At 65.3% G+C, this 57315-nt stretch carries 50 protein-coding genes; 33 read left to right on the forward strand and 17 right to left on the reverse strand.

The window, feature by feature from the left end:
• Window positions 1-874 precede the first annotated feature (874 nt).
• From BMF89_RS08525 to BMF89_RS08570, 10 genes are all read left to right on the forward strand, one after another.
• Entirely contained in the window at window positions 875-2026 is a 1152-nt protein-coding gene (locus tag BMF89_RS08525) for a sulfite oxidase (protein ID WP_078106664.1), read from the forward strand.
• A 12-nt stretch (window positions 2027-2038) separates the two neighbouring features.
• Window positions 2039-2611, forward strand: coding sequence for an SRPBCC family protein (locus tag BMF89_RS08530; RefSeq protein WP_078106665.1), 573 nt, complete (start codon window positions 2039-2041; stop codon window positions 2609-2611).
• Complete coding sequence (locus BMF89_RS08535) at window positions 2604-2999, forward strand: hypothetical protein (protein ID WP_078106666.1); 396 nt, start codon at window positions 2604-2606, stop codon at window positions 2997-2999. The genes BMF89_RS08530 and BMF89_RS08535 overlap by 8 nt, the downstream gene beginning before the upstream one ends.
• Window positions 3000-3040: 41 nt before the next feature.
• The gene (locus tag BMF89_RS08540) at window positions 3041-4270 is read left to right on the forward strand and encodes a cation:proton antiporter (RefSeq protein ID WP_078106667.1); all 1230 of its coding nucleotides are present in this window, start codon (window positions 3041-3043) and stop codon (window positions 4268-4270) included.
• A gap of 66 nt (window positions 4271-4336) precedes the next feature.
• The gene (locus BMF89_RS08545) at window positions 4337-5554 is read left to right on the forward strand and encodes a hypothetical protein (RefSeq protein ID WP_078106668.1); all 1218 of its coding nucleotides are present in this window, start codon (window positions 4337-4339) and stop codon (window positions 5552-5554) included.
• Window positions 5555-5676: 122 nt separating this feature from the next.
• Window positions 5677-6300, forward strand: a complete 624-nt coding sequence (locus BMF89_RS08550) for a hypothetical protein (protein ID WP_078106669.1) — start codon at window positions 5677-5679, stop codon at window positions 6298-6300.
• Window positions 6301-6384: 84 nt separating this feature from the next.
• The gene (locus BMF89_RS08555) at window positions 6385-7113 is read left to right on the forward strand and encodes a YcnI family protein (RefSeq protein ID WP_078106670.1); all 729 of its coding nucleotides are present in this window, start codon (window positions 6385-6387) and stop codon (window positions 7111-7113) included.
• Between the two features lie 105 nt (window positions 7114-7218).
• On the forward strand, window positions 7219-7854 hold the full coding sequence (locus BMF89_RS08560) for a DUF4232 domain-containing protein (protein ID WP_078106671.1): 636 nt from the start codon (window positions 7219-7221) through the stop codon (window positions 7852-7854).
• Between the two features lie 79 nt (window positions 7855-7933).
• Window positions 7934-12952 (forward strand): crosslink repair DNA glycosylase YcaQ family protein, encoded by a 5019-nt coding sequence (locus BMF89_RS08565; RefSeq protein WP_078106672.1) that lies wholly within the window; start codon window positions 7934-7936, stop codon window positions 12950-12952.
• Window positions 12945-13817 carry a DNA-formamidopyrimidine glycosylase family protein gene (locus BMF89_RS08570; protein WP_078106673.1) on the forward strand — a complete coding sequence of 291 codons (873 nt, stop codon included), beginning with the start codon at window positions 12945-12947 and terminating at the stop codon, window positions 13815-13817. The genes BMF89_RS08565 and BMF89_RS08570 overlap by 8 nt, the downstream gene beginning before the upstream one ends.
• Window positions 13818-13911: 94 nt before the next feature.
• On the opposite strand, the gene BMF89_RS08575 is transcribed toward BMF89_RS08570, so the two are convergent.
• Window positions 13912-14532, reverse strand: a complete 621-nt coding sequence (locus BMF89_RS08575; protein ID WP_078106674.1) for a hypothetical protein — start codon at window positions 14530-14532, stop codon at window positions 13912-13914.
• A gap of 59 nt (window positions 14533-14591) precedes the next feature.
• On the opposite strand from BMF89_RS08575, the gene BMF89_RS08580 reads away from it, so the two are divergent.
• Window positions 14592-16088, forward strand: a complete 1497-nt coding sequence (locus BMF89_RS08580; protein ID WP_078106675.1) for a PLP-dependent aminotransferase family protein — start codon at window positions 14592-14594, stop codon at window positions 16086-16088.
• 70 nt (window positions 16089-16158) lie between these two features.
• On the opposite strand, the gene BMF89_RS08585 is transcribed toward BMF89_RS08580, so the two are convergent.
• On the reverse strand, window positions 16159-16671 hold the full coding sequence (locus BMF89_RS08585; protein ID WP_078106676.1) for a DUF4188 domain-containing protein: 513 nt from the start codon (window positions 16669-16671) through the stop codon (window positions 16159-16161).
• Between the two features lie 92 nt (window positions 16672-16763).
• On the opposite strand from BMF89_RS08585, the gene BMF89_RS08590 reads away from it, so the two are divergent.
• Window positions 16764-17336 (forward strand): TetR-like C-terminal domain-containing protein, encoded by a 573-nt coding sequence (locus BMF89_RS08590; protein ID WP_078106677.1) that lies wholly within the window; start codon window positions 16764-16766, stop codon window positions 17334-17336.
• 99 nt (window positions 17337-17435) lie between these two features.
• Here the strand turns inward: BMF89_RS08590 and BMF89_RS08595 are convergent, their stop codons facing one another.
• Together BMF89_RS08595 and BMF89_RS08600 are read right to left on the reverse strand one after the other, a co-directional pair.
• Window positions 17436-18128: an ATPase gene (locus BMF89_RS08595; protein ID WP_078106678.1), complete on the reverse strand. Its 693-nt coding sequence runs from the start codon at window positions 18126-18128 to the stop codon at window positions 17436-17438.
• On the reverse strand, window positions 18121-18753 hold the full coding sequence (locus BMF89_RS08600) for a helix-turn-helix domain-containing protein (RefSeq protein ID WP_078106679.1): 633 nt from the start codon (window positions 18751-18753) through the stop codon (window positions 18121-18123). Before BMF89_RS08600 ends, BMF89_RS08595 begins: the two co-directional genes overlap by 8 nt.
• A 151-nt stretch (window positions 18754-18904) precedes the next feature.
• Here BMF89_RS08600 and BMF89_RS08605 point away from each other — a divergent pair, with 151 nt between their 5' ends.
• The 3 genes from BMF89_RS08605 (at window position 18905) to BMF89_RS08615 (ending at window position 22442) form a co-directional block, all read left to right on the forward strand.
• Window positions 18905-20647 (forward strand): alkaline phosphatase family protein, encoded by a 1743-nt coding sequence (locus BMF89_RS08605; protein WP_078106680.1) that lies wholly within the window; start codon window positions 18905-18907, stop codon window positions 20645-20647.
• 61 nt (window positions 20648-20708) lie between these two features.
• Window positions 20709-21656 carry an RluA family pseudouridine synthase gene (locus BMF89_RS08610; RefSeq protein ID WP_078106681.1) on the forward strand — a complete coding sequence of 316 codons (948 nt, stop codon included), beginning with the start codon at window positions 20709-20711 and terminating at the stop codon, window positions 21654-21656.
• 345 nt (window positions 21657-22001) lie between these two features.
• Window positions 22002-22442, forward strand: a complete 441-nt coding sequence (locus BMF89_RS08615; RefSeq protein WP_078106682.1) for an SRPBCC family protein — start codon at window positions 22002-22004, stop codon at window positions 22440-22442.
• 43 nt (window positions 22443-22485) lie between these two features.
• Here BMF89_RS08615 and BMF89_RS08620 read toward each other — a convergent pair whose 3' ends face one another.
• On the reverse strand, window positions 22486-23013 hold the full coding sequence (locus tag BMF89_RS08620; protein ID WP_078106683.1) for an O-acetyl-ADP-ribose deacetylase: 528 nt from the start codon (window positions 23011-23013) through the stop codon (window positions 22486-22488).
• A 57-nt stretch (window positions 23014-23070) separates the two neighbouring features.
• Here BMF89_RS08620 and BMF89_RS08625 point away from each other — a divergent pair, with 57 nt between their 5' ends.
• The gene (locus BMF89_RS08625; protein ID WP_078106710.1) at window positions 23071-23694 is read left to right on the forward strand and encodes a VTT domain-containing protein; all 624 of its coding nucleotides are present in this window, start codon (window positions 23071-23073) and stop codon (window positions 23692-23694) included.
• A gap of 19 nt (window positions 23695-23713) precedes the next feature.
• Here the strand turns inward: BMF89_RS08625 and BMF89_RS08630 are convergent, their stop codons facing one another.
• Together BMF89_RS08630 and ppc are read right to left on the reverse strand one after the other, a co-directional pair.
• Window positions 23714-24019, reverse strand: a complete 306-nt coding sequence (locus BMF89_RS08630) for a hypothetical protein (RefSeq protein WP_078106684.1) — start codon at window positions 24017-24019, stop codon at window positions 23714-23716.
• Between the two features lie 121 nt (window positions 24020-24140).
• Window positions 24141-26939 carry a phosphoenolpyruvate carboxylase gene (gene ppc, locus BMF89_RS08635; protein WP_078106685.1) on the reverse strand — a complete coding sequence of 933 codons (2799 nt, stop codon included), beginning with the start codon at window positions 26937-26939 and terminating at the stop codon, window positions 24141-24143.
• Window positions 26940-27261: 322 nt separating this feature from the next.
• Between ppc and BMF89_RS08640 the strand changes: the two genes are divergently transcribed.
• Together BMF89_RS08640 and BMF89_RS08645 are read left to right on the forward strand one after the other, a co-directional pair.
• Window positions 27262-28098, forward strand: a complete 837-nt coding sequence (locus tag BMF89_RS08640) for a DUF1684 domain-containing protein (RefSeq protein WP_078106686.1) — start codon at window positions 27262-27264, stop codon at window positions 28096-28098.
• Window positions 28099-28219: 121 nt separating this feature from the next.
• Window positions 28220-30292, forward strand: a complete 2073-nt coding sequence (locus tag BMF89_RS08645) for a DUF6807 family protein (protein ID WP_078106687.1) — start codon at window positions 28220-28222, stop codon at window positions 30290-30292.
• A gap of 53 nt (window positions 30293-30345) precedes the next feature.
• Here BMF89_RS08645 and BMF89_RS08650 read toward each other — a convergent pair whose 3' ends face one another.
• The 3 genes from BMF89_RS08650 to BMF89_RS08660 are packed head-to-tail and all read right to left on the reverse strand — an operon-like array spanning window position 30346 to window position 33592.
• Complete coding sequence (locus BMF89_RS08650; protein ID WP_078106688.1) at window positions 30346-31200, reverse strand: sugar phosphate isomerase/epimerase; 855 nt, start codon at window positions 31198-31200, stop codon at window positions 30346-30348.
• Window positions 31197-32411 carry a dihydrodipicolinate synthase family protein gene (locus BMF89_RS08655; RefSeq protein ID WP_078106689.1) on the reverse strand — a complete coding sequence of 405 codons (1215 nt, stop codon included), beginning with the start codon at window positions 32409-32411 and terminating at the stop codon, window positions 31197-31199. The genes BMF89_RS08650 and BMF89_RS08655 overlap by 4 nt, the downstream gene beginning before the upstream one ends.
• Complete coding sequence (locus tag BMF89_RS08660; protein WP_078106690.1) at window positions 32411-33592, reverse strand: Gfo/Idh/MocA family oxidoreductase; 1182 nt, start codon at window positions 33590-33592, stop codon at window positions 32411-32413. The genes BMF89_RS08655 and BMF89_RS08660 overlap by 1 nt, the downstream gene beginning before the upstream one ends.
• Window positions 33593-33759: 167 nt before the next feature.
• On the opposite strand from BMF89_RS08660, the gene BMF89_RS08665 reads away from it, so the two are divergent.
• A complete protein-coding gene (locus tag BMF89_RS08665; protein WP_078106691.1) occupies window positions 33760-34815 on the forward strand; it encodes a LacI family DNA-binding transcriptional regulator in 1056 nt (351 codons plus the stop codon).
• 260 nt (window positions 34816-35075) lie between these two features.
• The gene (locus tag BMF89_RS08670; RefSeq protein ID WP_078106692.1) at window positions 35076-36470 is read left to right on the forward strand and encodes an MFS transporter; all 1395 of its coding nucleotides are present in this window, start codon (window positions 35076-35078) and stop codon (window positions 36468-36470) included.
• Between the two features lie 172 nt (window positions 36471-36642).
• Here the strand turns inward: BMF89_RS08670 and BMF89_RS08675 are convergent, their stop codons facing one another.
• Complete coding sequence (locus tag BMF89_RS08675; RefSeq protein WP_078106711.1) at window positions 36643-37905, reverse strand: acyl-CoA dehydrogenase family protein; 1263 nt, start codon at window positions 37903-37905, stop codon at window positions 36643-36645.
• 14 nt (window positions 37906-37919) lie between these two features.
• The gene (locus BMF89_RS08680) at window positions 37920-38711 is read right to left on the reverse strand and encodes a 3-hydroxyacyl-CoA dehydrogenase (RefSeq protein ID WP_078106693.1); all 792 of its coding nucleotides are present in this window, start codon (window positions 38709-38711) and stop codon (window positions 37920-37922) included.
• A gap of 110 nt (window positions 38712-38821) precedes the next feature.
• Between BMF89_RS08680 and BMF89_RS08685 the strand changes: the two genes are divergently transcribed.
• Both BMF89_RS08685 and BMF89_RS08690 read left to right on the forward strand, forming a co-directional pair.
• Window positions 38822-39997, forward strand: a complete 1176-nt coding sequence (locus BMF89_RS08685; protein ID WP_078106694.1) for a glycoside hydrolase family 76 protein — start codon at window positions 38822-38824, stop codon at window positions 39995-39997.
• A gap of 29 nt (window positions 39998-40026) precedes the next feature.
• Window positions 40027-40536, forward strand: coding sequence for a hypothetical protein (locus tag BMF89_RS08690; protein ID WP_078106695.1), 510 nt, complete (start codon window positions 40027-40029; stop codon window positions 40534-40536).
• Between the two features lie 8 nt (window positions 40537-40544).
• Here BMF89_RS08690 and BMF89_RS08695 read toward each other — a convergent pair whose 3' ends face one another.
• The gene (locus BMF89_RS08695; protein ID WP_078106696.1) at window positions 40545-41147 is read right to left on the reverse strand and encodes a YdeI/OmpD-associated family protein; all 603 of its coding nucleotides are present in this window, start codon (window positions 41145-41147) and stop codon (window positions 40545-40547) included.
• Window positions 41148-41206: 59 nt separating this feature from the next.
• Between BMF89_RS08695 and BMF89_RS08700 the strand changes: the two genes are divergently transcribed.
• The 6 genes from BMF89_RS08700 (at window position 41207) to BMF89_RS08725 (ending at window position 47042) form a co-directional block, all read left to right on the forward strand.
• Complete coding sequence (locus BMF89_RS08700; RefSeq protein ID WP_078106697.1) at window positions 41207-41875, forward strand: hypothetical protein; 669 nt, start codon at window positions 41207-41209, stop codon at window positions 41873-41875.
• A 240-nt stretch (window positions 41876-42115) separates the two neighbouring features.
• The gene (locus BMF89_RS08705) at window positions 42116-42655 is read left to right on the forward strand and encodes an NUDIX hydrolase family protein (RefSeq protein WP_059388553.1); all 540 of its coding nucleotides are present in this window, start codon (window positions 42116-42118) and stop codon (window positions 42653-42655) included.
• 102 nt (window positions 42656-42757) lie between these two features.
• The gene (locus BMF89_RS08710) at window positions 42758-43789 is read left to right on the forward strand and encodes a DUF6707 family protein (protein ID WP_078106698.1); all 1032 of its coding nucleotides are present in this window, start codon (window positions 42758-42760) and stop codon (window positions 43787-43789) included.
• Window positions 43790-43850: 61 nt separating this feature from the next.
• Window positions 43851-44576: an SRPBCC domain-containing protein gene (locus tag BMF89_RS08715; RefSeq protein ID WP_078106699.1), complete on the forward strand. Its 726-nt coding sequence runs from the start codon at window positions 43851-43853 to the stop codon at window positions 44574-44576.
• A gap of 51 nt (window positions 44577-44627) precedes the next feature.
• Complete coding sequence (gene tgt / locus BMF89_RS08720; RefSeq protein WP_078106700.1) at window positions 44628-45962, forward strand: tRNA guanosine(34) transglycosylase Tgt; 1335 nt, start codon at window positions 44628-44630, stop codon at window positions 45960-45962.
• Between the two features lie 150 nt (window positions 45963-46112).
• A complete protein-coding gene (locus BMF89_RS08725; RefSeq protein WP_078106701.1) occupies window positions 46113-47042 on the forward strand; it encodes a type IV toxin-antitoxin system AbiEi family antitoxin domain-containing protein in 930 nt (309 codons plus the stop codon).
• 97 nt (window positions 47043-47139) lie between these two features.
• Here BMF89_RS08725 and BMF89_RS08730 read toward each other — a convergent pair whose 3' ends face one another.
• The 3 genes from BMF89_RS08730 to BMF89_RS08740 all read right to left on the reverse strand — a co-directional run bounded on the left by BMF89_RS08730 (window position 47140) and on the right by BMF89_RS08740 (window position 50152).
• A complete protein-coding gene (locus tag BMF89_RS08730; RefSeq protein WP_078106702.1) occupies window positions 47140-48645 on the reverse strand; it encodes a DUF6297 family protein in 1506 nt (501 codons plus the stop codon).
• Window positions 48646-48647: 2 nt separating this feature from the next.
• Window positions 48648-49334, reverse strand: coding sequence for an ABC transporter ATP-binding protein (locus BMF89_RS08735; protein WP_241710697.1), 687 nt, complete (start codon window positions 49332-49334; stop codon window positions 48648-48650).
• Between the two features lie 116 nt (window positions 49335-49450).
• Window positions 49451-50152: a queuosine precursor transporter gene (locus BMF89_RS08740; RefSeq protein WP_078106703.1), complete on the reverse strand. Its 702-nt coding sequence runs from the start codon at window positions 50150-50152 to the stop codon at window positions 49451-49453.
• Between the two features lie 349 nt (window positions 50153-50501).
• On the opposite strand from BMF89_RS08740, the gene BMF89_RS08745 reads away from it, so the two are divergent.
• Genes BMF89_RS08745 through BMF89_RS08755 form a run of 3 tightly spaced genes read left to right on the forward strand, consistent with a single transcriptional unit; the run spans window position 50502 to window position 52082 of the window.
• Complete coding sequence (locus BMF89_RS08745; RefSeq protein WP_078106704.1) at window positions 50502-50867, forward strand: DUF1801 domain-containing protein; 366 nt, start codon at window positions 50502-50504, stop codon at window positions 50865-50867.
• Between the two features lie 31 nt (window positions 50868-50898).
• Window positions 50899-51432, forward strand: a complete 534-nt coding sequence (locus tag BMF89_RS08750; RefSeq protein WP_078106705.1) for a DUF6036 family nucleotidyltransferase — start codon at window positions 50899-50901, stop codon at window positions 51430-51432.
• Between the two features lie 56 nt (window positions 51433-51488).
• Complete coding sequence (locus BMF89_RS08755; RefSeq protein ID WP_078106706.1) at window positions 51489-52082, forward strand: dihydrofolate reductase family protein; 594 nt, start codon at window positions 51489-51491, stop codon at window positions 52080-52082.
• Window positions 52083-52208: 126 nt separating this feature from the next.
• On the opposite strand, the gene BMF89_RS08760 is transcribed toward BMF89_RS08755, so the two are convergent.
• Window positions 52209-53720 carry a helix-turn-helix transcriptional regulator gene (locus tag BMF89_RS08760; protein WP_078106707.1) on the reverse strand — a complete coding sequence of 504 codons (1512 nt, stop codon included), beginning with the start codon at window positions 53718-53720 and terminating at the stop codon, window positions 52209-52211.
• A 155-nt stretch (window positions 53721-53875) separates the two neighbouring features.
• On the opposite strand from BMF89_RS08760, the gene aceA reads away from it, so the two are divergent.
• Both aceA and aceB read left to right on the forward strand, forming a co-directional pair.
• On the forward strand, window positions 53876-55210 hold the full coding sequence (aceA, locus tag BMF89_RS08765; RefSeq protein WP_078106708.1) for an isocitrate lyase: 1335 nt from the start codon (window positions 53876-53878) through the stop codon (window positions 55208-55210).
• Window positions 55211-55360: 150 nt separating this feature from the next.
• On the forward strand, window positions 55361-57022 hold the full coding sequence (gene aceB, locus BMF89_RS08770; protein ID WP_078106709.1) for a malate synthase A: 1662 nt from the start codon (window positions 55361-55363) through the stop codon (window positions 57020-57022).
• Window positions 57023-57315: the final 293 nt, after the last annotated feature.

Here is a 57315-nt window from a genome sequence, read left to right on the forward strand (position 1 = left end):
CCGCGCCCGGTCAATCACTTGCCGCCAACGGGCAACCCAACATACCGCGCCCGGTCATTTCTAAGTTGCCGTTGACAGCCCTGAAATCCGCATCGTCAATTTCCCTCGAAACAGTTATCGCGGCCGGGGCGGTAGCCATCTTCCTGCTTCAGAGTGCCCATCTAGTCACACTTGCAGTTCTTGGTCGCGCCCACAAAGGGGGACGCCGACCAGGGAAGCGACGGCAGAAGCAAGGCGGACCCAGCCAGAGCGGAACAGCGCACCAAGTGGGAGTTGTTCATCCGAAGCAGCAGAGTCGCAAGCATACGCCCCGGCGAAAAGCCTGAAGCTAGCTCTTCGCTTAAGGAGTGGCCGTCTCATCGGGCCGATTGAGCGCCTTCTCATTGTGGTCCTCGCTTTCGCGGGCGCCCCGCAAATTATCGCTGCACTCTGACTCTCGTGCGTAATGGCTAATAGACCGAAAATTATTAGCTAATGGCTAATACGGCTCCACTCGACGGCCTAGTTAGCCGCACTCAAGTAAAGTGCCTTAACGCCCCCGCGCAGGACGACGCCGGTACCAAACAACAAAGCCCCACAGCGCGACGATCAAACATACGGCAGCGACAATCCCCCGCCACCAAATAAAAGGTTGCCAAAGTCCGAATATCAGGGCCCAAACAAGGAGAACACCACTCACGTCGAGTCGTGGGGCTCGGATCTTCACGGAGGCTCTCCTTCTTGTCATCTGTCTTCATCCAGGAGCGCAAGCGCCAAAGACCAAGAATACTTCCCAACAGCCCGACGTCGGACCCGGACCGCCGCGAGACATGTCCGCCCGTTGCCCAGCCCCAATCCCAGTGACACCACCGCGACTGACGGCCATACTGGGAGCATGAGCGTCAACACCCGCGGCACAGCGGAAGGCGCCGCTGTTGCCACCCCGGCCCCCACCGCCCCCGCTGCTCCGACAGAACCACCCGCACCGGCCACCCCAACCACCGGTCCCATCACCCGTGAAGAACTGCAACTCGCTTCGCGCAACCATGCCATGCCGTTGGAAATGCTCCGATGGCCCGTCACCCCGCTGGGCATGCACTACCTCCTGGTCCATTTCGACGTCCCCCGGATAGATCCCGTCACGTGGCGGCTGAATGTCGGCGGACTCGTGGACCATCCGCACGAGTACACCCTGTCCGACCTCCAGCACCGCGAGCGCCGCACCCAAGCCGTCACCATGGAGTGCGCCGGCAACGGCCGATCGCGGCTGGAACCGCGGCCTGTGAGCCAGCCATGGGACCAGGGTGGGGTGGGGACCGCCGAGTGGACCGGCACCCCGCTCGCTCCGTTACTGCTCGACGCCGGCGTCTCACCGGACGCCGTCGAGCTCGTCTTTACGGGCGCGGATCGAGGGATCCAGGGCGGTAAGGAGCATCAGTACGCGCGCAGCCTGACCCTCGCGGAAGCGATGTCCGACGACGTACTGCTCGCCTACGAGGTCAACGGCCAAGCCCTTCCGCCGCAGCACGGCTACCCTGTCCGGTTGCTCGTTCCTGGCTGGTACGGGATGACGAGCGTCAAATGGCTGCAATCCATCGAGGCAATAGACCACAGTTTCGACGGCTACCAACAGCTCGGCTCCTACCGCTACACCCAGGACGCAGACGATCCGGGCGAACCCGTTCAGCGGATCAAAGTCCGCTCCCTCATGGTTCCCCCTGGAATTCCCGACTTCCTCACGAGGCAGCGCACGCTCGACGCAGGACCGGTGCTGCTGACCGGCCGGGCCTGGTCCGGGAAGGGAACCGTGGACAGCGTCGAAATCTGCGTGGACGGGGTCTGGGAGAAAGCCCAACTTCACGCTCCGGCCGGACGTCATGCGTGGCGCGGATGGACGTTCACGTGGATCGCAACGCCCGGTTCCCACGAGTTGGCATGCCGGGCGACGGATTCCACCGGGCAGACCCAGCCCGATACCCCGGAGTGGAACTACCAAGGCATGGGAAACAACGACATCCAACGGCTGACCGTAACGGTCCGGGAGTAAACGGGCCGGGCAATGGGCGCCACGTCCAAGAACACCGCCGACTACGAATTCCTCACCGTCTGGCGGGTCGCGGGCACCCCGCGTGAGGTCATGGACATCTTGGGCGACGCCGGAACACTGCCCCGCTGGTGGCCCTCGGTGTACCTGAGGGTTGTTCCGCTCGATCCGGGAAATGCGGACGGTACAGGAAAGGCCTTCTCCCTGCACTCCAAGGGTTGGCTGCCGTACACGCTGCGCTGGAGGTTCACGGTCACCGAACCCATCACGGAGCGCGGTTTCGCGATCGCGGCGAACGGCGACCTGCATGGTACCGGGCGCTGGACTTTCGAACAGGACGGTCCGGAAACGGTGATCACCTATGACTGGCGGGTCAGCACATCAAAACCGCTGCTCCGGCGGCTAAGATGGCTGCTCAAGCCCGCTTTTGCCGCGAATCACCATTGGGCGATGGCCCGCGGCCAGGAGAGTCTCGCCCTTGAATTACGACGACGACGTCCCGGCACGGACCTCTCCAAGGTCCCCCGCCCCGCGCCGCCTACGTTTGCAAGCCGCTACCGTTGGCCAAGGAGTACAACGCATGCCTGATGACAACAAAGACGAAGTCCGCTGGTTGGCGCAGCCCGAGGACCAGGACTATCCGAGCGCGGCCGACTATTTGTCTCTGTTGGAATCCGACGACGTCGTCGCCTCCGTGATCGCGGCGCTCAAGGACGCGCCCATCCAACACCGCAAGGCCAAGGACATTCTCCGGGCCGCGCGTCTAGCGTTGTTGCCCGAGGACAACGCCCACGTGGCCTCGGACCTGAAGAAGATCAAGGAAGGCAAGAAGCTCTCGCCCATCCTCATCGTCAAAGGCGACCTGGCCCGCGGCATTCCCGCGCAGGTGGCCGATGGCTACCATCGGGTGTGCGCGAGCTACTACACGAACGAAAACACCGACATTCCTCTCAAACTGGCTAATGCGCCCCGGTAACCACCGCTAACCAACCGCAACGCCGGTAGAAGGAGGAACGCGTGTCGTTCTTTCAGCTTTCGCTGATCGCCACGGTCGCGCTCCTCGGACCGTTGCTCGCGCTGCCCCGGAAATGGCACCTTCCCGTTGTCCTGGGACAGTTGCTGGCGGGCATCGTCATCGGACGCACAGGCCTGGGCCTGGTTGATTCCTCGGATCCCACCTTCACTTTCGTGGCCGACGTCGGATTCGCCCTCATCATGTTCGTCGCCGGGACGCACGTCCCCGTGCGGGACAAAGCCATCCGTCCCGCCCTGGGCAGCGGCGCCCTGCGCGCCGGCGTCGCCGCGGCGCTGGCCGCCGTCGTCGGGATCGTCATCGCTTTTGCCTTCGGGACCGGACATGCTCCCCTCTATATCGTGCTGCTCGCTTCCTCCTCGGCCGCACTGGTGTTGCCGATCGTCGACTCCCTTCGGCTGGCAGGACCGAAGGTCCTGACGACGACGGCGCAAGTGGCGATCGCTGACATCGCCTGCATTGTGGCGCTTCCGTTGGCCGTCGACCCGCCTAACGCCGGCCGGGCAGCGGTGGGGGCAGCCGTCGTCGCGGTTTGCGCGCTGGCCTTGTTCTTCGTGCTTCGCTGGCTGGAGAACAGCGGCAACCGCGGACGGTTGCATGAAATGTCCGAAGACCGGAAGTTCGCCCTGGAACTGCGGATCCAGCTGGCCCTGCTCTTCGCGCTTTCCGGGCTCGCGGTCCTCGGCCACGTCTCCATCATGCTGGCCGGGTTCTCCTTCGGCCTGGTGGTCTCAGCGGTGGGCGAACCCCGCCGCCTGGCGCACCAGCTCTTCGCCGTGAGCGACGGTTTCCTGGGGCCGGTCTTCTTCGTCTGGCTGGGTGCGTCGCTGGACTTGCGGACCCTCGCGGGCAGCCCGCGGATGATCCTCCTCGGGATCTGCCTTGGCTTTGGAACACTGCTGGTGCACGGAAGCATCCGGGCCCTCGGCCAGCCCCTGCCGCTCGCGGTGCTGGCGGCATCCCAATTGGGAGTGCCGGTTGCCGCCGCCACCATCGGCTCCCAATTGCACTTGCTGGAACCGGGAGAAGCCGCGGCGATGATCCTCGGTGCCCTCATCAGCATCGGGGCAAGCACCATCGCGGGCTCGAGGGCGGCACGCAGCTTCTCGCAGGCCGCACCGGGTTCGGCAGGCGAGGGGCCAAAACGCGGTGGCCCGGCAAGCAAAGGCCCGGCAGGCAAGCCGTCGGAAGGTGGTCCGGCGATCACTGCGTGATTCCCGCGTACTGCGTCGGGTAACGTCGATGCAGTAGCTGTGCGCCAGGGAAATGAAGGAGTTGCCATGAGCCGGAAGACGAAAAAGCCAAAGACCCGTGGCGGGCATCTCAAGGCAGTGCCTTCGGCCCCCAGAATGCCCTTGCAGTTGGTCCTCAACCATCGCGTAGTCGACTCCTTCACCCCGGATTTCGTTCGCTGGTACGAAAGATTCAGTGACGCCGAAGACGCCCTGCAGTGCTTGCACATAGTCAAACTCTTCATCTCGGCAAGCCACGCGATCAGCGAAGAAAGCTCCGCAACCTGGTTCGACCCCGACAGCTTGGACGACGCAGCCCTTGCCCTTGCGAGCACGCTTGACGAGGCTGATAGCGATGAGGCGCTTGTAGCGATCTTCGATTACTTGCACCTCTACGCTGAATTCCTCTTTGAAACTGGCCGCTGGTCCGGGACCGAGGAGGACTACTTCGTCCTCCACATGCTCCTCACCGAAGAAGCTTCCGGGGAATTGGGCCTTCCTGACGACATTCCGGAACTTTCCGACGAAGAGCAGGACCGGGCGTTCCAGGAACTGCCCGTTCTCCAGTTGACCGGACGTTTGCTGGAGTGGCTCGGAGCCGGAAAGGACGTCACCAGCACTGGCGTGCTCCGGCTGAAAGACATTGAAGGTGCTGCCGGAGCGGTAGGAGTGAAAGCCAGAGGGAAAAAGACCGGGAAAGGGCCTCTCCCGGAGGGCGAAGGCGCGGCCGAAGCCGATCCGGAGTCATTTGAAGTCGGCTCCATGCACGAAGTTCCCGTGCTGCGTGAAATCTGGGCCGCGCTGGTGGACATCGATGGCCTGTCGATCGGGTCAACACGTGCCGCACCCGGCGCGGCCGCCGAATCGTGGGACTCCCCAGACCTCGATTCGAGGCTTCAGATCCGGCGTGAGTTCCTCACGGTATTCCTTGCCAGTGCAGTGATGGATTCCGGCGACATGTGGGAGGAAGGTCCCCGGGATAATGCAACCCTGGCCAGGGTACTCCTGAGGGGAGCCACTGGAGAGCCCGTCAGCGTGGACGAACTCAAGAGTGCGGCAGCGAACGAATCGGTGGGCAGCGCATTGCCCACGTTCGAGGCGATCCGGGCGCTCCGCGAGCTCGCCACCCTCGCCGATCTTGGCCTCGTCGACGTGGACACCCACTACACCGTTCCGCCGGCGGTCATCCAGTGTGTGATCCCGGCGCTCGCCCTGGTTCTTGCCATGGAAGACAATTTCGAACCGGGCCCGGTCCACCCTGGCTAGCAACCCCGTCACACGACCCATCCGACGGCAGTCCAGCCACGAACCACCGATAGAATGTCGGGGTTGACCAGCCGGAACTGGACGGTCCATCACCCGCTGGAACGCTACCGAGGGAGGAACCCGTGCGCTCATCGCCTGCCCGGACACCCTTCCATGCGTTGCGTTCGGCCGCTCTGGCGGTGGCCATTGTTGCCCTCGCAGCAGGGGCCCACGTCCTCTCCGGCGGCGCGCTTCCCGTCACACCGGTCCTGCTGGCCGTCCTCGCATTGACCGGGCTCGTCACCACGCTTGCTACCCGGTTCAAGCTCGGCTTCCCGGTTATTGCCTTCCTTCTGGGAGCCGGCCAGCTGGTCCTGCACGAAGCATTTATGGCATTCGGTCCGCTCATGGGGCCGGCTCCGGAATCGCCGGCACATCACCTCGCCGCCGAGCACGTTTCGCCGCCACTGGGAGCCGAAACTGTACATTTTCACGAGGCCGACACTCCCCTCAGCTGGTTGATGCTGACCGGTCACGCCCTCGCGACAGCCGCTTCGGCCTTGCTGCTGGCCAAGGGCGAGCAGGCGCTGTGGCAGCTTGAGGCCTGGCTCCGTCCCCTCCTCCGGCTGATCCTCCTGGTCTTCAGGCCCGACGCCGGCAGCGGAGCTGTTGCGTTCAGCGCACCTGCCGTATTCATCCCCCGCCCGTGGCGGAACCTCAGGCAAGACAGCAGACGCGGCCCGCCCGCCGTCGTCGTACCCTCCTGACTCCGCCCGGCACCGCCTTTAACTGGTGACGGGCATATCCCCGCACTTGGCGCGCTTTCACGCGCCCTTTGAAAGGCAACAACCATGAACAAGTCCCCACTCCGCCGTGCCCTTACTGCCACAGCAACCGCCGGCGGGACCGCCGCGCTGATGATGGCCGGGCTCGCGGGCGCATCTGCCCACGTTTCTGTCACCCCGGACAAGACCACGGCCAACTCCTATGCTCTGTTGACCTTCGGTGTCCCGCATGGCTGCGACACTTCGGGCACCACCAAACTAACCATCAACCTGCCCGAGGAACTGACGGACGCCACGCCCACGGTGAACCCCAACTGGGCGGTCGAGAAAGTGACTCAGACGCTGCCCGCGCCCAAGAAGCTGGCCGACGGCACATCAATCACCAAGCGCACCAGCCAGATTGTCTACACGGCCAAGGCTCCACTGGACCCGCACTTGCGCGACGCGCTGGTCCTGTCCGTGAAGCTGCCCGACGCCGCCGGTAAGACGCTCTACTTCCCCACGCTCCAGAACTGCGAGCAGGGGCAGACAAACTGGGCTGAAATCCCGCAGGACGGCCAGGACCCGCACTCGCTCAAGGCTCCAGCGCCGTCAGTGGCCGTCACAGCCGCGGATGCGGCCGCGGGCGATGGTCACGTGGCTGCGTCGATCTCCACAGAGCAAGCTGCCTCGGTGACCGACGACGGCTCACAGGCGCGCAGCTGGGCCGGGCTGTTCGCCGGAGTAGCTGGGCTGGGGCTGGGTGGCGCGGCCTTCTTCCGCAGCCGTTCCGCCAAGGCTTCAGTGCCCAAGTAACGAGTCCGGTGGGTGGGCGTCCGGAACATTACGATCCGGACGCCAATCCGGCGCCGCTGCCGCGCCGCAGTTGACTCCGGCAAATGACGACGAAATGCTGTGCGCATGACGAATATGCGAGTCAAGAACGGTCTCCTGCTCACGATGGCAGCAGCCTCGGTATTCCTGCTCTCCAGCTGTGCCCAAAGCCAAGCCCAGCCCTCGGGCACAGCCGCGCCGAGCGACACTGCTTCGGCCTCGACGTCAACCTCGGCCTCAAGTACTCCGAGCTCCAGCGTCAGCGCCAGCCCATCGAGCTCCGGGACGACGACGGCATCCGGCGTTGCTCTCTGCAAAGCGGGCTCGCTGACGGCTTCTGTCGACTCCACCGGCGGCGGAGCGGCAGGCAGCGTCTACATGAAACTCATCCTGACCAACACCGGCACGGAACCCTGCGTCCTGAACGGTTTCCCGGGTGTCTCACTCACGTCCGGAGCTACAGGCGATCCGATCGGCGCTGCCGCCGCGCGCGACGACTCCCAGCCTGTGACACAAGTGGTTCTCGCTCCAGGGAAGGCCGGTTTCGCCCAACTCCGGTACACCCAGGCGGGCAACTACCCCGAATGCACCCAGGCCCAGGCCGCGGGGTTCCGGGTCTACCCGCCCGAGGACACCGCTTCGCTTTTCATCCCGCAGCAGCGCACGGCCTGCAGCAACACCAATATCAACCTTTTGAGCGTCCAGGCGTTCCAGGCGGGGTAGCGCTGCTCCTATTCCTGCGCTGTTCCTTGTTGTGTCAGTGCCGTGAGGTTGTGTCAGTGCCGTGAGGCATGATGGAGGAATGCAGGAGCAGGAGCTACCGGGCGGTTCTGGCGACACGGCCATGGACCGCTTCAGCCGTGCCACGCGCGAGTGGTTCCTCGGGGCTTTCTCCGCGCCCACCCCTGCCCAGGACGGTGCATGGAAGGCCATTTCTTCGGGATCGCACGCCTTGGTGGTCGCACCCACCGGTTCCGGCAAGACGCTCGCGGCCTTCCTGTGGGCGCTGGACCGGCTCCTGTCGGTTTCTCCGGCCGCGTCGGCGGACGCCCTCCCGGGGCTTGAGGAAGCTGGCAGCCGCGCCCGCGCCAAAGCCCCCAAGCGCAAGACCCGCGTCCTGTACATCTCACCCCTCAAAGCACTCGGCGTGGACGTCGAACGGAACCTCCGCTCGCCGCTGATCGGCATCACGCAGACCGCCAAACGTCTCGGACTGCCAGCCCCGCTGGTGAGCGTCGGCGTCCGTTCCGGAGATACGACGACGGCGGACCGCCGCGCGCTGCTCAGCCACCCGCCGGACATCCTCATCACCACGCCCGAGTCCTTGTTCCTCATGCTGACGTCCAAGGCCCGGGAGACGCTGAGCGAAGTGGACACTGTGATCGTCGACGAGGTCCACGCAGTTGCGGGTACCAAACGCGGCGCGCACCTCGCGGTGTCCTTGGAACGGCTCGATGCTCTGCTGCCGAAGCCGGCCCAGCGGATCGGCCTCTCGGCCACCGTGGAGCCGCGGGAGCTCGTCGCGCAGTTCCTCGCCGGTTCGGCACCCGTGGAAATCGTCGCACCGCCGTCGCACAAGAACTGGAACCTCAGCGTCAGCGTCCCTGTGGAGGACATGTCCGACCTTGCGGGAGCTGCCGGCGCCTTCGACTCCGGGCCGGCCTCCGGACTGCAACCACAAGCCTCCATTTGGCCGCATGTTGAGGAAAAGATCGTTGACCTTGTGCTGTCGAAGCAGTCCACCATTGTGTTTGCCAACTCCCGGCGCCTCGCGGAGCGGCTCACGGCCCGGCTGAACGAGATCTACGCTGAACGCCAGCTCATGGCGGTGGATGTGTTTGCGGCCCCGGCGGATTCGGTGCTGGACTCGGGGCCGCCGTCCTCGACGGCGACACCCGCCCACATGATGGCGCAGGCCGGAAGCACCAGCGGCGCCGATCCGGTCCTGGCCCGCGCGCACCACGGCTCCGTGTCCAAGGACCAACGCGCACTCATCGAGGACGACCTCAAGTCCGGCCGGCTTCGATGTGTTGTAGCGACGTCATCGCTGGAACTCGGCATCGACATGGGCGCCGTGGACCTTGTAGTCCAGGTCGAATCGCCGCCGTCGGTGGCCAGCGGACTGCAACGGGTTGGTCGCGCGGGCCACCAGGTAGGCGAAATTTCCGAAGGGGTGCTCTTCCCCAAGCACCGGGCAGACCTCGTCCACACCGCCATCACGGTGGAACGGATGCTGGGCGGGAAGATCGAGCGCCTCCATGTTCCGGCCAACCCCTTGGACATCCTGGCCCAACAAACGGTCGCCGCCACCGCGCTGGGGAGCATCGACGTCGAGGAATGGTTCGCCACCGTGCGCCGCTCCGCTCCGTTCGCCACCCTGCCACGCTCCGCTTTCGAAGCCACCCTGGACCTCCTGGCTGGCCGGTATCCCTCGGACGAATTCGCAGAACTCCGGCCGCGCATCATCTGGGATCGAAACGCCGGCACCATCGAGGGCCGGCCCGGGGCACAGCGCCTTGCCGTGACCTCGGGCGGAACCATCCCGGACCGCGGCCTTTTCGGCGTGTACATCATCGGCACGGAAAGCGAAGGGTCCGGGTCCCGTTCGGCCTCCGAGTCCGGCTCCGGCAGGGACGGTGCGGCGTCCGCGCAGGAGCCGAGTCCGGCGTCGCGCGCTGCCAAAGGCGGCCGACGCGTCGGTGAGCTCGACGAGGAAATGGTCTACGAATCCCGGGTAGGTGACGTCTTCGCCCTCGGTGCCACGAGCTGGAAAATCGAGGACATCACGCACGACCGCGTCCTTGTCTCCCCCGCCTTCGGCCAGCCCGGAAAGCTCCCCTTCTGGAAAGGCGATTCCCTGGGCCGGCCGGTGGATCTCGGCCGGGCGCTCGGAGCATTCGTGCGCGAGCTCTCCGCATCGGATCAAGGTCCCGCGCTGGAACGATGCAAGGCCAGCGGGCTGGACGACTTCGCCGCCGGCAACCTGCTCCAGTATCTGGGCGAACAGAAGCAGGCCACGGAGGTCGTCCCCAATGACCGGACGCTGGTGGTCGAACGGTTCCACGACGAACTCGGCGATTGGCGCGTGGTGCTGCACAGCCCCTTCGGCATGCCGGTCCACGCGCCGTGGGCCCTCGCCGTCGGGCAGCGGCTCCAGCAGCGCTACGGTCTGGACGGTTCCGCCATGGCCGCCGACGACGGCATCGTGCTGCGGGTGCCCATGATGGAGGACGAGCCTCCCGGAGCGGAGCTGTTCCTCTTTGACCCCGACGAGCTTGAGCAGATCGTGACGGCGGAGGTTGGCGGCAGCGCCTTATTCGCCTCCCGCTTCCGCGAGTGCGCCGCGCGTGCGCTGTTGTTGCCGCGGCAAAATCCGGCGAAAAGGCAACCGCTTTGGCAGCAACGGCAACGCTCGGCGCAATTGCTGGATGTCGCCAAGAAATATCCGTCCTTCCCCATCGTGCTCGAGACAGTGCGCGAATGCTTGCAGGACGTCTACGACCTCCCCGCGTTGAAAGACATTGCCGCTTCGATCGAGCGCCGAGAGCTGCGCTTGGTACAGACCACCACCCAGCAGCCGTCCCCGTTCGCCAAGTCGCTGCTCTTTGGCTACGTTGCCCAGTACTTGTATGAGGGCGATTCCCCGCTCGCCGAACGCAGGGCCGCGGCTTTGGCCCTCGACTCCACACTCCTGAACGAGCTCCTGGGCAGGGTGGAACTGCGCGAGCTCCTGGATGCCAAGGTCATTGAGGCCACCGAGCTCGAACTCCAGCGGCTGGCACCGGACCGGCAAGTCCGAGGCATGGAAGGCGTGGCGGACTTGCTGCGACTGCTCGGCCCCTTGAGTGTCGAAGAAGTGGCCGCCCGTTTGCAGCCCGAAGGAGTGGAGTCTTCCCCGGAACCGGCTGCGGTGAAATCGGCCGCCGAAGCGGAGCTGGCTGCGTTGCATCTGGCGGCGCTACGCAAGGCCAACCGCGCCCTCACGGTGACGCTCGGCGGTGTCGAACGATTCGCCGCCATTGAGGACGCGGCCCGGCTCCGGGACGCCATCGGCGTTCCGCTGCCCATGGGTGTGCCTTTGGCGTTCATTGAACCCGTCCATGATCCACTCGGGGATCTGGTCTCCCGTTACGCACGAACCCACGGACCGTTCACGGCTGAGGAAGCCGCCGCGAGGCTGGGACTGGGTGTCGCCGTCGTGGGCACAGCACTGAAACGCTTGGCGGCCGACGGCCGTGTGGTGGAGGGCGAGTTCCGTCCGCACCCGAGTGCGCCGGACACGGTGGCCGATGAGGGACCGGAGCTGTCTGAGGTGCCGGAACTCCCGGCCATTCCGCTCCGCGGGAACCCAATGAGTAGCGAGTGGTGCGATTCCGAGGTCCTGCGCAAGCTCCGGCGTCGTTCGCTGGCGGCGTTGCGGGCCGAAGTGGAACCGGTGGACGCGGCTGCTTACGGGCGCTTCCTGCCCACCTGGCAAAACGTGTCCGTGCCCTCTCCCGGGCGCCCTGGTTCTCCTGGAGGCAGGGGCGCCTCGGCACTGCGGGGGCTCGACGGCATCATGACGGCCATCGATCAACTCTCCGGCGTGCCCGTTCCGGCGTCGGCCTGGGAACCGTTGGTGCTGGCCAGCCGGATCTCCGACTATCAGCCGGCCATGTTGGATGAGCTCATGGCCGCAGGCGAAGTCTTGTGGTCCGGAGCCGGCTCGCTCCCCGGGAACGACGGCTGGATCAGCCTCCACGTGGCCGAAGCCGCGGAACTGACGCTCAACCCGGATCCTGATTTCGAGCCAGGCGATGCCCAGCTCCGCCTTCTTGAATACCTGCAAGGCGGTGGCGGCGCCTATTTCTTCCGGCAACTCACCGAGGTTGCCGGCGGCATGGATGCGGTCCTCAGCGACGACGCCGTGGTCGCCGCCCTGTGGGATCTCGTCTGGGCCGGCCGCATCACGGGAGACACCTTCGCCCCCGTCCGCGCGATGATTGCGGGCGGCCGCACGGCGCACAAGCAGCCGGCCCGGCCGCCGCGTGCCCGGTCGCTGCGGATGAGCAGGCTCGGCCGTTCGCATGGCACCGGCTTGATGGGGTCGCCCGGGCTCACGGGCGGACGCTACGGCTCGGTCTCCGGTACGGCTCCCACTCCTCCGCTCGCCGTTGGCCGCTGGTCGGCTTTGCCGGCGCCTGAGCTCGACCCCACCATCCATGCGCGCGGCACCGCCGAACTCCTCCTCGACAGGTACGGCATCGTGACGCGCGGCTCCGTCATGGTGGAGAACATCGTGGGCGGATTCGGGTTGATGTACAAGGTCCTCGCACGCCTCGAAGAAGCCGGGCGGTGCCGCCGTGGCTACTTCATCGAGCACCTCGGAGCAGCCCAGTTTGCCGTTCCGGCAACGGTGGACCGCTTGCGTTCCTTCACGGAGGATGCCCAACTCGCCAAGGCCGAGCCTGTCGCTTTGGCCCTTGCCTCCACGGATCCCGCCAACCCCTACGGCGCAGCCCTCCCCTGGCCCGCGTTGGCCGTCGACGCAGGATCGGGTCACCGTCCAGGGCGGAAAGCAGGTGCCCTGGTGGTGATGGTCGACGGCGCCTTGGTTTTGTACGTCGAACGCGGCGGGAAGACCCTGCTCACTTTCAGCCATGACGACGACGTCCTGGCGGCTGCCGCTGCCGCGCTCGTCGGAGTTGTGCGGCGAGGAGCGGTAGACAAACTGATCATGGAAAAGGTCAACGGTCATGACCTCTTGGACACCCCCGTGGCATTAGCGCTTGCGGCTGCCGGGGCGTACTCCACACCGAAGGGATTGAGGATCCGTGCCTGAAGGCGACTCGGTCTGGCGGGCTGCCGCGGAGCTGCACAAAGCCCTTGCCGGGCAAGCACTGGTCTCTTCCGATTTCCGGGTGCCCAGGTTTGCCACGCTGAACCTGGCCGGATGGACCGTGTCCGAGGTGGTGCCGAGGGGAAAGCACCTGCTCATGCGCTTGCTCGAGCCGGCGGACGTTGGGCCCGGACCCGTAGATGCCGGTTCGGCGGCGGCCGGACCACCCCGCCGCGCCCTGACCATCCATTCGCACTTGAAAATGGAGGGAAGCTGGCAGGTCTATGCCCCCGGCGGCCGTTGGAGGAAACCCGGCCACACGGCCAGGTGCGTCCTCCGCACGGCGACGGCCGACGTCGTCGGCTTCTCCTTGGGCGTCCTGGAAGTGATCCCGACCCCGGACGAGTCCCGCGCGGTGGGGCATCTGGGCCCGGATCTGCTCGGGCCCGACTGGGACGCGGAAGAGGCTGTTCGTCGGCTCCGGGCCGCACCGGACGCACCGATCGGCGTCGCACTGTTGGACCAGCGGAACCTCGCCGGTATCGGCAATATCTACCGTTGCGAAACGTGTTTCCTGGCCGGGGTGCATCCGGCCACGCCGGTATCGGCCGTACCCGACCTCGCAGGGATGCTCGTGGAAGCCAAGGTCCTGCTCGAGGCCAACTTAGGACCGGGGCGAAGGATCACGCGTGGCACTGCGTTCCCCGGAGTGCGAGGGATTCCCCGCTCCGGCTATTGGGTGTACGGCCGCGAGCACCAACCGTGCCTTCGTTGCCGTACGCCGATTCGCCGCGGGGTGCTGGGACCGGCGTCGGGGATGGAGGACCGGACCATCTACTTCTGCCCCGAGTGCCAGCCGGCTCTTTAACTCTGCCCAATCCGCCTGGCGACGCGGGAAATCCCCAGCGACACCAGAATTCGGGTGCGTAGGGAAATTCGCGCATCGCCAGGAAGAATCCGTGTCAAGGAGCGGCCGGCACCGCTTCGGGAACAGCCAAGGGAGCCTTCACCGGAACTGTGAACAGGGGCAACAACAACTGCACCAGCGGGCCGATGGCCAAGGCGTACACAACGGTTCCGACGCCGACGGAGCCACCCAGCAGCCAACCCACGCCGAGCACAACAACCTCGATCAAGGTCCGGGACAAACGCACCGACCATCCGGTGCGGCGGGCGAGTCCCGTCATGAGTCCGTCGCGGGCGCCCGGGCCAAGGCGTGCGCCGATGTAGCAAGCGGAGGCGATCCCATTGAGGACCACGGCGCCTGCGAGCATGCCGATCTGGCCGCCCAGGTGCGAGAACGCAGGGATCAGGGCCAGTCCGATGTCCGCGAACACGCCCACCAGTACGGCGTTGGCCAGGGTTCCGAAGCCGGGCATCTGCCGCAGCGGTATCCAGAGGAGCAACACCAGGAAGCTGACAACCACCACGACGGTGCCGATGCTCCACCCGATCTTCCCCGCAACGCCCTGGTGGAACACGTCCCAGGGATCCAGGCCAAGGCCGGCCCGGATGAACATGGCCAGGGAGATCCCGTACATCGCGAGGCCGATCAGGAGCTGGGTGATTCTGCGGGTCATCATGGAACCATGCTCCCGAAAACTGGCATTGCTTTCCATAGCCAGTTTGCAATACTGGTCTTATGCCCGGATCCCTGAACCCCACAGCCATGCTGCGTCTCCTCGGGGCGTGGAACACCGGCGCCGCTCCCGCCTATCGCGAGCTTGCCGACGTCGTACGCCTTTTGGTGATGGACGGGCGCATCCCGCTCGATGTCGCGCTGCCCAGCGAACGGGCGCTTGCCGTCACCCTGGGCGTCAGCCGGACCACAGTCACCGCCGCCTACGCCAGCCTGCGCGAGCAAGGATTCCTCCGTGGCGGCCAGGGCAGCCGGGGCCGGACGGGCATTCCGCACCGGACGATTCCGGTCAGTGGACCGGGACTGGCCGTTCCGGAGGGGATTCTTGACCTCGCCTATGCTTCACTCCCGGCCACGGGCGAGGTGGTGCACCGGGCATTCGCCGACGCGTTGATCGACCTCCCGGCGCTGTTGCCCGGTTTTGGCTACGACGCAGTGGGCCTCCCGCCGCTCCGGGAGGCCATCGCGGACCGCTACACGGCAGCCGGCATCCCCACAACGGCCGCGCAGATACTGGTGACTTCGGGAGCCCAGCACGCGCTGAACATCATCTTGAGGACCCTCGCCGGGCGGCAGCAGAAGGTCCTCGTGGAGCATCCCAGCTACCCCAACGCGCTCGACGCGATCCGCGCTTCGGGCTCCCGCACGGTACCGGTGCCCATGCCGCCGGCGGCGGAGCCTGTCGCGGAGCCGGCGTCGGGCGGTGGCGTCGAGCCGGCGTCGGGCGGCTGGGATATCGACGGGATGGTGGCGGCAATGCGCCACCAACGCCCGGCCATGGCCTACCTCGTGCCGGACTTCCACAACCCCACTGGGCGGATCATGTCCAACCTTCAGCGCCGCCGGCTGGTCCGCGAGGCGGCAGGGACGGGCACTGTCTTGGTGGTGGATGAAACGCTGCGCGAGCTGAACCTCGACGACGTCAGCACCTCGCCGCTCGCGGCGTTCAGTCCGGCGGTGGTGACCATCGGTTCGCTCAGCAAATCACATTGGGCCGGGCTCCGGACGGGGTGGATCCGCGCAGATGAGGACTCGATCAGTCGCTTCATACAGACCCGGACCACGATGGATCTGGGCGGGCCCGTCGTCGAGCAGTTGGCTGCGGCCCGGTTGCTCAGGGCCTTCGCCGAACCATTGGACGCCCGGCTAGCGGAGCTGCGGCGGAACCGGGAAGCGCTCCTCGGACTACTGGCCGAGCACCTGCCCGATTGGCACGTGGAACGTCCGCGCGGCGGGCTGACAGCATGGTGCAGACTGCCCACGCCGTCGAGCACGGCGCTCACCGTCGTCGCCCCGGACTTCGGCGTCCGGCTGGCAGCCGGGCCGCGCTTCGGCGTCGGAGGGGCTTTCGAACATTTCATGCGCGTCCCGTACACGCTGGCCCCGGCACAACTCGAGACGGCGGTGCTGGCACTGCGCGATGCCCAAGCGCGGATCGACGCCTCACCGCAGCTCCGGACCACCCTGAAGGCGCCCAAGGAACCCGCCGCGGTCGCCTAAATCCCGCGACTCCCCCAACTAGCTCGCATTCGTTGTCGTTTTGAAGGCTCAGAACGACATTTATTGCGAGTCAGTTGGGTCGTGCGGAGCCCATGCGCGGCGCGGAAGAGGAACCCATGCGCTGCTTGGCGGTGTTGCTGCCAGGACCGACCGGGACATGCGAGGTGGCTTTGGCCAGGCCAAACTGCGGCATGCCGTTGTACACCACCTCAATTCCCGACGCCGGCACCTGATAGGTTTCGTGCCACACTCCGATGTCTCCGCTTCCCGAGACTTCCTTCATGAAGCGTCGCCACGGCCCCACGTGCGGCGAATCCCTGTCCGCGGCGAAGCGCCTGAGATGCTCGAGGCTCTCCCAATAGCTGAGCAACATGGTGGTGCGCCCGAACCACTGCTCGCAGCCGAGCATCCCGGACTCCGGATGCTCGGCGAGATGGCGGAGCATGGTGGGCATTGCCGAGGCCACGCGCGCCACTTTGCCGATCTTCCACCAACGGTTGGCCCGCATTCCGATAAGGAATACGGTCACCGACTCGCGCCCGATGTCGGCCGTGAAGCGTCCGGGGAAGATTTCCTGTGCCATCTGAATCCTTCGGTCTGGGAACGGTAGCTCAAGTTCCGCTGGTCGAGTTTCATAACGTCGTTACAAAACAATGTTATGAAACACTTGAAGGCATGGCAAGACCCATCGTTCATGACCAGCTCGTCCGGCAGCGGCTCCTTCAGGTAACCGCCGAGCTCGTGGACCGGGATGGCCCGGCGCGAGTCACGCTCAGGGACGTTGCCGCGGCAGCCGAGACCTCAACGACGGCGATCTACTCGCTCTTCGGCGGCAAGGCACAGTTGCTGACGGCCGCCGTCGACGACGGATTCCGCTCGTTCGGCGACTCGCAGCGGCTCGCCGAAAGCGGCGGGCTCCGAGGCCTGGGCCTCGCCTACCGTTCCTGGGCACTGGAACATCCGGCCTTGTACCGGCTCATGTTTGGCGGCATCCTCGCCGGCTATGTGGACTGCAGCCCGACGCCGGCAGTCGCCTCGGAGGCCATGCTTCCGCTGGTGGAAGCCGTGAATGCCGCACAGGAAGCGGGGACTATTCGCCGCGATGATGCCGCAACGATCGCCATGTCCATCTGGGGGCAGGTCCACGGACTGGTGAGCCTGGAATTGGCGAACATGAATGACTCCGGAACCGATTGGGAAGGGATCTACGCCGCGGCGTTGGATGCGGTGGCGCGCGGCTGGCAATGACGCCCGAATTGCCCTGCGACGCACAAAAGGCCTCGCGACCACGGAATTCCGGGGTCGCCAGGCCATTTGCGCGTCGGCGCGTTCTACGCGTCGGAGGACTTAGGCGTACACCTTCTCCAGGAACCCGCCCCAGGCCTTAGCGGTCAGTTCGGAATCGCCGCTGCCGCTGAAATCGTGCACCGTCATGCCCACGGGGGCTCCGAAGGAGTTGCGGCCGAAGAAGCGGTACAGCGTGTCGGCGGTCCGCAGGCCCAGGAAGTGCTGGTTGGAGAAGTCGAGCTCTCCTCTCAGCCGCCCCACGCCGTCGACGTCCACCTGAACCGTCGAACCCTGCGCAATACCGTCCACGCCGAGCGCTTTCTTCAGCTTCACGAAACCGTCGGGCGTCTGCGAGGTCGCCGGACCCTGGATGTCGGTGAAGACGACAGGCTTGCCGTCGAAGTACTGAAGGTACTGGCCCAGGGTGTGCAGGTAGAACTCGGTGTGCTTGCTGGCGCCGTCGTACTGCCCCTCCCAGTTGTCCGCGAAGATACCGCTGTGGACATAGTGCAGCTTGGCCCGGCCGCCGTCGAGCGGTTCGAGTACGTGCTCGAGCTGGTTGAACCAGCCGTCCGGCCCCTCCATCCGGGTCACGAGGTGGGTGGGGTATTCGTCGACGGTTTTCACGGCCGGCCACTGATCGGTGGGGAACATCCAGGCCGAGGTGTCCTGGGTGACAGCCTGCCAGACCCGTTCAGGAGTGCCGGGCAGTTCGGTGTCGGCCACGATTTCGAATTCACGGTTGTCAGTCATTGTCCTGTTCCTTTTCTGGAGAGTGCTGCGTGTTTGTCTTGAGCGCGGGATGAAGTACGACGACGAGCCGGTGCTTGCGCGCGCCGCTCGCCACCGCGGCCGCTCCGCCGTCGTGGTACTTATCCACGAGCCGGGTCACCGCGACGCCGAGTTCCTCGGCAAAAGCGGCGCGGTCCGACGCCGAGCGGAAGGTGATTTCGCCGTCGATCGCGAAACTTGCAAGCGTCTTCTTGGCCGCGGCGGCGCCTGCTATCAGCTTGCCCATCTCCTGGACGGTCCGGGCCGCGAGCGCCAGGAGCCAGAAAGCGGAAAAGCGGTCCGAGAAGCGTCGGGGATCCGGCGCCACGGATGCAAGCGCCACCGGCGAGATCAGGTACGACGCCGCCGTCGCGCGCAAAACGCGTTCGGTGACGTTGCCCTTCTTCCGTTCCTCCACAAGTTCGACGAGCCCATGCCGCTCGAGGGCCTTGAGGTGGTAGTTGACCTTCTGCCGGGGCAGGCCCACTTTGACCGCCAGCTGCGTGGCGGAACCGGGCTCGACAAGCTCCTGCAGAATACGGGTGCGGATCGGGTCCAACGACGCTTCCGCCGCGGCGGGATCCTCGATCACTTCGATGTCCAACATGCTTCCATTCTGGCCACCGACAACTTTTATTGTCAAGAACTATTTTATCGTCGGAAGATGGCGCGGCTCGGTCATTGGGCGTCATGCGAGCCTGTACCGCTGGGGTCAGCGAAGGAGTACCCTGCGGGTATCACCGTTCGTGAGGTGCAAGATGAGGTTCAATAGTCCGCCCGCTGAGTCCGGAGCCGACCGGCCAGTCAGGCGTCGCAGGCGGCGGATCCGGGCCTGGGCCTCACGGCGTCCGGGCCTCGCTGCCTTGTCCATCGTCGGGGTCATCGCGATTGTTGGCGCCGCCGTCTTTTTCGGCGCATTCTGGTCCGCGTCATGGGTGGCGGTCAGCACACCCGCTGCAGCCGGAGCCGCGGCAGGCACCTCGGCGAATACCGGCATCTCGAAGATCCAGCATGTCATCGTCATCATGCAGGAGAACCGCTCGTTCGACAGCTACTTCGGCACGTTCCCCGGAGCGGACGGGATTCCGATGCAGAACGGATCCCCGGCGGTGTGCGTCCCGGATCCGGCCCACGGCGCGTGCGTGAAACCGTACTACGACCCCTCCGACCGGAACTCCGGCGGCCCGCACAGCCAGAACAACGCGACGGCGGACATCAACGGCGGGAAAATGGACGGCTTCATCGCCCAAGCCGAGAAAGCCGCCTCCAACTGCGCACCCAACGCCCCAGGCTGCGCGGGCGGAACGCAAAGCGATGTCATGGGCTACCACGATGCGCGCGACATCCCCAACTACTGGGCGTACGCAAAAGACTTCACGTTGCAGGACCATATGTTCGAACCCAACGCATCCTGGAGCCTGCCCGAGCACCTGTACATGGTCTCGGAATGGTCGGCCAAGTGCAGCCGGGCGGGCGATCCGCAATCCTGCGTGAATGCCCTCCAGAATCCGGGCAGCCCGCCGGACTTCACCTCCGCGATCCAGTCCACCATCATCGGCAAATGCCGGGCCGGCCTGCAGAACACGGCCTGTAAGGACGCGCTCGCCGCGGCCGGGATCACCCCGGACATTGCCGCCCAACTGCACACCCTCATCACGAAAAACTGCGCGGGCTCGGACTCCTATACGAGTTGCCAGGCCGCGATCGACAAAGCACCCCTCCCCGACGCGCTCAAGCAAAAGCTCCTGGCCGCCGCCAAGCTCCTTGCTCCACCTGACTACGCCTGGACGGACCTGACCTACCTGCTGCACAAACAGAACGTGCCCTGGGCCTACTACGTCTTCAACGGCACCGAGCCGGACTGCCAAGACGACGCAGCCATGACCTGCACTCCCGTGGCGCAGAACGCGAAGACACCGGGCATCTGGAATCCGCTACCCTACTTCGACACCGTGAAGCAGGACGGCCAGCTCGGCAACATCCAGTCCCTCAGCAACTTCTACACCGCAGCCAAAAAAGGCACCTTGCCCGCTGTGAGCTGGATCGACCCCACCGGAGCCGTCAGCGAACACCCGCCGGCGCTGGTCAGCACCGGTCAGGCCTACGTTACGGGCCTCATCAATGCAGTCATGTCGGGCCCGGATTGGAACAGCACCGCCATTTTCCTCTCGTGGGATGACTGGGGCGGTTTCTACGACCACGTCACCCCGCCCACCGTGGACCAAAACGGCTACGGCCTCCGGGTCCCGGGAATCGTCATCAGCCCCTACGCCAAACAGGGCAACATCGACCACCAAGTCCTCAGCCACGACGCCTACGCCAAGTTCATCGAAGACGATTTCCTTCACGGCCAACGCCTCGACCCTGCCACCGACGGACGTCCCGACCCGCGGCCAGGCGTCCGTGAGGACAACCCCCAGCTCGGCAACTTGGTGAACGACTTCAACTTCAACCAGCAACCCCTCAAACCCGTCATCTTGCCGGGCGGCACAACGTACTAGGTGTTTGGGCCCCGGGGCGCCGGGGCCGCCCTTGTTGCGGCCCCGGTAGAATAGACCGGTGATGCAATCCCCCCTTCCAGTGCGCGACGGCGTCAACGCCACCCGCCTGCGCCTTCCGGACGAGGGGCCTTGGGACACCGCGATGGACTACATGATGCACCGCTGGGGACATATCGACCCCCAGGGCATCGAAGACAGGTTCGACGCCGGCGAAATCGTCAGCGAGGGCGGCGCGCCCCTTGACCGCTGCACTCCCCTCGAAGAACACACCTTCATTTGGTACTACCGCACCCTCCCGCCGGAGACGCGGATGCCCGTGGAGATCAGCATCCTGCACCACGACGAGCATCTCCTTGTCGTCGACAAGCCGCATTTCCTGCCCACCACCCCGGGCGGCACGTACATCCAGGAGTCCGCGCTCGTCCGGCTCCGGAACCAGCTCGACCTGCCGGACCTCATCCCGATGCACCGGCTCGACCGTATGACCGCCGGAGTGTTGCTGCTCTCCACCAATCCGGAGACCCGCGGCAAGTACCAAGTGCTCTTCGAAAAACGGCAGGTGCAAAAGGAGTACGAGTGTGTCTCCGCCGCGGCACCTGCCGCAGGTTTTCCCGCCGTCGAGCTCCCCGCCGTCGTGCGCAACCGCATGACCAAATCCCGGAGCTACCTCCTCGCCGAAGTGATCGACGGCGAACCCAACGCGGAGACCCGCATTGAGCTGCTGAGAACGTTCGACGGCGGCACTCACGACGGCGGCACCACTCGCCGGGCGCTGTACCGCCTTGAGCCCCACACCGGCAAGACCCACCAGCTTCGCGTGCACATGGCCTCGCTCGGCCTGGGAATCGTGAACGACGCGTTCTACCCCGAACTCCTGGACAAGGCCCCGGACGACTACTCCAAGCCCCTGCAGTTGTTGGCCCGCGGCATCCGCTTCGTTGACCCCATCAGCAAGCAACCTGTGGAGTACCGCAGCCGCCTTCAGTTGAGCGAAGCCCTCCCCGCCTAACGCCCGCTCACTTATGCCGCCCTTCCCCCAAACCCTCGCTCACATATGGCGCCCTTTCCCCAAACCCTCGCTCACACATGGCGCCCTTCCCCCAAACCCTCGCTCACCCAAGCTGGGGAACATGTCCACCTTGTGGTTATACGTGAGCGGGCGTGCGGCCAAACACCCACATACCTGAGCGAGGGTGCGGCCAAACACCCACATACCTGAGCGGGCGTCGGGCGACTGGGGGCGCGGCGGCGAAACAATGGCGCGTTCAAGGATGCCGACTGGACCGGGCGTATATGCTCGGTTTTGCCGGCCCAACGACCGCGGGCGGTGTTCGGTCTCGCGAAAAGGAACCACATGGCCCACGCTGAAAACGAAGTCTCGATCAACCGCCCCGCAAACGACGTCTACGCCTTCCTGGCGGACGGGCTGAACAACAAGCTGTGGCGTCCGGGTGTGAAGACTGTCGCCCTCGCAAGCGGAGAAGCAGGAAACAAGGGTGCTGTTTACTCCCAGACGATGGCAGGCCCCGGTGGCCGCACGATCGCCGGCGACTACGAGATCATCGCTGCCCAGCCGGGCGAGCGACTCGATTTCCAGGTCATTGCCGGCCCGGCCCGCCCAACGGGGTCCTTCACCCTGAACGAGAACGACGGCGGCACGACCGTACGCTTTGCCTTGGACCTCCAGCCCAAGGGCTTCATGAAGCTCATGGGTTCGATGATCACCAAGACCATGGAGTCGGAAGTCGGCCAGCTCGCGCAGCTGAAGTCCGTGCTTGAGGCGCAGTCCGCCTGACGCCACCCGCGAAAGCCCGCCCGCGAAAGTCCGCGCGCTTCCCTTACTCTCCCGAAGCCCCGAACACGCTCCGGAATACCTCCGTCGTCTCTGCGCCGAACAACACAAATTCGACGAGTTCCAGCTCGCTCGAGCTTACGGCGTCGAACCGGCTGACGGCGTCGAACGCTACAGTGGCGACTTCGCGCGGGTCCCAGCCGTAGACCCCTGCGCTGATTGCGGGAAACGCGACGGAACCCGCCCCGAGGGACGCCGCCACTTTCAGGCTTTCGCGGAAACAAGAAGCGAGCAGTTCGGGATCGTTCTGGCCCGCGTGCCGGTTGGGGCCAACGGTGTGGATCACCCACCGTGCAGGCAATTTGAACCCGGGGGTGGCCACAGCCTGGCCCACTGGCAGTCCGTGCGGATACCCCTCCCGCACCTCCATGCACGCTGCCAGGAGCTGTCTGCCAGCCGCGCGATGGATGGCACCGTCAACTCCGCCGCCGCCCATCAAAGACGAGTTGGCGGCGTTGACGATCGCGTCGACGTCGCGCGTGGTGATGTCACCTTGCAGGATTTCGAGCCGCATGGCGCTAGTCTTGCACGGCGCTCCGGCGGACGCACCAAAGTGGGGTAATTTGTGGCCATGGACATCACCACCGCTGAAGACTGGGGGGCAGCGATCTATGTCTGGATCATCCCCATGGTGGTGGGCAACGCGATCTTGCCGCCCATACCGTCCGGGATGCTGGTGATCACCGGTGGGGCTCTGGCCGCGGAGGGCCGCGTCAACCCGTGGCTCTTGGGTTTGTTGGCCGCCGGCGCGTCGTGGCTGGGCGACATCCTCGTCTTCCAGCTCTTCAAGCGCCGTCTGGGACATGTCCTGGACCGCTGGTCTTGGGGCCGCAAAGTCCACCGGGGCATCCATCAGGCCATCGCCAAGGCCGGCCGCTCCTCCACGTATGGCGGGATTATCGGCGGCCGGTTCATTTTGGGAGGCCGGCTTGCGGCGTCGGCGGCTGCGGGAATTGCCGACGTTTCCTCGCGCGGGTTCAGTCTCTGCGCTGGCTTGGGCGGGCTGTTGTGGGCCGCGTGGCAGATAGGGCTGGGCTATTTCGCCGGTTCGACGACGAAGCTTCCCTTCTGGGCGAGCTCACTGATCGGCGTCGGCGTGGGGCTGCTGATCGGCATCGTGGTTGGCGTGCTCGTCACCCGTCGCCGGGGCGACCGCTCGCCAGTGGACGAGCCGGGCGAGCCGCCGCACCTTTAGGCGCGTCCCGCCGTCGGGCTCAAACCGGCGACCATTTCCCCCGCTGGCGGCGGAGCACGTAAAGGTTCCCTGTGAGTGCTACGCGCTCGACGGCGTCGCGCATCATGGCTGCCGACGCGCGGGCCTCGCTGTTCTCACCCGAGTAGTCGCGCGGCTCCACCAGGAAGCGGAGGCTGATCTGGGCGACGCCGCCAACAATGTCCAGCTGTTTGGATTCCACGTGGTGCCGGGTTTCCAAGGCCTCGAGCGCAGCGGCCATGACCGATTCCGGCGGATTGCCCGGCTTGAGCCCGGTGATCTTCAACTTGGTCTGGAACGACGGCATCCCTCAACCCTAAACGCTCGCTCACAAACAAGCCTTTCGGGCCGACGCCCGCTCACATGAGTGAGCGAGGGTTTCCAAAAGCACCCATATAAGTGAGCGGGCGTCGGAAGGGAAGGACCCGTTATCCCGTGTTGCGGAGGCCTGCGGCCACGCCGTTGACGGTGATGAGCATGGCCCGCTGGAGGCGTTCGTCAATCTCGGCCCCGGAAATGGAGGCTTCGCGGACGCGGCGCAACAACTCCACCTGCAGGTAACTGATGGGGTCGAGGTATTGGTCGCGGATTTCGAGGGAACGCTTGAGGGTCGGCTGGGCTTCCAGGAGCTCGGTTTCGCCGCTCAGGAGTTCCACTTCGGCAACCGTGAGATCGTACTCAGTGCGGATGGCCTTGAACAGGTGGTGCAGCTCTTCCGGAACCAGCGAAGACACATAGTGCCCGGCGATGTCCATGTCCGTTTTTGCCAGCGTCATCTCCACGTTGGAAATCACGGACTGGAAGAAGTGCCAGCGCTTCATCATCTCGGCCAACTCGGCGGTGTTGCCTGCCTCGCGGGCGGCCTTCAAGCCTGAGCCCACGCCAAACCACCCCGGGACGATCTGCCGCGACTGGGTCCAACCGAAGACCCACGGGATGGCACGCAACCCGCCGAGTCCGGCACCGGAATCAGGCCGCTTTGAGGGACGCGAGCCGATGTTCAGGGATCCGAGCTGCTCCACCGGTGTCGAGGCAAGGAAGTACGCCGGCAGGTCCGGATCGTCGATCAACGAGCGGTATTGGGCAAACGCGGCGTCGGAAATGATTTCCATGACCTGGCCATAGCGTTCGCGCTCGTCGTCGGAGGTACGCGGGTCGCGGTGCAGCGCGGAACCCTGCATCACGGCGGCCAGGGAGAGCTCCAGGTTCTCGCGGGCAAGCTCCGGCAGGGAGTACTTATCCGAGATGACTTCGCCTTGCTCGGTGAACTTGATGGCGCCTTCGAGCACGCCGTTCGGCTGGGCCATGATGGCGTCGTAGGTTGGCCCGCCGCCACGGCCCACGGAGCCGCCGCGGCCATGGAACAACCTGACGTTCACGCCGTGCTTGGCGGCGACGTCGCGCAGCTTGCGCTGGGTCTTGTGGATCTCCCACTGGCTGGTCATGACGCCGGATTCCTTGTTGGAGTCCGAGTAGCCCAGCATGATCTCCTGGACATCCCCGCGCAGCCTTACCAGGGAACGGTACGACGGGTCGGAGAGCAGCAGGTCCACGATTTCGGCCGAGGCACGCAGTTCCTCGACGGTCTCCAGGAGCGGGGCGAAGCCGATCTTTGCATACGGAGCCGCGCCGAACAGGTCGATCAGTCCGGCTTCCCGGGCCAGCACCGCGGCGGCCAGGACGTCGTCCGCGCCGCGGGTCATGGAGATGATGTAGGTTTCGACGACGTCGGGCCCGTACGTCTGGAGCGCGTGGCGGATGCTGCGGAAGACGTCGTAGGTGCGGTCGCCGTCGCCGTCGAGCTTGATGGGGTGGCCGGAGAGCGGGCGGCGCGAAGCCAGCTCCGCGCTCAGCCGCTCGAAGCGTTCGGCGCGGCTCAACTCGCCATAGGGGGTCCCGACGCCGATCCGGTCCATCAACTGCCCGACGGCGTCGTGGTGGTAGTCGGCATGTTCACGGATGTCGAGGGTCGCCAAGTGCAGCCCGAAGGAAGCGATCGCGCGGCGGACCCGGGCCAGCGCGCCGTCGGCCACGAGAACGGCCGAGTGCTTGCGCAGCGAGGCTTCCAGCAGTTCCAGCTCTGCGAGAAGTTCCGAGGTGGAGGCGTAGTCACGGCCGGGCTCGTGATGGGTGGATGCGGACACGCGGCGGCCGGTGTTGATCAGCTTGGCCTTGATGCACGTCAGTTTGAGGCGGTAGGGCTCCTGCGCGTTCAGCTCCAGGATGCGCTTGTCGAGGCCGGGCAGGTTCTTGAGGTCGACGGCGATCGAGACCAGGAGGTCCTCTTCCGCGTCCACCAGGGCTGTGGAGTTGGAGAGGATGGAAATCAGTTCGTCGATCATTGAGATGCTGATCCGCACGGCATGCTGGTTCTGCAGCTGCAGGACCTCCCGCGTGACGGAGGCGGTCACGTTGGGGTTGCCGTCCCGGTCTCCGCCGATCCAGGAACCGAAGCGGATGGGAGCGTTATGCGCGGGCAGCACGACGCCGTGCTCGCCCAGCAGTTCGGAAAGGTCCGTGAGCATCTCCGGCATGGCATCGGTCAGGATGCTGCTCAGGTAATAGATGGCGTTGCGGGCCTCGTCCACGGGAGTGGGGCGGACTTGGCGCAGTTCGTCGGTCTGCCACATCTGGTCGATGATCTCGGCGAGCTGACGGTCCTGTCGACGGCGGGCGGCCGTGCCCTCAAGGGTGGATTCTGCCAGGACGTCGGAGAGCTTGCGGATCTTGTCCAACACCGAACGGCGGGAGGCTTCGGTGGGGTGCGCGGTAAAAATGGGACGAACGTCCAGCTCGTTGACGACATCTTGCAGGGCTTTGGTTCCGGCTTCGTCGGCGATCTCGGCCACGGCTTTGGCCAACCAGCCGTCCTTTTCCTGGCGGGTGCGCAGTCCGCGGACGCGGTGCACTTGCTCGGCGGCGTTGGCGAGGTGGAAATAGAAGGCGAAGGCGCGGACCAGCTCAGTGGCTTCCTCAAGGGGCAACGAGGCGAGCAGCTCCCGGACCTGGGCGACGACGTCGTGCGCGCTCCACGGACCTGTAGCGTCGGCGCCGCCGCGGGCGGCTTCCTTGGATTCCTTGGTGAGCAGGCGCACCTGCTCGACGAGCTGAAGCAACTCGGGCCCGTGCTGGCGAACCAGCGACTCTCCGAGAAGCGTAGAGACGCGGCGGACATCGGCCCGCAATTCCGCGGCAAGGTCGGTGCTGAGATGTGCAGTGTCAACCATGAAAAATACCTTCTGGCGTTGGGTGTGGCCCGTACACTGCGCTGGATACTGTGAGCCGGATTACTGATATTTCCAAAGGAATCCTACCCGCAGCCCATACACGGCCGGCAATCCGTCTCAAATGTTGTCGCAGGTTCCACCTGCGCGCCCTGGGCGTCCGCCCTGGCCGCCCGCCCGGGCTGCCGCGCCGCCCAACTGACTCGCAGTTGTTGTCGTTATCGGCCCTCAGAACGACATCTAATGCGAGACAGTTGGGTTCCGGGAATGGCGGCGACGGGTGCATGGTTAAGCCAAGAACACCGTCCAAGCCGCCGGAGGAACCATGAGCGCAACAGCCCCCGCAAGCAACGCCCAGCTGGAACGTTGGCAGCGTTTCCGCAACGGCCGCAACGCCGCCCTCGCAGCGGACCACGGCTGGCTCACCCTCACCTCCTTCCAGTGGCTCGAATCGGCCCCCGCCGCCGTCGAACTCGTCCCGGGGCTCTGGTCGACGGACGGCACGACGGCGACACTCACCGCGAGCGCGGCCGATGGGCTCACGCTCGTGGAGACGGGAGCTCCTGTGGACGGCACGATTTCGGCCACCCTCCAGGACGAGGAATCGCTCATGTGGGTGCAGTTCGGCGGCGCGGATGGCACAGAGGTGGTGGTCGAGCTGGCCATGCGCGCGGACAAGTATGCCATCCGCACCCGGGACAACTCCTCGCCGGTACTGACGGAGTTCGACGCCGTGCCCACCTATGAATACAACCCGGACTGGGTGCTTGAAGGCCGCTTCGAGGCCTACCCCGAACCGGTGGATGTTCCGATCGGGACAGCCAACCCCTTGGTGGACGGGGTGCACCGATCCGTAGGCGAGGTGGTTTTCCGGGCGCCGGGCCTGCCCCACGAGATCCGCCTGCACGCCGAGGCCGAGAAACTCGGAGCACTCACTGTCACTTTCCACGACGAAACGAACGGCAACACCACGGACGAATGGCGCAAGCTGTCCGTCTCGCGCCCCCGGCCTGACGGTTCGGTAGTGCTCGACTTCAACCGCGCCATCAACTACCCCAGTGCCTTCACCCCGTATGGCACGTGCCCCATGCCCGTGGCGGGAAATTCGATCGATGCGGCGATCGAGGCCGGGGAGAAACTGCCGGCAGGCCGGATCGTCTAAAACCAAAAGGCGTTACATCTCCCATAAGGCACGCTACACTCTTCTTGGAAAGCGCTTACCAAGCGCTCCTGGAACGACACCGACGTCAGCAACCCCGCCACGGGGATAGATGAGGAGAGACATGGGCACCCTGTCCACGCCCGTCCCGGCAGAACGCAAACAGCCCAGCCATGAAGCAAGCCGGGTGGCCCTGGTGGGGGTCCACGGCTTCGGCGCGCACCACTTGCAGAACCTCGAAAGGCTCCAGGCCAACGGCGTCGTACGCCTCGTTGCCGTAGCGGATCCGAATCCGCCTACCTCGGGCGCCCTCCCGCCCGGAACTGCTGTATTCAGCAACCTGGACGAACTCCTGGCTGGAACCCCCGCACTCGAGCTGGTTATCGTGGCCACACCCATCCAGACGCACGCGCAGCTCGCCCTCGCAACGCTCCCCCACGCAGACCTTTACCTCGAGAAGCCTCCGGTCGCTTCCCTGGCCGACTTCAATCGTTTGCAGGAGGCCGCCACTGGGGCCGGCAGGAGCGTCCAGGTCGGTTTCCAAAGCCTCGGATCCCGGGCCTTGCTGGCCATTGAGGAACTGCTCGCGGCTGGAGAGATCGGCACGCTTCTGGGCATCTCGGCCACCGGACGTTGGGTGCGCGACCGCGCCTATTACAAACGCTCCCGCTGGGCGGGCAAACGCAGCCTGGACGGCATCGACGTCGTGGACGGCGTTGCCACCAACCCGCTGGCACACGCCATCGCCACCGCCCTGAGGATCGCGGGGGCGCGGACGGCGGACGATCTTGCCACTGTGGAAACAGACCTTTACCGCGCCAATGACATCGAATCCGACGATACCTCCGTGATCCGGATCCGCACCGCCGCGGGCCTGCCCATCACATGTGCGCTCACCCTGTGCGCCGCCGAATCCGTGGAACCGTACATCACCTTGCAGGGGAGCGAGGGCACGGCGGTGTTCCACTACACCGAAGACCGCCTCACCGTCAGCTCTGCCGCCGGGAAGAGCGAAACCGTGTACAGCCGGGTGGACCTCACGGAGGACTTGCTGGAGCATCGTCACCAGCTGCGCTCCGCGCAGGGCCCTGCAACCGTGGCGCCGCTGATCAGCCCGCTCGCGGACAGCGGCGCCTTCATGCAGGTCCTGGAGGCCATCCGCACCGCGGAATCCCCTGCACTGATCCCGGAGGAGTACGTCACCTGGGAGGGCGAGGGTGATGCAGCCCGCGCGGTGATCGACGGAATCGAAGACGCCCTGGAACGCGCGACGGCGGCGCACGCCACCTTCAGCGAACTCGGCTTGCCGTGGGCGCGGCCTGCCGGGGTCGACGTCGAAAGGCCGGTTTTGAGCCTGCCCGACGGCGTCGGACAGGGCGGCGCTGCTGTAGTGGGAACGCTGCAAAGCGGCGCAGGCCTTGCCGCGCGGCTGTCACCGAGGCCCTATCTGCACCCGGTCCGAACACTCGCCGGAGTCAAGGTCACCGACCACCTCCCGGCGGACCACCCCTGGCACCTCGGCGCAGGATTCGCGTTGCAGGACGTGAACGGCAGCAATTTCTGGGGCGGCAAGACGTACACGCGCGCTGCGGGCCGTTACGAAGAGCGGCAAGACCACGGCCGCATCATCGAGCAGTCCGCACCGTCCGGGGCGGCCCTGCTGGAGCAGGACCTGAGCTGGCAGGCACCGGACGGTACTGAGCTGCTCCGCGAACGCCGCACGACCCACTCCCTGCTGGTTGACTACCGCACGTGGCAACTCGAGCTACGAACGGAACTGACCGCTGTCGTCGACTCCTCGCTGGGCGGCCCCGGCTCAAACGGCGCCCTCGGAAGCGGCTACGGCGGATTCTTTTGGCGCTTGCCTGCGTGCTCCGAAGCAGAAGTCTTCACCGCCGAAGGGCGCGGTGAACCCGCAGTCCATGGCTCGGCCTCTCCTTGGTTGGCCTGGACAGCGGACTTCCCCGAAGGCCCCGCCACCCTGGTGTTCGCCGCCCCGGCTGAGGCGCAGGATCCTTGGTTCGTCCGGATGGCGGACTACCCGGCAGTGGGTTCGGCCCTCGTCTGGGAGCGGCCGGTGGACCTTACAGCAGGCGACTCCTTGGTCCGCACCTTCGCCGTGTGGATCGTCGACGCCAAGTTGTCCCCGGCCGACGTTGCCGAGCTGGTGGCCGGCCGCGTCTCCGCCACCCGATAGGCACGCGGAAAGGCGGGGCCCGCACTGGGCCCCGCCTTTCTTGAGTTGGATGTCTAGGCGTACGGCAGCACGAGTTCCGCGTAGCGCTGCTTCATGGTTTCCAGGACTGAGTCGCCGTCGGCGTCCCAAATGTCCTGGTTGAAGATTTCCACCTCGATGTCGCCCGTGTATCCGGCGTCGCGCACCCAGCTGCCGATCGTCGCGAAGTCGATCACGCCGTCGCCCATCATACCGCGGGACAGCAGGGCGTCGGGGGCGATCGGAAGGTTGAAATCGCACACCTGGTAGGACGCGATCCGGTTTTCCCGGCCGGCCCGCTCGATCTGCTGTTTCAGTTCCGGATCCCACCAGACGTGGAAGGTGTCGACGGCGACGCCGACGGCCCGCGGGTCGTACGGTGCGGCAAGGTCAAGTGCCTGGCCAAGCGTAGAAATCAGCGCCCGGTCCGCGGCGTACATCGGGTGCAACGGCTCAAGGACCAGACGGACGCCGTGCTCGACGGCGAAGGGCACCAGGTCCTCGAGGCGATCGGCAACGCGCTGGCGGGCTGCGACGACGTCTTTCTCCCCCGGCGCGAGCCCGCCGACCACCAGGAACAACTCCTGCGTGTCCAGCGCCACGGCTTCCAGGATGGCCGCCCGGTTGTCCGCCAGCGCAGCCGCCTGCCCTTCGGCGTCGGCCGCGGTGAGGAAGCCGCCCCGACAGAGCGACGAGACGCGAAGTCCGGCGTCCTTGATCAGCTTGGCGGCCTTCTCCAGGCCAGTGTCGGCGACGATGTCCCGCCACGGCCCGATCGCCGGAATTCCGGCCCGGACACAACCGTCCACTGCCTGCGCCAGCGTCCATTTCTTGGTGGTGGCAGTGTTCAAGGAAAGCCTGTTCAGTGCCTGGTGTGAAAGGTCGCTCATGCGCCCACCCCGTTGACGCGAAGGTAGTCGGACATCCTGAAGGCGGCCAGCGCGGGATCGCCCAGGAGCCCGGCTTGGTCGGCGAGTTCGAACGTGCGTGCCAGGTGGACCACGGAGCGCCCGGAATGCAGCCCGCCGACCATCTGGAATCCGGGCTGTTTGCCGTTGAGCCAGGACATGAAGGCGATCCCGGTCTTGTAGTAGAACGTCGGAGCGCTGAAGATGTGTTTGCCCAGTTCGCGGGTGGAGTCCAGGATGGCGCGCCCATCCGCGGCGTCGCCGGCGTCGTATTTCTGCAGGGCGACCGAGGCGGCCGGGTAGATCGCGGCGAAGATGCCCAGCAGCGCGTCCGAGTGGTGGGCGCCGTCGCCGTCGATCAGTTCCGGGTAGTTGAAATCGTCGCCAGTGTAGAGGCGGATGCCCTCCGGCAGGGCCGCGCGCAGGGCAACTTCATGCGAAGCGTCGAGCAGCGAGACCTTTACTCCGTCCACTTTGTCCGCGTGATCGCGGATGAGGCCAAGGAAGGTTTCGGTTGCTTCGGCGACATCGTCCGAGCCCCAATAGCCGGCCAGCACGGGGTCGAACATGGTCCCGAGCCAGTGCAGGATGACGGGCTGGTCCACTTCGCTCAGGAGGGTGGAGTAGACGTGCAAGTAGTCCTCCGGGCTTGCAGCCACCTTGGCCAGCGCCCGGGACGCCATGATGATGACCTTCGGTCCGGCTTCACTCACGACGGCGATCTGCTCGCGGTACGCGTCGAGCACGGCCTTGATGCCGGCTGGCCCTTCGGGAACAGAGGCGAGGTCCAGCTGGTCGGTTCCGGCGCCGCAGGACACGAGGTCCTGGACGCTCTTGCCGGCAGTGGCGGCGTTGCCGGACGCCACCACGGAGGCCGCTTCGACGCCGGTTCGTTTGATGAGTTGCTGCGTCGCGGCCCAGTCCAGGCCCATGCCACGCTGGGCGGTGTCCATGGCATCGGCAACACCCAGCCCGTAGGACCACAGCTCGTGCCGGTATGCCATGGTGGCGTCCCAGTCCAGTCGTGCGGGGGCACCCGGAGTGTTGTCGGCCGTTGCTTCGGGGATCACGTGCGCGGCAGCGTAGGCGCGCCTGGACGTCAGCGGCGCTGTCGGCCTGGCCCACGACGTGGCCGGCTGGACCTTGTAGAGGCGCGTCCCGCCGTCGTGGTTTGGAAGAAGGAGGGAAGTCATCAGAGCACGATCTCCGGGATGTCGATGGTGCGGCGCTCGTCGTTGGACCGGAGGCCGAGCTCGGCGAGCTGCACGCCGCGGGCTGCGGAAAGCAGGCCGAAGCGGTGCTCGCGGCCGGCGACGACGTCGCGCAGGAATTCTTCCCATTGCAACTTGAAGCCATTGTCCAGATCGGCGTTGGCGGGGACTTCCTGCCACTGGCTGCGGAACGACTCCGTGACGGGCAGGTCCGGGTTCCAGACGGGCTTGGGCGTGTGGGCGCGCTGCTGCGCGACGCACTTGTTCAAGCCGGCGACGGCGGAACCGTGCGTGCCGTCGATCTGGAATTCCACGAGTTCGTCACGGTAGACCCGGACGGCCCAGGAGGAATTGATCTGGCCGATGACTTCGTCTCCGTCCGGGGTCTCGAGTTCGAAGATGCCGTAAGAGGCGTCGTCGGCCGTGGCCTTGTATTCCCTGCCTTGTTCGTCCCAACGGGCCGGGATGTGGGTGGCGGTCTTGGCGTTGACGCTCTTGACCTTGCCGATGATGCCTTCCAGGACGTAGTTCCAGTGGCAGAACATGTCCGTTGTCATGCCGCCGCCGTCTTCCTTGCGGTAGTTCCAGGACGGGCGCTGCGCTGCCTGGACGTCGCCTTCGAACACCCAGTAGCCGAACTCGCCGCGGATGGAGAGGATGCGGCCGAAGAAACCCTCGTCCACCAAGCGGCGCAACTTGACCAGGCCCGGCAGGTAAAGCTTGTCGTGCACCACGCCAGCCGTCACGCCGGATTCCTTGCCGATCCGGGCCAGTTCGATGGCTTCTTCCAGCGTCTCCGCCGTCGGCTTTTCAGTGAAAATGTGCTTCCCGGCACGCATTGCCTTCATCAGCGTCGCCGCGCGGAGGCTGGTCATCGACGCATCGAAAACGACGTCCACCGTGGGGTCATTGATGACTGCGTCGAGGTCGGCGGACCACTCGGAAACCTTGTGGAGTTCGGCGAGTTCGCGGATTTTCGCTTCGTTGCGGCCCACCAGGATCGGTTCAACCTGGACGCGGGTGCCGTCGGCCAAGGTGAAGCCCCCGGCGTCCCGGATGGGGAGGATGGAACGCAGCAGGTGCTGGCGGTAGCCCATCCGGCCGGTGATGCCGTTCATGGCGATTCTTATGGACTTTGTTGCTGTAACAGATTCGGTGCCCATGAGTCCTTCTTCAATGGAAAGTAAATGAAGGGGAAAGCGCATTCCCAATGCGTTCATGATGACACGAGGCTCCGGGTCTGGCAATCGCTTTCCCGGGCTGGTTAGGACTGCAATAATCGGATGTTGCTGAAAGTGCCGAGACTGAGGCTTTTGAAGAGGAGTTGTCCGTGACTGCAAGCACGCTGTCCGAAGTGGCAAAACTGGCCGGCGTCTCCCCCGCCACGGCCTCCCGGGTGCTCAATGGCTCTGCCAGGACGCCGGCACCGGAGATCGCCGAGCGCGTCCGGCAGGCGGCCGACACCCTCGGCTACATCGCGAATGCCCAGGCCCAGGCCCTGGCGAAATCGAGCACGGGACTCATTGGCCTGATCGTGCACGACATCGCCGACCCGTATTTTTCCGCCATAGCGCAAGGCGTCCAGGCCGCGGCGCGGCAAGAGCGCCGGATGGTGCTCCTCGCCACAACCAACGGCACACCCGCCGAGGAGAAGGAAGCTGTCGCCGCCTTCGCTGCACGGCGGGCCGAGTCGATCGTCATCGCAGGATCGCGCTCAACACGTTCCGAGGACGCCCGCGCGAACACCGACCTAGCCGCCGAATTGGACCGCTACTGTCGCAACGGCGGGCGCGTGGGCGTCGTCGGGCAGGCGATTCTGGGCGTAGCTGAAACGGAAAGCTACCGCACCATCGCTGTCCCCAACGAGCAACTTGCGCGGGATCTGGCGCGGGATCTGGCGCGTACCCACAAAGGGCCGTTCGTCATTGTGGCCGGGCCGGAGGGGCTGACCACTTCTGATGAGCGCGTCATGGGATTCCAACGAGGCTTGTCCGATGCCGGCCAGCCCGCCGCGGATATTGTGCACGTTGCGTTCAACCGGAACGGCGGTTTCGACGCCGGCATTGAACTGGCCTGGCGGATCAAGGCGTCCGACCGATCGGCGCCGGATCAACGCTTGTGCATTTTCGGCACGAACGATGTCATGGCTATCGGCGTGGCCGCCGCATTGAGGGACCAGGGTCTCAGGGTCCCCCACGACGCAAGTCTCGCAGGGTTCGACGACATCGAATGGCTCCGGGACTTCCGGCCAGCGCTCTCCACCGTGAGCCTGCCGCTGGAAGAAATCGGACGACTTGCAACTATGGCGACCCTTTCCAACGACAACGGCGGTGCGGCCGCCGTCGTCGGGAGCGTCACCCTCCGCAGGAGCACGGGTTCGCCCTAGCTCCCTGGGTTCGGGGCGGATCCATCGATGAACCGATCACGCCGGACCGAGAGTCCGCCATTGTGACCGGCGCAACAAATTAGCCTTGACAGCGGGGGCGGGCGGGTGTCTCATGGAAAGCGCTTACCAATTGGGAAAGCGCATACCAAGCGGAAACTCAGTCCGATTCTTGCGAGGCGCCGCCCTCCTACTGGAAACCAGACCCAAAGGCGGGAAGGCCCTTCCAGTGGCCCAAAACGACTTGTCCAAAGGAGGACAATATGAAGATCGACGCGAGCAGGCGGCGGAGTTCAACCGGACCGCGACCGTCCAGCACCACAAGGAAAGCGGCAGCCAGCGGCTGGATCGGCAGCGCCCTTGAGTACTACGACTGGTTCATTTACGCGCAGGCTGCCGCGCTCGTCTTCCCTGGCGTCTTCTTCCCCGCGGGAAACCCGACCGTTGCACTGATCGCTTCGCTCGGCACATACGCCGTGGGCTATGTGGCTCGCCCGATTGGCGCCTTCGTCCTCGGACAATGGGGCGACAAGCACGGCCGGAAGAACGTCCTGGTCCTCGCCATGCTGATGATGGGCGCGTCGACCTTCGCCGTCGCTTTGTTGCCGACTTATGGCCAGGTCGGGCTTCTGGCACCTGCCCTCCTGGTTGCCGTCCGGCTCATCCAGGGCTTCGCGGTGGCCGGCGAGCTGAGCGGCGCCAGCGCCATGATCGTGGAGCACGCGCCCTTCGGCCGTCGGGGCTTCTACGCAAGCTTCGCGCTCCAAGGAACCCAGGCCGGACAGATCATTGCCGCGGCTGTCTTCCTACCGCTCTCCGCCGTGCTCTCCAATGAAGCGTTCAAATCCTGGGGCTGGCGCATTCCCTTCCTCCTCAGCGCCCTTGTGGTGTTCGCCGGGTACATGATCCGCCGCCGGGTCGAAGAAACACCCATCTTTACTGAGGAAAAGGCGCACCAGGAGATCCCGAAGATGCCGATCGTCCGCGTTCTGCGCGAAAGCGGCCTGGACGTGGTCCGGGCAGTCTGCATGACCTTGGTCAACGTCGTCGGCGTCACCGTCGCAGTCTTCGGCGCAGCGTACGCCACCCAGCCGGGTTACGGCGTCGGAATGAGCACTACTGTGTACCTCTGGATCCCGGTCCTGGCCAACGTCGTCGCACTCGCCCTTATCCCTTTGTTCGGAGATCTGTCGGATCGGTTCGGCCGCCGGCCGTTGATGATCTTCGGCTCGTTGAGCTCGGGCGTGCTGGCCTACGCCTACCTGTACGCAGTGAGCCAGAACAACGTCGTGCTCACGATCGTCCTCTCGATCATCATGTGGGGCACGCTGTACCAGGTCTGGAATGCAACCTTCGCCAGCTTCTTCCAGGAGCTCTTCCCCGCCCGCACCCGCGTCACGGGATTCGCCATCTCGCAGAATATCGGCCTCGTCATCACAGCGTTCCTTCCGAGCATCTTTGCGGCAATCGCCCCGCCCGGGTCCTCGAATGTTCCGCTCATCATCGGGTCCATCTGTTTCGGAATCTGTGTCATCGGCGCCGTGGCGGCCTGGTCGGCCCGTGAAACCTACCGCATCCCGCTCAATCAACTGGGGACGGGGAACGCGACGCCGGTTGCCCGCGAGGAGTACCGTAAGCTCCGGAGTGGCGCCCGGTAACCCAAGCGATTTACGGCGAATCGCCGCCCTTGAATGAAACGATTCAGTAAGAGAGGGGGCAACCGGGCTGAGGCCCCGGAATCAGACCGGGGCCTGTTTCCCATCGCCGCGCTTCAAGCTCCGGTTTGGGAAACAAGCCTCGGTATGCCGCGCAGCGCCGCAGGCCGCCCCCTCAAACGATCGCGGAAACCCCCGTCACGGCCCGGCCCACGATGAGCGAGTTGATCTCGAACGATCCTTCATAGGTGTAGATCGCCTCGGCATCGGCAAAGATCTTGGCCATCCGGTAATCGGTCACAATGCCGTTCCCGCCCAGGATGGACCGGCCCATCGCCACGGTTTCGCGCATGCGGGCGCTGCAGTACGCCTTGGCCAGAGCCACTTGGGCCATTTGGGCTCCGCCGTGCCGCACTCCCTTGCTGTCCGTGTAGATATCCTCCTGCAGCTGGGCGATCCGCACCATCATCCCCATGCTGGCCACGGCATTTCCGAGCATGTCCACCAATTGCTGCTGGATGAGCTGGAACTTCGCCAGCGGCCGGCCGAACTGCTGGCGGTCAAGCGCATACTGGCGGGCGACGTCGAATGCCGCCAACTGCTGCCCCACGGCCTGCCAGGCCACCATGAGCCTGGACCCTCGCAGCAGGTGGTTGGTGTCCGTGAAGCTGTTGATTCCGGAAAAACGGTCCGCCTCGGCAACCCGGACGTCTTTGAGGACGATGTCAGCGTTTTGCACCGTGCGCAGGGCGATCTTGTTCTCGATCTTGGTGCGGGTCACGCCGGGGAGCGTGCCGTCCACGATGAAACCGCGAATAGCGCCGTCGGCTTCGTCCCGGGCCCAGACCAGCATGTGGTCGCAGAACGTCCCGTTGCCGATCCAGCGTTTGGCGCCGTTCAGCACCCAGTAGTCGCCGTCGTCGTCGGCTCCCCCGACGACCCGGCGGGCCACCGTCTGCAGGCCGCCGGCCACGTCGGAACCGTGGTCCGGTTCCGTGAGCGCAAACGCTCCGGTGGTCCGCAGATTGGAGGCGTCGTCGAGGTAGCGGTCCTGCTGGTCCTTGGAGCCGAACTCGTACAGCGCCTCGATGAAGAGGTCATGGTGGACCATGAAGAACGTGGCAATGGACGTATCCACGCGGGTCATTTCCGCGATCACGAGACCTGCGAACAGGTTGCTGTAGCCGCGGTGCGTGGGGGTGCTCAGGCGAAGGGCCGCGAGTTTGGGGAGGATGTGGGCCGGGAACTCGGCCTTGTCCCACCAGTCCTTGGCATAGGGCGCGATTTCCGTGGCCAGGAATTCCCGGAGCTCATTGAGCTTGCGCTGTTCCTGCACGCTGAGGAGCGATTCGAAATCGAAAAAATCCGCCCCGGGCAGGTCGGGCGGGGAACCATTGGAACCCTTGGAACCGGCCGGGTGTTCGACGGCGGCCGCCAGCTTGTGCGTCTGGCTCACTTCGGTGCCATCCGGATAGCGCCGTCGAGGCGGATGGTTTCGCCGTTGAGCATGGCGTTTTCCACGATGTGCGCCACGAGGTTGGCGTACTCGGCCGGGCGGCCAAGCCGGGCGGGGTGCGGTACCTGCTGGCCGAGGGAGAGCTGTGCGTCCTGGGGCAGGCCGGCCAGCATGGGTGTTTCGAAGATGCCCGGTGCAATGGCCACGACACGTACCAGCGAGCGCGCAAATTCACGGGCCAGCGGCAACGTCATCGCCGCCACGGCCCCCTTGGACGCTGCATACGCAGGCTGCCCGATCTGGCCGTCGAAAGCTGCCACGGAGGCCGTGTTGATGATGACGCCGCGTTCCTCCCCGCCGAGTTCGGTAGACGCGGGCTCGTTCCGGGCCATCGCGGCGGCAGCCAGGCGGATCACGTTGAAGGTGCCCACGAGGTTGATCTGGATGACCCTGTTGAAGTTCTCGAGCGGCAGCACCCCGTCTTTGCCGAGGACTTTGCCCGGGGTTGCGACGCCAGCGCAGTTGACGAGGATCCGAAGCGGGCCCAGCGCGACGGCAGTGTCGACGGCGGCCTGCACTTGTTCCTCATTGGTGACGTCGGCGGGGACGAACACGGCCCTGCCCTCGGCCCCCGAGGCATTGAGTTCGGCAGCGAGGGACTCGCCCGGAGAAGAATGGAGGTCAAGCAGCACCACCGTTGCTCCGGCGTCGAGCAATCGCCTTGCGGTTGCGGCCCCCAAACCCGAAGCCCCGCCGGTTATCAACGCAACTGCGCCCTTGATGTCCATTCATCCTCCTCGATGCAGAACCAAAATCCGTTAATGAATGTTAACTGAATCACTTTGATTGTGCACTGGGGAGGGGCTTGCGGCCAAGCACACGGCGTTAGGCTGTCACCATGTCCGCCCCCGACGCGCAGCAGGGCACCCCCGGAACAACGGATTGGGCCGCGCGAGCCGACCACGTCGCACGCTCGGTGACCCGGCATTTCGGACGGCGCTTCCTCTTCCTTCCCGGAACCCACCTCGCGGCGCCGATCCGGCCCTCCAGCCGGTTTCCGGGTCAACCGTGGAACTACTGGTGGCAGGCGCACTACCTCGATTGCCTCGTGGACACCGGGTTGCGCGAACTGGCCTCGGGAGCAAGGTTCGACGGCGGTGATCGCCCCAGCGCCGGCGAGCTCGCTTCACGCCTGGTCACCACCATCCGCTTGCGCAATTTCCTTCGCTACGTGAACAGCTACTACGACGACATGGCCTGGCTAGCCCTCGCCACCCTGCGTCTGGACGCCTTGGCCGAGCGGGTGCACAAGCCGGGCCGCCGACGCAACGCCCGGTTGCAGAAAAGCCTCTCTACACAGTTCGAGTCGGCCTCCACAGACGACATGGGCGGCGGCACTTTCTGGAGCACCAAACGCGATTTCAAGAACACCCCGGCGACGGCGCCCGTGGCCTTGCACTTCGCCCGGACAGGTCATCCAGTGCGGGCCCAAGGGCTCCTGGACTGGCTCAACGCCACGCTCTTCGAACCCAGCCGCGGCCTGTACCTCGACGGCGCTTGGATCAAGGAGGGCAAGCTCGTCCTCGCGCAAGAGGTCTACACCTACAACCAGGGCCCTGTGCTCGGCACCTTGTTGGAGTTGGGTGGAGATGCGAACCTGGCCCGCGCAGCCGCGTTGGTGGGCTCGATAGCCGAGCATCTGACCGTCTCCGGACTGGACGGCCCATGGAAACTGGTTCTTCGCGGCGAAGGCACCGGCGACGGCGGGCTCTTCACCGGGATCCTCGTCCGTTACCTCGCGCTTGCCGCCGCCGACGCCCGGTTGCCCCGCGTTTCACGGGCGACCGCGAGCCAGCTCGTGCTCGATACCGCGGAGGCTCTGTGGGCGGGACGGACGATGCGCACCGACGCTGCCAACCGGATATCCGGAAAGGACGACGACGACGCCTGGCTCGTCTTCTCGACGCAACCACAGCGCCCCGCGGCCGAGACCTACGCGCCGGGCACCGCCGTCGAACTTTCCACCCAGCTGCAGGCGTGGATGGTGCTGGAAGCCGCCGCGCGCGTCCAATAATTGTCGGTGCCGGGGCCTAGTCTGGAGCTGTGAACCCGATCCCGAGCCCGATACCTGTCACCGTGGTCGGTGCGCCGCCGGAATGGTGGCAGATCCTTGGCGCGCTCAGCCCGCTCGCCGTCCTCGTCGCGGCAATCGTTGCGGCGATCGTCGGCCTCCTGTCCCTGCGGCAGAAGGCCCGGGCGGACAACCGGTCCGAATGGTGGCGCCGCGCTCAATGGGCCCTCGACGCGTCCCTGTCCCGCAGCCGCTCCGAGGCCGAAATGGGCCAGAGGGCCATCGAGATTCTGGGCCACAGCGAGCTCGCGTCGCGGGAGGAACTCGCGCTCCTCAAAGTCGGCACTGAGGATGCGCTCCTGGCAGCCGCAGCGGCATCCGAAACCCGCGCCGTCGTCTCCTCCCAGCGTCCCGCCTCGGTGGGCGCCGAGGATCGCAAGGTGCAGATCGCCGCTGCCAAGGCCAGGGTCACCCTCGACAAGCGGCTCGGGGAAGACACGCCAGGCTGGATCGTTGCACTGTCGGCCGGGAAGCCCGAGTAAGTCCCCGGCTATTCTGCTACCGCGGGCTTTTTCTTCTGCGGATACGGCGTCTCCTGCCGTGCCAACATCTCGACAAAACCGGCAATCTTCCTGGCCCGGGTTTCCGCCCTCTTCACCGAGTTGGTGCGGTAGATCAGGGCAAAGCGGTTGACCGCCGTCAACGCATCGAACATCGCCTGGGCGTCGGGAACGGCGGCGATCGCGGCCGCGAGGTCCGCGGGGACTTCCGCGTGCGCCTGGCCAACGTAGGCAGCTTCCCAACGCCCGTCCGCCTTGGCGCCGTCGACGGCGGCCCATCCGGCCGGGGTCATCTTGCCCTCGGCTTCGAGGCGGGCGATGTGGCCCACGTTCCGTTTGGACCACGGGCTTTTGGGGCCGCGGCGGGTCATGCGCTGGAAGACGCTTTCGTCGTCGCGCCTTCTGCCTTGGCCGTCGATCCAACCGAAACAAAGCGCCTCATCCAAGGCTGCGGCATAATCCAGTTCCGTCACGTTGCCGCCCTTCTTGTGCAGCACGAGCCAGACGCCAGGGCTATGGGCACCGTTCTTTTCGAGCCAGGACCGCCACTCGGCAGCATCTTTGACGATCAGTTCTTCGAGTTCAACAGCCATGGGCCCATTCTGGTGCCAGCTAGGCTGTGGCGAAAGCCCACTCACCTCCCGGAGGATCCATGTTGCGTGTCCGCCCCATCCAGTTCACTTCCGACGTCGCCGGCTGGAAGCACCTTCTTGGCGCGCTTGGCCTCGTGTGCGTCGGGGACCACGGCGACTGGGTGGAGTTCGACGCCGGCTCGGGCCGCGTGGCCTTGCACAGTACCTCCGCTGACTCGCCCGACGACGGAACTACAGTATTCGGCGTCGAGGTCGGAGACCTGGCGGAGTTCGCCCGACGTACCGTGGCCGACGGAACGCGCGCCGAACTTGTCGACGCCGATCACGGGCAGGCAGTCCGCGTCACCGCCGAGGACGGCTTCACGTTCCTCGCCGACAAGGCGAGCAGCCGCACGACGAGCCCGGACGCGGACCCGGGGCTCGCCGTCGTCGGGACCTGGCTCACGCCTGATGTGCCGGGGGCCGCGCGGGAATTGGGCAACATCGGCGCGCGGCCGCGGCGGGCGTCTCCGGACTTCGCGGATTTCAGTACGAAGAACGGCGGCATCCTGTTGGTCCTTGAGTCTCCGGAGACAGCCGCGGGAGGCCTCGCTTTCGAGTACGACGGCGACCTCGCAGCCCTTGGGGCCCGGCTCGCCGCCGCCGGACTCAAGGCAGCCCGGGCCGGCTCGGTCCTGTCGGTTGCCGGCCCGCGCGGCGGAACCATCAGTGTGACCCAGGCCCGCTAACCCAACGCTCGCCCACCTATACGGGCCTTCCCCCCAACGCTCGCTCACCTATACGGGCCTTCCCCCCAACGCTCGCTCACCTCATCTGAGCGCGGGATCCCGATGTTGGCCGCATACGTGAGCGAGCGTCGCTCAATTCGACGACATACGTGAGCGAGCGTCCCGGGTTTGGGCTCGACGCAATCCTCGCTGACTGATTCGTACGGCATGGAACGGCATGGGATGGGGTAGAACTTAACCATGAGTGTTCGTACCCCTGACCCGTACTCCGGCTGGCTTTCCGATGAAGACCTCTTCGAAGCCCGCGGCCGCCTCCCCATGGTTTACGTGGAGGCGGTTCCCGTGCGTCTGGATCCGCTCGGATTCGTCAACGAGGTAGGTACCCTGCTCCAGGGCGACGCCGACGGCACCATGGTCCGTTCCTTCGTGTCCGGCCGCGTGCTGTACCGCGAAACTATCCGCGCCGCGCTGCTGCGGCACATGGAAAAGGACCTCGGGCCGCTCGCTTTCCCGCAATTGCCCGTCAGTCCGGTGCCGTTCACGGTGGCCGAATACTTCCCGGCGCCGTCGCAGACCGGTTTCACGGACGACCGCCAACACGCCGTGTCGCTCGTCTACGTCATCCCGGTCACGGGCGAGTGCGAACCGCGCCAGGACGCGCTTGAGCTGACCTGGATGACTCCGCAGGAGATCTTGAGCGACGACGTCCAGCAGGAATTCAGTGGCGGCCGTGGCAATCTGGTGCGTCAGGCTCTGGCTTTCGCCGGCGTCGGACAGTAGCAGCGCTGCGGACAGTAGCGGCGGGCAGTAGCCACCTCCCCGATTTGCCGGGCGGGTTTTATAGACTGTTGGGCGGACCCCAAGAGAACCAAAGGACTTCCGATGACTCACAGCCCGGCCGACCAGCAGTATCGTGAAAAGCAAGCTGGGGCCCTGCAAATCGGGGACCACTTGTTCCTCCCTGGAGATGGTCCCGCGGAGCAAATCACGCACATCGAGATCGAACTCGACGATTTTGGCGTGCCTACGCTCATCCTGGTGACAACAGCCGACGGCGGGAACGTACGGATCGCGATCGGGTCCAGCGTCCCGGTGGGAGAAGCCGCCGTTCCCGACGACGTCGACGCCCTGGCGGAGGAAGATCCGGCCCCGCTGGAGGAGCCGGACCCCAGTGACGCGCCCGACGCCGTTACCTCCGACGGCGGTGACTCACCCGATGAGGGGGTTCCCGCCGTCGTCGTGCCTCCTTTGCCCGCGCTGGCACCGACTGTCAGCCGAGCGGCAGGGCCGGATCCCGCCCAGCTCGCGCTGATCCCCGAACCGACAGGCTCGCCCGAGGACGTCGTGGCCGCCGCTGCGGAAGTACACCCTGGCAGGAACGGCGTGGCGGTGTTGAGCGAACGCCTCGTGAAGGGGATCAACACGAAGTCGGGAAGCTGCTTGCGGGATCTGAGCGACCTGGCCCACGATCTCTTCATCGAGCTGCGGGATCCGGACCACGCCCTCGCGGTGGCCGATATCCTCAACGTGCTCCCCTACGACGGAAACCGCGATCGCTGGATGTCCGTTGAACGTTCCCTTGCACTTTCCAGCTTCATTTGCCGTGAACTCGGCCAACCGGAACGCGCGGACGTCTACGACCAGCTCCTTCAAGCGCCGGACACGGTGGAAACCGACCCGTTCAAGGCCAGGATCGCCGCCAAAGTGCGCCAGCGCGCGCTCAACGAACCGAACCTGTACGACAAGGAAATCTTCCGCTCCATCGACAACGGGAACCGCGATGCCGAGCGCGAATGGCGGCTGCTCAGGCTTGAAACCCTGCTGTTCCTCCGCTCACACGGTGGTTCGAACACCATCGGCTTGGGCGAACTCGATCACCGGATCGCGAATGAACTCGAGGCGGTCCGGGCTTAGGCGCTATCGGAGGATTCCGCAAGACCTGTCGCGTTCGCTCCAACGGCGGTAGATTCGGGCCATGACGAACAATCTGAGCGTTGTTGTTAATGCCGACGCGCAGCAAGTTTGGACTTCGCTGCGCGAACCGTCGCTCGTAGCTCAGTGGCACGGCTGGGAGGCCGACGAGCTTGGCGACGAAATCAACCAGATCTACTTCACCGCCAACGTGGTCGAGGGTCCCGACCACACAAGCCTCACCGTGAATGGCGGGGACGTCTTCGAACTCACCCCGGTCAGCGGTGGCACCGAGGTCCGTGTGACCCGTGCCGCCCTCGATCACGATTCCGAATGGGCCGCGTGGGACGAGGACATCACCCAAGGTTGGCTGACGTTCCTCCACCAGCTCCGATTCGCCCTGGAACGCCATCCGCACGGGCACCGGCGTACGCATTTTGTTTCCTTGCCCGGCGGTAGCGGCTCCGGCATCCAGAAGCTCGGCCTGGCCGACGTACCGGCACCTGGCGAGGAATACTCGCTCACGCTTCCCACGGGCGAGTCCCTCACCGGCAGGGTCTGGTTCCGGAGCAACCACCAGGTAGGCCTCACCGTGCACAGTTACGCGGAACACGGGGACGGGCTGCTGATTGTGGCTGACCAGCCGGTGATTCCGGAGAAGAGGCCCGACGGTGGCACTATCGTGATCGCTTCGACCTACGACCTCGGCGCGGCCAGCCTGGAGTCGATCCGTTCCCGTTGGGACGGCTGGAAGGCTGAGAACTACCCCTCAGAGGTGCACTCGCACTGACGATTCTCGCTCCAGGGCTGGCAGACTGTAACGGTGCCAGCCGATTCTTCCATGCCTCATTCCGGGCCCAGCTCCGAGTCCAACCCGTCCGTGCCCAGGGCTGCCCAGCAGTCCTCGTTTTCCTTCGAGGTGGGTGCACGGCTCAGCGAAACGCGCCCGCCGTCGTCGGGCCTTGTGAACGCCGACGGCGGCAGCCGTTGCGACGACGGCAAGCGCGGAGAGTTCCTGGGCAGAACCGGCACTATCACCACACCGCACGGCCAGATCCAGACGCCGGCGTTCATCGCAGTCGGGACAAAAGCCACGGTAAAAGCAGTTCTGCCCGAATCCATGAAGGAGCTCGGCGCGCAGGCTTTGCTGGCCAACGCCTACCACCTGTACCTGCAGCCGGGGCCGGAGATCCTGGACGCGGCCGGGGGGCTCGGTGCGTTCATGAACTGGGACGGACCCACGTTCACGGACTCGGGCGGATTCCAGGTGATGAGTCTCGGTTCAGGATTCAAGAAGGTCATCGACATGACCTCCGTTGACGCGTCCGGTCCTGACGACGCCGTGGCCCCGGGCAAGGAGCGGCTGGCGCATGTGGACGAGGACGGCGTCTGGTTCAAGTCGCACTTGAACGGGGACCGGCACCGTTTCTCGCCGGAAATCTCCATGCGGGTGCAGCACCAGATCGGCGCCGACATCATGTTCGCCTTTGACGAGCTGACCACACTGCAGAACTCCCGGGGCTACCAGGAGGAATCCGTGGAGCGCACGCGTCGCTGGGCCGAGCGCTGCGTGGTGGAGCATGAGCGGCTGACGGCGTCCCGGGTGGGCAAGCCGTACCAAGCCCTGTTCGGCGTCATCCAGGGGGCCCAGTACGAGGACCTTCGTCGCAAAGCCTGCCGGGACCTTGGCGGTATGCCGTTCGATGGCTTCGGCATCGGCGGCGCCTTGGAGAAGGAGAACCTCGGCACCATCGTGCGTTGGTGCAACGAAGAACTTCCCGAGAACAAGCCCCGCCACCTCCTGGGGATCTCCGAGCCGGACGACATCTTCACGGCCATCGAAAACGGCGCCGACACCTTCGATTGCGTCTCCCCCACCCGGGTGGCCCGCAACTCGGCCTTTTACACTCCTACCGGCCGGTACAACCTGTCCGGAGCACGCTACAAATCGGATTTCGGCCCCTTGCAGGACGGTTGCGATTGCTACACCTGTGCCAACTATTCGCGCGCATACATCCACCACTTGTACAAGGCCCATGAGATGGTCTCGGCCACGCTGATCTCCATCCACAACGAGCGCTTCGTGGTGAAGATGGTGGACGACGCCCGCCTCGCCATCGAATCCGGGGACTTCTTCGAGTTCAAGGCCGAGACCTTGGGGCGGTACTACTCGTAGCCCTCCCCGTCGCTTCCCGTCGAGCTCGCCGGAACGGTGCCGGTTCGCCGGAGCGTTCGGGCGAACCGGCACCGTTCCGGCGACCCCACGTTTTCCACATAGCCGACCAAGCGGCTTCCACGGGTCCCGGGGACCCGCGAGGCTGGATCAATGACGCCTTCCCAACCACCTTCGCTCCCGGAAAAGGGCAACGTCTGGCGCACCGATCAACTCCACGCACATGGGCTCAATTCCCGTGCAATCCAATTCTTGGTGAGTCAGGGCAAGCTTGTCCGGCTACGGTACGGCTGCTATATCCGGGCCGCGCTCTGGGAGAAGCAATCCGCGTGGCTCCGAAGCACCCAACGGATCTACGCGCATGCCCATGGAACGCTTACGACGTCGGCGGGAGACTTCGTATATAGCCACACCTCGGCGGCGCGGCTGCACCGCCTGTTCCTCTGGAACGTCGACGACCTCATCCACATCCTGCTGCGGGTCCGGCCGTCCAGCGAGCGCCTTGGCAAGGACGTGCGCGGACACACCAGGCCTTTCGACGAGACGGACGTTGTGACAATCGGGAACTTGCGGGTCACGTCGTTGGAACGGACAGTGGTGGATTGCGCCATGCTATTGAGCTACAAGCAGGCGCTGGTGATCATGGACCATGCACTCAGGCTTGGCGCTGATCGCTCGCTGATGCAGGCCATGGCAGACGCATTGATTGGCCGACGCGGGGTCAGGAATCTTCGCAAGGCCCTGGTCAACGCTGATCCACGATCCGAGTCGGCCGGCGAAACCTTGTGCCGCGAACTCATCTCCCGGCTGAAGTTGCCGATGCCCGAACCGCAGGTTGAGGTTCAAAGCCGGGCAGGCCGGCATCGGCTCGATTTTGCCTGGCGAGAGGCAAAGGTCGCGCTGGAATTCGACGGCGAGATCAAGTACTTCGATTTCGAGCCAACAGCCGAAGTGATTTTCCAGGAGCGGCGCCGGGAGAAGGCCCTGAGCGAGGACGGTTGGCGCTTCGTCCGCGTGGAGTGGAAGCACCTCTTTCGCGAGCAGGAATTCAAGACCCGGATACTGAACGCCCTCCGTCGTTAGCCGGCCGCCGCCGTCGAGATCGCCGGAACGCGCCCAGGTCGCCGGAAGGCTCAGGCGAGTTGGCACCGTTCCGGCGAGCTCACGTCGGAGAGCCCCCTCAGGGACGGTCCGCCGTCGTCACGCCGATCACCAGGAGCACCACATTGAGCGCGACGGCGGGCGTCACCAGCAGTTCCGGGGCGTTGAAGAGCATGCCCAAGGCCAAAGGTGCCAGGGCGAAGAGGCACAACACGTAGCCTCGGATCCTGGTTCCGAGCATCGCCGGTCCGCTGCGTCCAAGCTGCATCAGGTACACCAGCTTGGTGAGGTCTTCCTGCTGGCGGAAGGCCCGTCGGAGCATCCCCGCGCCCAAACCGCCGCCTGCCGCCGCGCCCAGGACGAGGAGCTCACCCCGGAAGCCGCCGGCCAGCACGAAGAATCCGGCAGCCGCCGTCGTCCACAACCCCATCAGGATGACCGGCAGCGCGACGTGGACCCAGCGCGAGGCTGTCCTGGAAATCGGCAGGAGCGCGTCGAGGCTGGGAGCCATGCGCAACTGCCAAAGGGGCCCGGCCGCCGCGGTGGACGAGAAGATCGCCGCGGCGAGCAGCACGGGAAGCAGGATGATGGGCGAATCGAACGTCCGGACCAACCCGGTCAGGGGAACGACAGCGAGACCCAGGCCCCAGCGCCACAGCCGGCCGGGCTGACGGGCGAGTACCGTTGCCTCCGCGTGGAAGAGCGCGCCCGCTGCGGTGCGGGGCGTGCCCGGGAGCTTGACCCGGCTTCGCTTGCCGCCGCTGGAAAGCGAGGCACTGAGTTCCCCGGTGTCCATGAGCGTCAGCGCAGCCTGGACATGTCCCCTCGCGGACCCGGCCTTGAGCAGCGAGGTCGTGCGGACACTGGAGAGCTTGTTCCGCATGCCGAGCGCCGAGGCAACCAAGGCGACAGCAGGGGCGACAGCAAAGATCCAGCTGCCGTGAAGCGTCCCGAACAGCATCGCGCCGAGTGCCACCGAAGCCGCTGCCAACAGCCAGTTCATCGGTCTACCTTGACCAGCCGCCGCCCGCGAACGGGTCTGGGCGAACGCAGCCAGCGCGAGAATAGCCGCGCCGGTGAACGCCCCTGCCAGGACGCGCCCGGCAAACACCACCGCATTCGAACCACTGATGACCGCGACAGGGATGGTGGTCAGGGCCCCGACGACGGCGGCAGCCAGGACAGCGCGTCGCAAGCCTCGGGCTAGAAGCGGCTCGCGGTTGATGGCAAGCGAGTACCACCAGTGCCGCTGATTCGCCGTGATAGCCAGTGGCCCGAGCCTGCCCGCCACCCAATAGGCCGCGAGGCCCAAGAGCCCAAACCCGGCCACTAGACCGTATTCGACAGGAACCACGCCGTATCTGGTCGAAATCAGGTGGCCTCCGAACCCATGCTCCGCTGCCGCAGTGAGCCCGTTGAGGAGGCCGATGGCGTAGATCAAGCCGACGCCGAATGTCAGGAATTGGATGTACAGCTCGTTGAGCCTGGAAAGCAACGACTGGCCGCGCGGACGAATGACCTTGCGGGTAGCTCTCTCGGGGTCGAAGGCGACGAACTGCGGCTGCTCTACGGCAGCAGTGGACATGCTCACCGGCGAATCCTCGCCACGGCGTCGTCGGTACTCACCAAGCGCGCACCGCCGTCGTCGACTATTACCGCCCGGGTACACGCCGCTTGGGCGACGTCCGCATCGTGGGTGACCATCACGACGGCGGCACTCTTCTTGGCAGTCTTGGCGATCCGCTGCGCAAGCAGGCCGCGCATGCGGGTATCGAGCCGCTGCTCCGGTTCGTCCAGGACCAGCAGTTCGAAGGGCCGGATGAACGCCGAGGCCAGGAGGAGCTTGCGGCGCTGTCCCGAGGAAAGTTGATCGGGAAAGGCATCCGCCACGGTTTGAAGCTCGAAGAAGCCGATCTCTTCCTCCACAGCAGCGTCCGGGTTGGCGAGGCCATGGCCGCGGGCCACCAAGGAGAGGTGCTCGCGGACGGTGAGGGAATCGAAGTAGGCATCTTCGTCCAGCAGCACCGAAACCTTGCTGCGAAAGAGGGCCGAGCGGTCGTCCGGCATCAAGCCAAGCACGTGCGCCTCGCCCTCAATGGCGGCCTGTGCGCCGATCATCGTGCGGAGCAGTGTGGACTTGCCGGCACCGTTTTCGCCCACCATCCCAAGCACCTGCCCGGGGAAAACCTCGACGTCGAGCGGCCCGCACACTGCATGCTCGCCATAGCCTGCAACAAGATTCTCGGCCGTCAGCACGGCTTTTCCCAGCTTCATCCTCTGAAACTACCGGATTTCCCTGCGGTTCCCCTGAGCCCCCGACGCCCGCTCACATATAGCGCGTCCCGGACCAACGCCCGCTCACATATAGCGCGTCCCGGACCGACGCCCGCTCAGGCCCAGTAGCTGGGCTCGCGCTTCTTGATCCAGCCAATGACCAAGGACGTCACGGGAACAAGGATGTATTGGACACCGACCTTGTATACAAAGCCCACCAGCACGTAATTGACGAAGCTTCCGAAGTCCGTGATGCCGATAACCGAGGCCGCGATGCTGCAGAAGATGAGCGTGTCCACGAATTCCCCCACCCCGGATGAACCCATGAGCCGGGCCCAGAGAGTTCTCTCACCCGAACGGGCTTTCATCTTGACCAGGATCAGGGAGTTGATGGTCTGGCCGGCCAGGAATGCTAGAAGCGAAGCCAGGACGATCTGAGGAACCGGCCCCAGCGCTCCTTCAATAGCAGCCTGCTTGGCGTTGCCGTAATCGTCATTGAAGCCAGGCAGCGCGATGATGATCCAGTAGCAGAGCGATGCGAATGCTGACAGTGCAAACGAGGTAATGATTGCTTTGCGGGCAACCTTGAATCCATAGATCTCACTCATCACGTCGCCAAGAATGTAGGCAAGCGGGAAGAGGAAAAATCCGCCATCAGTGATGATCGGGCCGAAGACGACCCCCTTAGCAGCGCCGATGTTGGACAGGATCAGCACGACGGCCATGCATGCCAGCATGATGCCGAAGTATGGGGAGCCTATTGACGCGAAGCGCGGCGCGGGTTTACTCAGGGTCTGGGATTCTGATGCTGACGTCATCGCTTGTCCGTTCGTAGTGGTTCGCGCAGGCGGCCGGAGTTGGCACGGTGCCCCGCTGTATTAGCACTGGTGGTGGACCCGCCAGCAAAACCGCGGAGCCTCCCCTATTCTCGCATCGAGGAATCGAGAATTGTCCGGAAAAATCGCCACCGCCAACAACCCTCCACCAGATCAAGTGAGCGAGCGTCCCGCCAAAAACCCACATAAGTGAGCGAGCGTCCCGCCAAAACCCGATAAAGGTGAGCGAGCGTCGGAGTGGCCTCGCTTCGATGCCCTCTGGCAGGGCGGCGCGGGGTAGTGCAAGCTTGGTCCAGAACCGGCGGGACACGAAACGGATCAGGGGAAGCACATGGTGGAGCACTTTGACACGGTGGACGAATACATCGCGTCGCGCCCTGACGAGGTGCAAACCATCCTTCAGGAGATCCGGCGACGGGCCTTGGCAGCAGTGCCCGGAGCGGAGGACAGGATCAGTTACGGTATCCCCACCATCACGCTCGACGGCCATTACGTGGTGTACTTCGCAGCGTGGAAGCACCATATTTCCGTCTATCCAGTGCCCGACGGCGGCGAGGACTTCAAGCGCGAAATCGCCCCTTTCCGGGCGGCGAAAGGCACCTTGAAATTCCCCTTGGGCAAGCCGATTCCATACGAGCTCATCGAAAAAGTGGCGACCCTGCTGGCTGAGCGCGGGCGGCAGCGGAACGGCTACTGACAATCAGGCAGCGCGGGGGTACGGTACAGCCATGCGCCGCGATGAGCTTGAGCACGCCATCCGGGCCGCCACGGATATCATCCACGGCGACCGGGTGATCGTGATCGGCAGCCAGTCAATTCTGGGATCCTTCACGGAGGACCAGTTGCCTGCGTCGATCACCATGTCGGATGCCGTCGACATCGCCCCCTTTTCCGACGACGACGCCGGCACGCTTGCCGACAGCATCGATTCCGCGCTTGGGGAGTGGTCACCCTTCCACAAGGAGTTCGGGTTCTATGTCCAAGCTGCCGAAAGGGAGACTGCTGTTCTCCCGGAGGACTGGGAGTACCGCCTTGTCGGTGTACGCAATGAGCAGACCCGGAACAGCACCGGGCTTTGCCTGGATCCCTACGATCTCTGCGCGGCGAAGCTCATTGCGGCACGCCCCAAAGACCACGCGTTCGTTCTTGCACTGATCGAGTCATCCCTCGTCGACCGCGTCCGGCTCGTGGACAGAATCAGGCTGATCGACCCATCCGAGCCTCGCCGAGATGCGGCTTTGTCCTGGGCCATGTCCGTCTGACCCTGTCCGGGCCCAGGCCCGTGCCCAAACCCGTCCCAACCCGAAGGAGCAAGCTAATGACCAAGGTAGTGGCATTCATGTCGATGTCCCTCGACGGCTACGTGGCGGACCTTGAGGATGGCGTCGACGAGGTCTTCGACTGGTACTTCGCAGGCGACGTCGACGTCCCTACCTTCAACCCGGGCTTCACATTCCATGTTTCCGAAGCGAGTGCCCAACACCTACGGACCTTGATGGGTCAGGTGGGTGCGATGCTCACCGGGCGACGCACCTCCGACCGGGCCGACGCTTGGGGCGGCCAGCACCCGTTCGGCGTGCCCGCGTACGTCGTGACTCATCAGATGCCCGAGGGGTGGCCCCGTTCCGACTCAGCGGTGCATTTCGTCACCGACGGGCTGGAAAGCGCTGTCGGGCAGGCAAAGGCGGCCGCTGGCCACAAGATCGTCGGCATGCACGGGCCGGACACCATTCGGCAGTGCCTCGATGCCGGTCTGCTCGACGAGATCCGCATCGACCTGGTTCCGCTGCTGCTCGGGTCCGGTATCCGGATGTTCGATCACGTTGAGAACGCGCCGCTCACTTTGGGCAACCCGACCGTCGTCGAGGGCGTTGGCGTCACCCACTTGAGCTATCCGGTCCTCAAGGAGTAGGCGTCACGCAGGCCAGGTTATTGAGTCCCTGCCACGAGCCAAGCCGCGCAATTCCGCGGTTGTCAAACCCAAAGGAATCCAAAAAGTTGCGTAGCGTGACGCCCCTCCAGCGCAACAGCCCGGAAGCTACCCCGAGTGCGCCTCCAGGAACGCGTATACCTCAGTCTCGTCGACGCCGGGGAACGCACCCGGCGGCATGGCCGCCAACAGGTGCGAGTGGGCGCGCGCGGACGGCCAGGCGTTGCCTGCCCACGAAGAAGCCAACGACGCCGGCGGGCGCTTGCAGCAGTTCGGGTCCGGACACGTCGAAGTAGCGCGCGCCGTCGTCTCCCTCCCGCGGAACCACTTCACGTGCTGGTACGGCACGCCGATGCTGAGCGAGAACTCGCCCGCCGCCGAGCGCTCGGTCCGCGCCGTGCACCAATAGGTGCCTGAGACGGTGTCCGTGTATTGGCTGTAGGCGCTGAACTTGTCCGGAACGTCGAACACCGCTCGCGAAGTCCATGCTTTGCACGCCGGCTGGCCCTCGATGGCGCCGGTGTGGTCCTGGGGGAACGCCACGCCGTCGTTCTCGTAGGCCTTGTAGATGATGCCGCTCTGGTGGGTTTTCTGGAAATGTGTGGTGATTCCCAAGTGCTTCGTCGCGAGGTTGGTGAACCGGTGAGCCGCAGTTTCATAGGAGACGGCGAAGGCGTCCCGGATGTCCTCGACCGCGATCTCCTTGGCAGCTTTCGCCTTCTGCAGGAACTCGAGGGTGGCGTTCTCCGGCAGGAGGAGCGCTGCGGCAAAGTAGTTGGTCGCGACGCGCTGCGCCAGGAAGTCGCCGTAGTTCTTGGGCGTTTCGTGGCCCAGGACGTAGTGTCCCAGGGCCTGCAGGAGGACCGAGCGGGGATCGTGGTCCTGCCGTTGGCTTTGCGTGAGATAAATTCGATGATTCTTTAGATCGGTCACTGAACGGGTGGAATGGGGCAAGTCGCCCACGTGGTGCAGGGTGAATCCGAGGTGGTCCGCGATGTCCGCAATGACGTGCTGGCTCAAGGGTCCGGTCGTGTAGCCAACGCCTTTGAGGACCTTTTGAGCTTCGGCCTCGTACTCCGGAAAGTAGTTGCCGCGCTCCCGCATCATGGCACGCAGTTCGCCGTTCGCGCGCCGAGCCTCTTCCGGCGTCGCAACCTGCTCGTTGAGCTTGCGTTCAAGCTCCTGCAGGAGGCCCACTTGCGACTCGAGGACATCGAGCGGAAGCCGCGCGCTGACGCGGACTTTGGGCAGGTTCAGCGACTCGTACAGGGGTCCGCGCTGGTACCGTTCCAGCTCGATTTCCAGGGCCGCGCGGCGGCTGGGCGGTTCGGCCCCGAGGAGCTGTTCGATGCCGACATTCAGTGCCGCGGCGAGCTGCGTCAGCAAGCCCAGTTTGGGCTCGCGCTTGCCGTTCTCAATGAGGCTCAGCTGGCTGGGGGCGGTCCCGACGGCGGCGCTCACGTCGTCGAGGGTCAGTCCGGCCTGCTTGCGCAGATACCGCACGCGGCGGCCCAGGCTGATGACGTCCAGCTCGGCGGTGGAAGCAGACGACGACGGCGACGGTACTTCGCGGTTCCAGCTCACAGGTGACATTTCTTGAGAATACGCGAAGAAGTGCATTTCTTTCCATGGTTTCCATCTAGAAAGCCTCGTGGAAGTGCTGAAAAGTAATAACTACGAAGTCCCGGTCGGAATGATCTGCAATGGCGCAGCCAAGACCGGCCGGGGCGGCAAACTCAGCAACACGCCAAAACAGCGTCAAAGGAGACAGAACAATGACCGCAGCATTTGAACCAGGGCAGCCCACCTCCGCAACCGAGCAGGCCGCAGCACTGGAGCTCGAATGGGCTGCCAACCCGCGTTGGGAAGGCGTCACCCGCGACTACTCGGCCACCGACGTCGTCCGCCTCCGCGGCCGTGTCTCCGAGGAACACACCCTGGCCAGGCGCGGCTCCGAGAAGCTGTGGAAGCAACTCACGGAAGAGGCCAAGACCGGCGGTTACACCAACGCCCTGGGCGCGCTGACCGGCAACCAGGCGGTGCAGCAGGTCAAAGCCGGCCTGCGGGCCATCTACCTCTCCGGCTGGCAGGTCGCCGCCGACGCCAACAACTCCGGCCACACCTACCCGGACCAGTCGCTCTACCCGGCCAACTCGGTTCCCACCGTGGTCCGCCGCATCAACAACGCCCTGCTCCGCGCGGACCAGATCGAATTCTCCGAGGGCATCCAGACGGTCGAGGACTGGCTGGTCCCGATCGTCGCCGACGCAGAAGCCGGTTTCGGCGGCCCGTTGAACGCCTATGAGCTCATGAAATCCATGATCCAGGCCGGCGCCGCGGGCGTGCACTGGGAAGACCAGCTCGCCTCCGAGAAGAAGTGCGGCCACCTCGGCGGCAAGGTGCTCATCCCCACCCAGCAGCACGTCCGGACCCTGAACGCCGCCCGCCTCGCGGCCGACGTCGCGGGCACCCCTTCGGTGATCATCGCCCGTACCGACGCCGAGGCAGCCACCCTGATCACCTCCGACGTCGACGAGCGCGACCAGGAATTCATCCTCCGCGAAGGGGGACAGCCGGTCCGCACAGCGGAGGGCTTCTACAAGGTCCGCAACGGCATCGAACCCTGCATCGCCCGCGCCAAGGCCTACGCCCCGTACTCGGACCTCATCTGGATGGAAACGGGCACCCCGGACCTGGAACTCGCCCGCAAGTTCGCCGAGTCCGTCAAGGCCGAGTTCCCGGACCAGATGCTCTCGTACAACTGCTCGCCGTCGTTCAATTGGCGCAAGCACCTGGACGACGCCACGATCGCGAAGTTCCAGCGTGAACTCGGCGCTATGGGCTTCACTTTCCAGTTCATCACCCTGGCCGGCTTCCACGCCCTGAACTACTCGATGTTCGACCTCGCCCACGGCTACGCCCGCGAAGGCATGAGCGCCTACGTCGAACTCCAGGAGAAGGAATTCGCCTCCGAGTCCCGCGGCTACACCGCAACCAAGCACCAGCGCGAAGTCGGCACCGGCTACTTCGACGACATCGCAACTGCGCTCAACCCGAACGCATCCACCCTGGCCCTGGTGGGATCCACCGAAGAAGGCCAGTTCCACTAATCCCCAACCGCCCCCTCCACTTGCAAGCTCGCGAGGGAACCCGGCGGCCGTGGGCCCACTTTCCCCAACTAGGTAGCACTAGGTGTCGTTTTGAGCCCTCAAAACGACACCTAGTGCGAGTCAGTTGGGACCATTCAAGGAGCCACTCCCATGAACAGCTTCACTGACAATTACACGCTCAACGGCATCACGCTGACCGCCCAGCCAATTCACCGGCAGAACGAGGTACTTACCCCGGATGCCATCGAGTTCGTGGCAGCCCTGCACCGTGCGACGACGGAGCGCCGCCAGGAGCTGATGCAGGCGCGGCACGCACGCCGTGGCCAGATCGCGAGCGGCCAGGATCCGCGGTTCCTCCCGGAGACCGCGGACATCCGCAACGACCCGAACTGGCGCGTCGCTCCCCCTGCCCCGGGGCTGGAAGACCGCCGCGTGGAGATCACTGGGCCGGTTGACCGGAAGATGACCATCAACGCGCTCAACTCGGGCGCCAAGGTGTGGCTGGCCGACATGGAAGACTCCTCCACCCCCACGTGGCGGAACGTCATCCAGGGCCAGCTGAACCTCACGGACGCCTTGGAACGCCGGATCGACTTCACGTCAACCGACGGCCACAACAGCAAGGAATACAAACTCCGTGCCGCCGAGGAGCTGCCGACCATCGTGGTCAGGCCCCGCGGCTGGCACCTCCCGGAGAAGCACATGCTCATCGACGGGAAGCCCGTTGCCGGCGGCGTGGTGGACTTCGGCTTGTTCTTCTTCCACAACGCCCGCCGCCTGCTCGCGCAGGGCAAGGGCCCGTACTTCTACCTGCCCAAGATCGAGAACCACCTCGAGGCACGCCTCTGGAACGACATCTTCATCCTGGCCCAGGACCTGCTCGGCATCCCGCAGGGCACCATCCGCGCCACGGTGCTGATCGAGACGATCACCGCGGCATTCGAAATGGAGGAGATCCTGTACGAGCTGCGCGATCACGCCTCGGGCCTGAACGCCGGCCGCTGGGACTACATCTTCTCCGTCATCAAAAACTTCCGCACCCGCGGCCCCCGCTTCGTGCTCCCGGACCGCGCCCAGGTCTCCATGACCCAGCCGTTCATGCGCTCCTACACCGAGCAACTGGTCCGGGCCTGCCACCGCCGCGGCGCCATGGCGATCGGCGGCATGGCCGCTGCCGTTCCCAACCGCAAGGACGAGGCCGCCAACACGGCAGCGTTCGAGAAGGTCCGCGCGGACAAGACCCGCGAAGCCGGCGACGGTTTCGACGGTTCCTGGGTCGCGCACCCTGACCTGGTTCCGGTCTGCCGCGAAGTGTTCGACGGCGTACTCGGCGAGCGTCCGAACCAACTGGACCGCTCACGCGAGGATGTCACCCCGGACGACCGGGCCCTGATCGACGTCGCCTCCACCGAGGGAACCATCACCGAAACCGGCATCCGGAACAACATCGAAGTGGGTATCCGCTACATCGAGTCCTGGCTGCGCGGCAACGGCGCCGTGGCCATCCACAACCTCATGGAAGACGCGGCGACGGCGGAGATCTCCCGTTCGCAGCTCTGGCAATGGATCTACTCCCACGCCATCACCGACACCGGTGAAGTCATCACCCGCGAATGGATCAACGACCTCCTGGACGAGGAGTTCGCCCGCCTGGAACGCTTCGATGACGACCGGTTCAACGATGCCCGCAGTATCTTCGAGGAAGTCACCCTGGCTGAGGAGTTCCCCACCTTCCTGACCATCCCGGCCTACGCCCGCTACCTCACGGAGGCCCGCGAAGAAGCCACCAAGGAAGAACTCGTAGCGGCCTGAACCCAAAGATAGAGCCCCCGTCCGCTGGGCTGCCTGCACTCTTCGCAACAAGTGACCCCGATGGTCGGGGAGGCAGCCCAGCGACGGACCCCTCACCACCCAACTAACTCGCAGTTGTTGTCGTTTTGGAGCGTCATAACGACAACAACTGCGAGTTAGCGGATGAGCGCCGCTGGTGCGCCGTGGGCCGGGAAAGTATGCGTCTGGCTCACCAAAACTCTGGCTCTCTCCGGGCGGCTCGGTGATCATGGAGGTGTTCGTCTCGGTGAACGCCGACCCAACTTGGTGCCTTG

Source organism: Arthrobacter sp. SRS-W-1-2016 (assembly GCF_002009585.1).
In the GTDB taxonomy this organism is placed as follows: Bacteria; Actinomycetota; Actinomycetes; order Actinomycetales; family Micrococcaceae; genus Arthrobacter; species Arthrobacter bambusae_A.

Coding starts and splice junctions, on each gene's coding strand:
- BMF89_RS08525 (WP_078106664.1), top strand. CDS start 875: ATGAGCGTCAACACCCGCGGCACAGCGGAAGGCGCCGCTGTTGCCACC.
- BMF89_RS08530 (WP_078106665.1), top strand. CDS start 2,039: ATGGGCGCCACGTCCAAGAACACCGCCGACTACGAATTCCTCACCGTC.
- BMF89_RS08535 (WP_078106666.1), top strand. CDS start 2,604: ATGCCTGATGACAACAAAGACGAAGTCCGCTGGTTGGCGCAGCCCGAG.
- BMF89_RS08545 (WP_078106668.1), top strand. CDS start 4,337: ATGAGCCGGAAGACGAAAAAGCCAAAGACCCGTGGCGGGCATCTCAAG.
- BMF89_RS08555 (WP_078106670.1), top strand. CDS start 6,385: ATGAACAAGTCCCCACTCCGCCGTGCCCTTACTGCCACAGCAACCGCC.
- BMF89_RS08560 (WP_078106671.1), top strand. CDS start 7,219: ATGACGAATATGCGAGTCAAGAACGGTCTCCTGCTCACGATGGCAGCA.
- BMF89_RS08565 (WP_078106672.1), top strand. CDS start 7,934: ATGCAGGAGCAGGAGCTACCGGGCGGTTCTGGCGACACGGCCATGGAC.
- BMF89_RS08575 (WP_078106674.1), bottom strand. CDS start 14,532: ATGATGACCCGCAGAATCACCCAGCTCCTGATCGGCCTCGCGATGTAC.
- BMF89_RS08580 (WP_078106675.1), top strand. CDS start 14,592: ATGCCCGGATCCCTGAACCCCACAGCCATGCTGCGTCTCCTCGGGGCG.
- BMF89_RS08585 (WP_078106676.1), bottom strand. CDS start 16,671: ATGGCACAGGAAATCTTCCCCGGACGCTTCACGGCCGACATCGGGCGC.
- BMF89_RS08590 (WP_078106677.1), top strand. CDS start 16,764: ATGGCAAGACCCATCGTTCATGACCAGCTCGTCCGGCAGCGGCTCCTT.
- BMF89_RS08595 (WP_078106678.1), bottom strand. CDS start 18,128: ATGACTGACAACCGTGAATTCGAAATCGTGGCCGACACCGAACTGCCC.
- BMF89_RS08600 (WP_078106679.1), bottom strand. CDS start 18,753: ATGTTGGACATCGAAGTGATCGAGGATCCCGCCGCGGCGGAAGCGTCG.
- BMF89_RS08605 (WP_078106680.1), top strand. CDS start 18,905: ATGAGGTTCAATAGTCCGCCCGCTGAGTCCGGAGCCGACCGGCCAGTC.
- BMF89_RS08610 (WP_078106681.1), top strand. CDS start 20,709: ATGCAATCCCCCCTTCCAGTGCGCGACGGCGTCAACGCCACCCGCCTG.
- BMF89_RS08615 (WP_078106682.1), top strand. CDS start 22,002: ATGGCCCACGCTGAAAACGAAGTCTCGATCAACCGCCCCGCAAACGAC.
- BMF89_RS08620 (WP_078106683.1), bottom strand. CDS start 23,013: ATGCGGCTCGAAATCCTGCAAGGTGACATCACCACGCGCGACGTCGAC.
- BMF89_RS08625 (WP_078106710.1), top strand. CDS start 23,071: ATGGACATCACCACCGCTGAAGACTGGGGGGCAGCGATCTATGTCTGG.
- BMF89_RS08630 (WP_078106684.1), bottom strand. CDS start 24,019: ATGCCGTCGTTCCAGACCAAGTTGAAGATCACCGGGCTCAAGCCGGGC.
- ppc (WP_078106685.1), bottom strand. CDS start 26,939: ATGGTTGACACTGCACATCTCAGCACCGACCTTGCCGCGGAATTGCGG.
- BMF89_RS08640 (WP_078106686.1), top strand. CDS start 27,262: ATGAGCGCAACAGCCCCCGCAAGCAACGCCCAGCTGGAACGTTGGCAG.
- BMF89_RS08645 (WP_078106687.1), top strand. CDS start 28,220: ATGGGCACCCTGTCCACGCCCGTCCCGGCAGAACGCAAACAGCCCAGC.
- BMF89_RS08650 (WP_078106688.1), bottom strand. CDS start 31,200: ATGAGCGACCTTTCACACCAGGCACTGAACAGGCTTTCCTTGAACACT.
- BMF89_RS08655 (WP_078106689.1), bottom strand. CDS start 32,411: ATGACTTCCCTCCTTCTTCCAAACCACGACGGCGGGACGCGCCTCTAC.
- BMF89_RS08660 (WP_078106690.1), bottom strand. CDS start 33,592: ATGGGCACCGAATCTGTTACAGCAACAAAGTCCATAAGAATCGCCATG.
- BMF89_RS08670 (WP_078106692.1), top strand. CDS start 35,076: ATGAAGATCGACGCGAGCAGGCGGCGGAGTTCAACCGGACCGCGACCG.
- BMF89_RS08680 (WP_078106693.1), bottom strand. CDS start 38,711: ATGGACATCAAGGGCGCAGTTGCGTTGATAACCGGCGGGGCTTCGGGT.
- BMF89_RS08685 (WP_078106694.1), top strand. CDS start 38,822: ATGTCCGCCCCCGACGCGCAGCAGGGCACCCCCGGAACAACGGATTGG.
- BMF89_RS08695 (WP_078106696.1), bottom strand. CDS start 41,147: ATGGCTGTTGAACTCGAAGAACTGATCGTCAAAGATGCTGCCGAGTGG.
- BMF89_RS08700 (WP_078106697.1), top strand. CDS start 41,207: ATGTTGCGTGTCCGCCCCATCCAGTTCACTTCCGACGTCGCCGGCTGG.
- BMF89_RS08705 (WP_059388553.1), top strand. CDS start 42,116: ATGAGTGTTCGTACCCCTGACCCGTACTCCGGCTGGCTTTCCGATGAA.
- BMF89_RS08710 (WP_078106698.1), top strand. CDS start 42,758: ATGACTCACAGCCCGGCCGACCAGCAGTATCGTGAAAAGCAAGCTGGG.
- BMF89_RS08715 (WP_078106699.1), top strand. CDS start 43,851: ATGACGAACAATCTGAGCGTTGTTGTTAATGCCGACGCGCAGCAAGTT.
- tgt (WP_078106700.1), top strand. CDS start 44,628: ATGCCTCATTCCGGGCCCAGCTCCGAGTCCAACCCGTCCGTGCCCAGG.
- BMF89_RS08725 (WP_078106701.1), top strand. CDS start 46,113: ATGACGCCTTCCCAACCACCTTCGCTCCCGGAAAAGGGCAACGTCTGG.
- BMF89_RS08730 (WP_078106702.1), bottom strand. CDS start 48,645: ATGTCCACTGCTGCCGTAGAGCAGCCGCAGTTCGTCGCCTTCGACCCC.
- BMF89_RS08735 (WP_241710697.1), bottom strand. CDS start 49,334: ATGAAGCTGGGAAAAGCCGTGCTGACGGCCGAGAATCTTGTTGCAGGC.
- BMF89_RS08740 (WP_078106703.1), bottom strand. CDS start 50,152: ATGACGTCAGCATCAGAATCCCAGACCCTGAGTAAACCCGCGCCGCGC.
- BMF89_RS08745 (WP_078106704.1), top strand. CDS start 50,502: ATGGTGGAGCACTTTGACACGGTGGACGAATACATCGCGTCGCGCCCT.
- BMF89_RS08750 (WP_078106705.1), top strand. CDS start 50,899: ATGCGCCGCGATGAGCTTGAGCACGCCATCCGGGCCGCCACGGATATC.
- BMF89_RS08755 (WP_078106706.1), top strand. CDS start 51,489: ATGACCAAGGTAGTGGCATTCATGTCGATGTCCCTCGACGGCTACGTG.
- BMF89_RS08760 (WP_078106707.1), bottom strand. CDS start 53,720: ATGCACTTCTTCGCGTATTCTCAAGAAATGTCACCTGTGAGCTGGAAC.
- aceA (WP_078106708.1), top strand. CDS start 53,876: ATGACCGCAGCATTTGAACCAGGGCAGCCCACCTCCGCAACCGAGCAG.
- aceB (WP_078106709.1), top strand. CDS start 55,361: ATGAACAGCTTCACTGACAATTACACGCTCAACGGCATCACGCTGACC.